Origin of the sequence: Bacillus aerolatus, from assembly GCF_009183655.1 — a bacterium.
Classification (GTDB): Bacteria; Bacillota; Bacilli; order Bacillales; family Domibacillaceae; genus Pseudobacillus; species Pseudobacillus aerolatus.
The window spans coordinates 1-45,013 of record NZ_WEIO01000018.1; the positions used below are offsets into that span (position 1 = coordinate 1).

Genomic DNA, 45,013 nt, shown 5'->3' on the forward strand with positions numbered 1-45,013 from the left:
CTCACCCGTCCGCCGCTAACTTGAACTGGAGCAAGCTCCAGTCAAGTCCGCTCGACTTGCATGTATTAGGCACGCCGCCAGCGTTCGTCCTGAGCCAGGATCAAACTCTCCAAAAAGATGTTTGACTTGCTCATGTTTTAAAAATAAGAATTAACTTACTGGCATGTATTTTGTTCAGTTTTCAAAGATCAATTATTTCTTCCCGCCTTAACAGCGACTTTATTAATTTAACACAACACAACTTGTTTGTCAAATAGTTTTTTAACTTTTTTTCGAAAAGTTGTGCGCCGCTGTTTGTTGTTTTCATCAGCGACGCTTATTAATATACCAAGTCTTTCAAGAAACGTCAACACTTTTTTAAAAAAAGTGTTAATCATTTATAATTTGATAATGCCTATGGTAAATCCCCTGCCCTTTCGTTTCCATCCGCCGCTCTTCCACAAAGGATTTTTCAATTAAATATTCCAGCAGCACACCTAAATCGACTGCATAATAATTAATCTCGGGATGATTTAAAAGTTTCTGGAATGTCCACGAATCTTTTTCCCTCAATATAGAAAGCAAGTGAGCCGCCCCATTTTCTGTTCTTGAATGAATTAAAAAGTCACTCGCAATGAAAAGAAGTTCTAAACGCTTTTCTAAATCTTCATCACTCGTTAATAACTCTTCATATAATTTGTAGATTTCAGGTTCTATTTGTTTCACTTGGAGCCAGACAGTCACTTCAGGATAAAACCCATTTTCAATTACTGCGAGACGAGCGAGGTGGTGCAGAGAATGCATCACGTGATTATAAGCATCTAAATAATGTCCGTTATTAAAGAAAGCACGTCCGTCTGTACATCTTCTGATTAGTTTGGAAAACTCGATTGCCATTTTTATTTTTCGGCCAAAGAAGGGAAACTCCCTCATCTCCTGCTTCATTTCGTGTACGTACTCATTTCGGTCAAACAACACCCGGCCATGGTAAAGCCATTCGATAAACTTTCTATTGCTGCCGAGCAGCAGCCATTCCTTTATCTGTGCTTCTGTGACTATGTAAAGCGCCGCCTTTTCCTCTCCATATACATAATGCTTTACAAAAACGGAGGGTTCCGCTTCTTTTACTATAATGAGCAATATCACATCAAAACTTTCAGTAAAAGATATGTCATTTTCCTTTTTCTCTATTGCAATAACACCGATTGTATTTTGCTGGCTTGTCCGTTCTTGATAAAGTGGACGAAGGATATCTTCCATATTAATTCCTCCAAGCACAAGTTTGTTCTATATTGTTCTATCCCCATTATTTCGACAAAAAAAGAAAAAACCCCTTTAAAACTTTTAAATTTGAAATACTTCTACTGCTTTTTTCATTATAAATTATGATATAGTCTATTGTTGGGAGGTTAAAGAATATGGCTAAAAGTTACTCAAGCAAAATTAACCGAATTCGCACATTTGCGCTTAGTTTAATTTTTATTGGTTTCATTATAATGTATGCAGGGATTTTCTTCAGACAATCTGCCTTTTTAATGACGCTGTTTATGCTGCTTGGCCTGCTGTCGATTATCGCTAGTACAGTCGTTTATTTTTGGATCGGTATGCTTTCCACTAAAGCCGTTCAAGTCGTCTGTCCGAGCTGCGGAAAACCGACTAAAATGCTCGGCCGGGTAGATATGTGCATGTACTGTAAGGAACCTCTTACACTCGATCAAAATCTAGAAGGCAAAGAATTTGATGAAAAATACAATCAAAAGAAAAAATAAAAAAAAGAATTGTTCGTTTAACGAACAATTCTTTTTTAATGAACTTCTTTATTAATCGTACATTCCGGACAAGTTCCGTATACTTCCATCCGGTGATGGCTGACTTTAAATCCAGTCACATGCGATGCTAGTTGTTCTACTTCATCTAAGCCCGGGTAATGAAAATCAACAATTTTTCCGCAGTCTTCACAAATAGCGTGATAGTGCTCTGTCGTCACAAAGTCAAATCGGCTGGACGCATCACCGTACGTCAGCTCTTTTACAAGCCCGACTTCACGGAACACTCGCAAATTGTTGTAAACGGTTGCTACACTCATATTGGGAAATTTCCCTTCGAGTGCTTTGTATATATCGTCTGCTGTTGGATGGGTCATAGATTGAATTAAAAATTCAAGTATCGCATGACGCTGAGGAGTAATCCGGACTCCGGTTTCCTTTAACGTATCCAGCGCTTCCTGTAAATGATTATGCTCATGAGACACCGTCATGCACCTCTTTTCTTTCTAAAAAATATTATTACATTGTAATCTTTATAATTAGTGTACTAACTTTATATACGTTTTGTCAATGAAAAAGAAAACCTTTATAGGTCAATTGTCTATAAAAGTTTTCTTTCTCTGTTAGATATTAATATCCCTTATCCAAATCCACTTTATTCTCGTAATCAGAACCATTCTCTTTATACACTTGCAAGTTATGTGCAAATATTTTCATTGCACGCGGCAAGTATTCGCTCGTCACACTAGAAATGTGGGGAGTTATTGTCAGTCTTTCCTGGCTCCAAAGCGGGTGTTCCGCAGGCAGCGGTTCTTCTAAAAAGACATCAAGATAAGCATGGGCGATTTCATTGCTATTTAACGCGTCTATCAGGATCGATTCTTCCAGCAAATCACCGCGGCCGATATTAATGAAGACGGCTGTTTCTTTCATCACTTGGAAATGCTCTTCCTTCAGTAAAAATCTTGTTTCTTCTGTACTCGGCAAGATGGAAACGATAAAATCTGCATCAGGAAGTACCATAAGCAGCTCATCCATTTTATTTATTTCATCAAAATGATCATTTTTATGCCCGTTCCGGTTCACTCCAACTGTCTCCATTCGGAAAGCTTTAGCGAGTCGGGCGATCTCTGTTCCGATCGCACCTGTCCCAAGCACGAGCAGGCGTTTGTCTGCAAGTTCACCGATTAACAGCCGCTTGTTCCACGTTTCTTCTTTTTGAAAATCCAGCAACTCAGGGAAGCGTTTCACATGGTTTAACATGTAGCCAATTGTAAATTCGGCCATCGGAATTTTATGTATGCCTCTTGCATTCGTTACTAAAATGTCTTTTTCTTTGATTGTCTCGAACGGCATTTTTTCCATGCCGGCGGATGCCACCATGATCCATTTCAATTTCGGGCAGTTTTCAATATGTTTCTCTGTTAAATCTTCACCGAAAGTGACAACGATTTCGGCTTCACTGAGCTTATCCGCTTCTTCCACTGATTTAAAGTAGTTGAACTCGTTTTCAGGAAATGCTTCGCTTAATTGCGCCTGCAATGCCCGCGGCGGTCGAAAAGTAAAAACGATTTTCAATTCTCTTCCCCTCCCCTTTTCTTCTTTAAGATAATTCTTCTTTTATGAATTGCAGCGCTTCTTCCACATGGCCTTTTACTTTCACTTTTCTCCACTCTTTCACAAGCTTGCCTTTTGGATCAATGACAAATGTGGAGCGTTCAATGCCCATGTATTCTTTGCCAAAGTTCTTTTTCAGCTTCCAGACGCCGTAAAGCTCGCACACTTCATGCTCTTCATCTGCCAACAGCAAAAAAGGCAAATCATATTTTTCTATAAATTTCTCGTGGCGGGCAACCGGGTCTATACTTACCCCCAATATGACCGTGTTCGTATCGCTGAATTGAGCGTGCCGATCACGAAAATCGCACGCCTGGGTTGTACATCCCGGCGTCATATCTTTCGGATAAAAATAGAGCACAATATTTTTCCCTTTGTAATCGGATAACCTCACTTCTTCTCCATTGTTCGCCGTCAGTTTAAAGTCAGGTGCAGTTTCTCCTATTGTTATAGTCATTTTTTTCTCTCCTCTACTTTAAATTAAGATAATAACAAGAGTTCATTCGTCTGAATTATCTTACTAATAGCGTAGCGGATTCGAAAAAATATGGCAAACAATAATCAGCCTGCTTCCTTTTCCAGCATCGTGCGAACAACAAAGGCAGTCGGAATCGTATAGCCTGCCCATGCTTCGACAAGCGCCACCCAGCGCCCCGCTCCCTCAGGTACAATGTCTCCATACCCGACAGAAAAGAGCGTGATGCCACTGAAATATAACGAAGTAAAGAACCTGTCCCAAAAAGAGAGGTAGCTATCACCCTCTCCCGCCCAAACAGCATGTCCGTTTATTTGTAAAAGCATATAGATAAGAGCAAAACCGATCATCATCGTTAAATATAAACATCCAAAATACAAAAAGTAATGCAGTGACAAGTAACGGTGCCGTGGCTGACCCGGGACAAACATTCCTTTCATGCTCATCGTTAAACAAAACACTACCGCACTAAAGATCATAGCAGTCATTTCCCCGCCTCCCCACCGCCGTTCGTTTTTATTCATTTATACGCGGACGCTCATCTGTTTATGATTGATAGCCTTCCATTGATTAAACGGCATGGCAAGTCTAAAATGTAAATGTACTTATCACAAGGAGGCATATACATGCAACATACTAACTCTGAGCGTTTACACGAAGAAGCGCTGACCCATATTGTCGGAGGTGTCAACAGTCCTTCACGTTCTTATAAAGCAGTCGGCGGCGGCTCGCCCGTTGCCATGGAAAGAGGAATGGGAGCTTATTTCTGGGATGTAGACGGCAACAAATACATCGATTATCTTGCTGCATACGGGCCAATCATTACAGGTCATGCACACCCGCATATTACAGAAGCTATCAAAAAAGCGGCCGAAAACGGAGTACTGTACGGCACCCCGACGTCTTATGAAGTAACATTTGCTAAAATGCTGAAAGATGCCGTACCAGGAATGGAAAAAGTCCGTTTCGTCAACAGTGGTACAGAAGCTGTGATGACGACGATTCGTGTGGCGCGCGCTTACACGGGACGCGACAAAATCATTAAATTCGCCGGCTGCTATCACGGGCATTCCGATTTAGTGCTCGTAGCTGCAGGGTCCGGGCCATCTACACTCGGCACACCTGATTCTGCCGGCGTGCCAAGAAGCATCGCCCAGGAAGTGATTACGGTGCCTTTTAATGAAACGGAACCACTGAAAGAAGCACTTGAAAAATGGGGAGATGAAATTGCCGCTGTCCTGATTGAGCCAATTGTCGGCAACTTCGGCATCGTTGAACCGAAAGCAAGCTTTTTGGATGAAGTAAAAAAATTAACGAACGAAGCAGGCGCACTGCTCATTTTTGATGAGGTTATCACTGGCTTCCGCTTTATGTACGGGGGCGCCCAGGACTTGTTAGGCATCACTCCCGATTTAACAGCAATGGGGAAAATTATTGGGGGCGGCCTGCCGATCGGTGCTTACGGCGGACGTAAAGAGATTATGGAAGAAGTGGCTCCGCTCGGCCCTGCTTATCAGGCCGGAACGATGGCGGGAAATCCGGCGTCTATGCTTGCGGGAATAGCATGTCTTGAAGTCCTGCAAAAAGAAGGTATATACGAAGAACTTGATCGCCTTGGTGCTATTCTCGAAGAAGGCATTTTACAATCAGCCAAGAAATATAATACACCTATTACGGTCAATCGTTTAAAAGGAGCGTTGACGATTTACTTCACGAAAGAAACCGTCGTTAATTATGAACAAGCGGAAGCAACAGACGGCGAAATGTTCGGCCGCTTCTTTAAACTAATGCTCTCTCAAGGAATACACCTCGCTCCTTCAAAATATGAAGCATGGTTTTTAACAACAGAGCATACAGATGAAGATGTCGAGAAAACTTTGCGGGCAGTGGATTACGCTTTTTCTCAATTGAGTTAAGTGGTATAATTTTCGTTTAATAGACTTTAAATGAGAAGGGAAACATTTTACTTATGAAGCTAGGCGCGCGAATTTTTAAAACTGGCATAGCCATTGTGCTTGCTTTATTCGTTTCTACCTTGCTTGGCCTGCCCACTCCGGTGTTCGCAGGCATTGCCGCGGTATTCGCAATCCAGCCCACTATTTATCGTTCCTATTTAACGTTTATCCAGCATTTGCAGGCAAATGTCATCGGGGCTGTTGTGGCCATTTCATTTGTACTTTTGTTCGGAAACCATATTTTAATTGTCGGTCTGGCAGCTATCGTTGCGATCATCTTAATGCTCTACTTACGTCTGGAACAGTCAATCGGTCTCGCTCTTGTTACCTTAATGGTCATCATGGAAGTCCAAAACGAACACTTTATCCAATTTGCCTCCATCCGTTTTTTAACCGTTATGATCGGTGTGTTGTCGGCATCCATTGTGAACCTTATTTTCCTGCCTCCAAAGTATGAAACGAAGCTTTTCGGACAAATCAATCATGTGACCGAGGATACGTTAAAATGGATTCGCTTAAGCTTGCGAAACGGAACGGATTACCACGTTTTGAAAAAAGACATCAGCAAAATTCGCGAGCGGCTCATTAACATTGATAACCTTTACTTAATGTATAAAGAAGAACGCAGCACGCTGAAAAGAAACATTACGTCTAAAAAACGAAAGATGGTCTTGTACCGCAAAATGATTTTATCCACTCGCCGCAGCTACGATATTTTGCGGAGAATGAATCAGTTTGAAAACGAACTGTCTCACTTAACACCTGAACTTCAAAAGACTCTCGTTGATTATCTTGATTCATTAATGAGCTTCCACGAACATTTACTTCTGCGGTTCATAGGCAAAGTAAAATCAACTACGGAAATGGAGGAGGTATTCGAGCTTTGGGTCGACCGGGAAGAATTCATGTCTTTATTTACCGCTGAAATCAAATCCGGTACGTCAGATGAAGCCACTTCCTCTATTCATTTGCTTCATATTCTTTCCTCCGTATTGGAATACGGCGAAAACTTGGAGCACCTTGATCAATTGATTACAAGCTTTTCGAAATTCCATCCTGAAGATGAGCTTCCTGAATTTCAGGAAGACGAATAAGGGAAGCCCACAAGTCGGTGAATAACTGACTTGTGGGCTTTCCTCTTTTTCTAAATACGCACGAAAAACTGACTTATGCACCGGCCGCTAGACATCGTGCACGAGCTGAATGTACTTCTACAAGCCCGCGCCCAGTTTATGCGTGATTGCCGCCGCAATGTGCACGTCTCCCGATAATACAACAAATTTTGAGATAAGTTTTCTTATTTGTGGCGATCAGCTTTTCATCCGTGGATCAAGCGCATCCCGCAAGCCGTCCCCCATTAAGTTAAAACCGAGCACCGTCAGCATAATCGCAATACCCGGGAAAAAGACTGTCCAGGGCGCCTGCATAATAAAGTCTTTCGAGTCCGCAAGCATTTTGCCCCATTCCGGCGTCGGCGGCTGAGCCCCCATCCCAAGGAATCCGAGTGCCGCCGCTTCAATAATCGCCGTGGCAATAGCTAAAGTGCCTTGAACGATTATAGGTGCAAGACTGTTCGGCAAAATGTGATGAAGCAAGATCCGGCCATCTTTCATGCCGATGGCTTTGGCAGCTGTAATATATTCTTCTTCCTTAATCGTCAGCACTTTGGAACGTACGAGCCGGCCAAATGTTGGCACGTTAATGATGGCAATCGCGATTAACGCATTTTGCAAAGACGGTCCAAGCATGGCTACGACAGCGATTGCTAGTAGAATGCTTGGAAACGCAAGCAAAATATCAAAGAGACGGGAAATGATCGTATCGACCCACCTGCCGTAATAACCGGCAATAATACCGAGACCCGAGCCGACAATAACCGAACCGGCTACCGAAACAAATCCTACCCACAATGAAATGCGGGCACCATAGACGACACGGCTGAAGATGTCGCGGCCGAATTCATCAGTTCCGAACCAGTGCTTAGACGAAGGCGGCAAGTGCTTGTCCGACAACACTGTTTCTTTAAAGCCGTACGGAGCAATAAAATCAGCAAAAATGGCTAATAGGATAAAGAAAGAAACAAGACCGGCGCCAAATAAAGCGGCTTTATTTTTGCGAAATCTTCGCCACACATCCACCCAAGGTGAAATGATTTTTTCTTCCTCGTTCAAATTAAATTCAGGTCCGGCAGGAGGCAACTGAGTTTGCTCTGCAATTTCTGCCATATAAACGTCCTCCTTTAACGATATTTAATCCGTGGATCAATTGCAGCATACAACAGATCCACGATGAGATTGATACAAACAAAAATGGCGGCAACAATGAGAATGCCTGACTGAATCACCGGATAATCACGGAATTGGATGGCGCCATAAATGTAGTTGCCGATTCCCGGCCAGCCAAAGATCGTTTCAGTTAAAATGGCGCCGCCTAACAGCAGGCCCATTTGCAAACCGATGATCGTTAAAATAGGAATGAACGCATTTCTTAAAGAATGCTTGTACACTACTTTCAACATGCCCATGCCTTTTGCTCTCGCTGTTCGAATGTAATCAGAACGCATCACTTCGAGCATGCTGGAGCGGGTAATTCTGGCGATGATCGCCATTGGAATCGTAGCGAGGGCCACCCCTGGCAAAATTAAATGCCTAATCACTTCAATAAACTGATCGAACCTTCCTTGCATGAGAGTATCAAGTAAGTATAAATGAGTGATGGCTGTTACTGGATCCCGGATGTTGTCACGTCCAGTCGTCGGCAGCAAATCAAGTTTAATAGAAAAAATATACTGCTCCATTAAACCGAGCCAAAAAATCGGCATGGATACACCAATTAAAGCTGCGACCATCAATAAATAATCAAACCAGGAGTTTTGAAACCACGCGGAGAGAATGCCTGCATTTACTCCAATAAATACAGCGATCACCATCGCAAACAGGGCGAGTTCAATGGTGGCAGCCAAATAGGGCCAAACTTCTTCAGTAATCGGACTTCTCGTTCTTAATGAATCACCGAGATCACCCGTTACCAGACTTTTTAAGTACTCAACAAATTGAATGTATAATGGCTGATCCAGGCCCATTTCTTTCGTAAGAGCAGCTACCGCTTCCGGTGAAGCCTGCTGTCCAAGTAAAATTTGCGCCGGGTTGCCGGGGATCGCATGTATGAGTGAAAAGACAATCAGTGCCATGCCCAGTAAAACCGGAATGAGCATCGACAGACGCCGGATCGTGTAAGCAAACATATGCTCACCTGCTTTCTGTAATTAGTTTCGTTGAATAAGTTGCTTTTCAGCCGAAATATAAGGGGGAGCTTTGCCCGCTCCCCCTCCATACATTATTTAATCGAAACGTCACCCATTGGCTGTGAACCTGTCGGATGCGGGAAAAAGCCTTCAATTGTACTTTTACCTGCCAGCAATGGCGTGGAGTGGGCCAGTGGAACCCAAGGAGCGTCCACATGGATAATTTCTTGTGCTTTTTTATACAATTCTGCACGCTTCGCTTCATCTGTTTCTGATTGAGCCTCTAATAGAAGCTTATGCACTTCTTCGTTTGCATAGCGGGAGTAGTTGTTGGAACCAATCGCGTCTTTGTCAAGAAGCGTGTACAGGAAGTTATCAGCATCTCCATTGTCACCTGTCCACCCAAGCATGAACAGCGCAGATTCACCTGCCTGTACCTTTTCAAGGTAAGTCGCCCATTCCATTGTCACAATGTTCGCTTCTACACCGATTTTTTCGAAATCAGCCTGCATTGCTTCCGCCACTTTTTGTCCGTTTGGCATGTATGGACGCGGTACTGGCATTGCCCATAGATCTACTTTAAACCCATCTTTGTAGCCGGCTTCTGCTAACAGTTTTTTCGCTTTTTCAAGATCAAATTCATAATCTTTCACTTCATCATTGTAGCCGTTAAGAGTCGGCGGCATTGGATTTTTCGCCGGTTTTGCTGTACCTTCGTAGAAGTTTTCAATTAAAGCTTCTTTATTCACTGCGTGATTTAATGCCTGGCGGACTTTCGGATTGTTGAACGGCTCTTTTTCTACGTTAAAGCCAAGATAGCCAACGTTCATAGAAGGTCGTTCGAACAACTGCAGATTTTTGTCACCTTTTACTTTGGCAGCATCACTCGGATTTAAACCGTCAATTAAATCAACTTCTCCTTTAATTAATGCATTTAAACGGGCGGAGTTATCCGCGATTACTTTAAAAATCAGTTTATCGACTTTCGGTTCGTCTTTTTGTCGATATTCTTCATTTTTTACTAGAGTGATAGTATCGTTGCGTTTCCAGCTTTCAAACTTAAATGGACCTGTTCCAACCGGATTTTCACCGTATTTGTCCCCATGTTTTTCAATCGCTGCCGGGCTGGAAATAGCGAATGGCGACATCGCCAAGTTCTTTAAAAATGGAGCTTGCGGTTTGTTAAGTGTAAAGACAACTTTATTTTCTCCATCAGCTTTTACTTCTTTAATGATCGCGGTTTCACTGCCTTTAAAGCCGCCGAATTGAGAAGCAAAGTAAGCAAATGTTGCTTCATCATTGCTCGTCAGCCATCTTTCTACATTTTTAACAACTGCTTCTGCATTGAAATCCGTGCCGTCATGGAACTTGACACCTTCTTCAAGTTCAAAAGTATAAGTTAAACCATCTTCAGAAATGTCCCATTTCTTCGCAAGGCCCGGGACAATATCCGTCGTTTCTTTATCAAAGTTTACGAGAGTTTCAAACACTTGTTCAGCTATAATTAATGATTCCCCATCTGTAACAACAGCTGGATCAAGCTTGACTGCATCTCCACCGCGGCCATAAATCAATGTTCCGCCGCCCTCTGAGTTACCGCCTCCTCCATTCGTTGAGTTTGATGAACAGCCAATCAGCGCCATAGACAGCACTAACAGAAGTGACAACATGCCCAGAATCCTTTTCTTCATTTCCCTTCCCCCTCATATCTCTAAATTTATAATTACGGCTGTCAGTCATATAAATGACAAGCAGCGTAATGACCTCGTTCCACTTCCTTAAAGGCCGGCCGGACAGAAGCACATACTTCCATTCCTTTCGGGCAGCGCGCATGGAACGGACAGCCTGCCGGCGCGTTCGCCGGACTCGGCACGTCTCCTTTAAGAACGATCCTTTCTTGTTTAGAATCAACATCCGGGATCGGCACAGCTGACAGCAACGCCTCCGTATACGGATGTTTCGGTGATTCATACAGAGATTCACTGTCCGCAAGCTCCATCATTTGCCCTAAATACATGACACCGACGCGGTCGCTAATATGGCGCACAACACCCAGGTCATGGGCAATGAATAAATAAGTGAGCCCGAATTCTTTTTGCAAATCCTGCAGCAGATTTAATACTTGTGCTTGAATCGATACATCAAGAGCAGAGACGGGTTCATCGGCGATGATCAGCTTCGGATGGACCGCAAGCGCCCTCGCAATGCCGATGCGCTGCCGCTGTCCGCCCGAAAACTGATGCGGATAGCGCTTCGCATGCCAGCTGTTCAATCCGACTGTTTCCAGCAGTTCGCGGACGCGCTTTTTACGTACCCCTTTATCCTTCACTCCATGAACAATAAGCGGCTCTTCAAGGATTTTCTCCACTGTATGCCGTGGATTCAGCGAAGCAAATGGATCCTGGAATACCATTTGGATTTCTTTGCGCATCTTTCTCATCGCTTCCTTTGACAGCTTCGTCAAGTCCTGTCCATCGAAATGGATTGTTCCTTCCGTCGGTTCAAGCAGCCGGAGAAGCATGCGGCCGGTCGTTGATTTGCCACAGCCACTTTCACCAACAAGACCGAGTGTTTCACCTTTTTTTATAAAAAAAGAAATATCGTCCACAGCTTTCACTTCGCCTACTTGGCGTCCAAACAAACCGCCGTGGATTGGAAAAGATTTTTTTAAGTTTTCCACCTTTAATAAAGCCTCTGTCATACGATAGACTCCTTTTCATCTTCATACAGCCAGCAGCGGACTTTTTGTTCAATTGACAGCGCTTTCAAATATGGCGTTTCTTTCAGACATTTCTCATGGGCGTAGCTGCAGCGCGGAGCAAATTGGCAGCCGATAGGCAAACTCCCCGGCTTTGGCACATTGCCCGGTATCGAAAACAGCCGCTCTTTTTTCTGGCGCATGTCCGGAACGGATTGAATCAAGCCTTTCGTGTAAGGATGGGACGGTTTTTTAAAAATAGATTCCACCGTGCCTTCTTCTACTACTTTTCCGGCATACATAACGACAACCCGCTGACAAATTTCAGCTACAACACCGAGGTCATGAGTAATCATTAAAATCGCTGTATCTGTTTCTTCATTCAATTTCTTCATTAATTCCAAAATTTGTGCCTGAATCGTTACATCCAAAGCAGTTGTCGGCTCGTCCGCAATCAGTATTTGCGGGTTACAAATCATCGCCATCGCAATCATGACGCGCTGCCTCATCCCTCCCGATAATTGATGCGGATATTCGTTTATGAGCTCATCTGCACGAGGCAGCCCGACTTTTTTCAACATGGTAACAGCTTGCTGTTTTGCCTCTTTTTTGGATAATTTTTTATTATGCAAGCGAATGGCTTCCATTAGTTGGCTGCCTATTGTAAATAATGGATTCAAACTCGTCATCGGCTCCTGGAAGATCATCGCGATTTCATTGCCGCGCACTTGGCGCATCCGCTTTTCGGAAGCTTGAGCCAAGTTCTCCCCTTTGTATAAAATCTCCCCTTCTACCTTGCTTGTTAAAGCAGGCACGAGACCCATAACCGATAAAGAGGTGACGCTTTTTCCGCATCCTGATTCACCGACTATGCCAAGAACCTCCCCCGCATTTATGTGGAAACTTACTTCATTCACTACTGTCAGCAGTCCATCATCAGTAAAAAATGAAGTTTTTAACTTTTTTACATCCAGCACAGGAGTAACCATACCTTATCCCCCTTCCAACCCTATGTTGATTATCACACTTTTTATTTACCTAATTTTAAAAATATTGTAACAATTTATAAATTGAATGTCTATTCAATTTTTCAGAAAATATTATTTAAATATAAAAAAGCCTGAAGAATAGGCCTTCAGGCTTCACTTAATTATCTAGTTGCTGCACTTGGAAAAGACGGTGATATCCACCTTTTTTGTTCATTAATTCATCATGCGTGCCGCTTTCCACTATTTGACCATGCTCAATTAAGACAATGCGATCGGCATGAGTAATCGTAGATAAACGATGCGCTACAATAAAAGTGGTCCGGTCTTTCGCCAGTTTTTCCATTGCTCCTTGAATTAAGTGTTCGCTCTCCAAATCCAAAGCAGACGTAGCTTCATCCAATATGAGAATCGGCGGATTTTTTAAAAACACCCGGGCGATCGCTACCCGCTGCTTCTGGCCGCCGGACAGCTTCACGCCTCTTTCGCCCACCTTCGTATCGTACCCTTGAGGAAGATTCATGATAAAATCATGGGCATTCGCTGCTTTTGCAGCTGCGATCACTTCTTCTTCCGTTGCATTCGGCTTTCCGAGTAAAATATTCATCTTAACCGATTCACTAAATAATATATTGTCCTGAAGCACCATCCCGATTTGATCTCTTAAACTGCGAACCTTAAATTCGCGAATATCCGTACCATCCAGTAAAATCCGGCCGGCTGTTACATCATAAAAACGCGGAATCAAGCCGACAAGCGAAGATTTACCACCGCCGCTCATGCCAACAAGCGCCACTGTCTCTCCTGCTTTCACGTCAAGCTGAATATCACGGAGCACTTCTTCTTCCTTGTTATCATAAGCGAAACTGATGCGATCAAATAATATATGCCCTTTCACTTCCTTAATGCCAATAGCGCCTTTTTTATCTGTCACATCGTATGATTCATCGAGCAGTTCGAACACCCGGTCCATAGAGGCGATCGCCTGCGTCATCGTCGTCGAAGAGTTGACAAGTCTGCGCAACGGACTGTATAACCGGTCAATATAAGCAATAAAAGCCGCCATCGTTCCAACTGTTAATTGGCCGTGGATGACTTGATACCCGGCATACCCAATTACGAGAAGCGGAGCAATGTCTGTAATCGTATTCACAACTGCAAACGCTTTTGCGTTCCACCTCGTGTGGTCGAGCGCTTTCGTTAAAAAGTTTATATTTTGCGCTTCAAATTGAGTCTGTTCATAGTCTTCAATCGCAAAGCTTTTAATGACAGACATCCCCTGTACTCGCTCATGCAAATAGCTCTGCACTTCTGCGAGCGCCTGGGAACGGACTCTCGTCAACTTGCGCAAATTGCCAAAAAAATAGCGGACAGACAATGCATAAAAAGGAAAAACAATGAGCGACACGATCGTTAATTTCACATCCATCGTCGACATGATAATAACCGCAATAACGATGGTCGCACCGTCAAGCCAGACGTTCATCAGCCCGGTGATTACGAAGTTTTTCGTTTGTTCCACATCATTAATAATTCGCGAGATAATTTCCCCGGCCCGTGTATTTGCATAATATTTAAAGCTGAGCTTTTGAATATGAGAAAATAAACGGTCACGTATATCATAAAGAATTTTGCTGCCGGTCCATTGAGCAAAATATTGCCGATAATATTCAATCGGCGGACGCAAAACGGCAAACAAAACGAGCATGCCGCCAATAACGATGAGCAGCTTTTCTTGTTTTTGCGCCGTTGTCATCACGCCGCTTCCGATGATGTCATCAATGACATACTTAATTAAAATAGGAATCAACAGCGGAATGCCAAATTTTATAATGCCGATCATCAGCGTACCAATAATTTGCCACCTGTACGGTTTAACAAATTCCATATAGCGTTTTATTACATTCAATCTGCTTCCCCCTTTTGTTTTAAATAAGAAAAAACCTGTTGAAAACTCAACAGGCGCCGTCTCTTTCTATCGAGATGTCAGCGTCGGTGCGTCAAATACTTTCCATACCATTTATCAATAAAATTTGGCGAAAACGGCCCTTGCCGCTGGCGGATTAAATGAATCAAATGATCAACATTTCGCCTTAAAATTTTATCGATAACTTCCGGGTAGTTCATTCTTCTGCTGTGCTGTTCATACTCATCCTCATCCAGCAAAATATAAGACATATCCGGAAACACTTTCACATCGAGATCATAGTCAATATATTTGAGCGCTTCCTGATCATATACGAATGGAGAACTAATATTACAATAATAATAGATGCCATCTGTTCTCAGCATGCCAATCACATTAAACCACTGCCTAGCGTGGAAATAACAGATAGCCGGCTCCCTTGTAACCCATGTCCGTCCATCCGATTCTGTGACAATCGTGTGGTCGTTGCCGCCGATCACAAGGTTATTCGTTCCTTTCAAGACTATGGTCTCTTCCCAAACACGATGAATATGCCCATCATGCTTGTAACTATGGATTTGGATGGATTCACCTTCTGTGGGAATCGCCATAATTTCCCCCTACTTTCATTCCAAGCTATTTGCCTTTACTTTTTCCTATATGAATACAAATAAAACGTTTATATTCCACTATTATAACGATTTAAACTTGAAATTGAAACAAAAGAGATGGGAGAGAAGAAAAGAGCGAAGATGCTGCCGGCATCCCAGACACATGGCGAACGTTGAGCATATAGGAAATAAGAAAAGAGGCTGTCATCCGCGACAGCCTCTTCCTTTGTGTTGGCAATTGTTGAAACGAGAGCCTTAGCTGTTTCTGGAAGCCTTGTTTTTACGAGCTTCAGCTTGAGCGTTTTGTTGTCTTACTTGCTGGGCATCTGTTTCAGCCCCAAACTCCGTACCAAAAGCAGCATTTTGCTGTGCGCCTTGTCCCGCAGCAGAAGCAGCGTTACGTTGTCTTACTTCATTTACATCAGTACCTGCAGCTGTTTTTTGTTTGTTGTTTGGTTGATTTCTCATCATTATCACCTCCACAAGAACTAATTTGCCCCGGGAGGAAAAAAATTATCCCGCCTTTTGAAAATTTTCAAACTAACAGCGAGCGTCCGCCATCAACGATGATCGTTTGGCCCCGAATCATGTAAGCACCTTCTGAAATTAAAAACATCACTGTATGTACGATGTCTTCTATGTGGACAATCCTTCCTGCAGGTGTATTCACTCTCGCATCTTCCAATATTTCCTCGCGGTTAGGAAAGTGTTTCAGTGCTTCCGTATCAATCGCTCCGCCTGAAACGGCATTGACTACAATGTTTTTTTCAGCAAGTTCTACCGACAAATATCTTGTCAGCGCTTCAACGGCCGCTTTAGACACACCAACTGCCGTGTAATTTTTCAAATAGCGGATCGCACCTAATGAACTGATGCTGACGATGCTGCCGCCGCCTGTTTTTGCCATGAGCCGGGCTGCCTCTTGAGAACAAAACAATAGGGCTTTGCTGTTAATGTCCATCGTCCAGTCCCAATGCTTTTCTTCCAGCTCCATAATCGGCCGTTGCACACCGGAAGCAGCGTTATTAATTAAAACATCGAGCCGTCCAAATGTTTCCTTTATTTCCGCAAACATCGCTCTCACTTTTTCCACGTCACCGACGTTAGCCTTAACTACTAGTGCTTTTCGGCCCAATTGCTTGATTTCTTCTGCTGTTTCAAGCGCAGCTGTTTTACTCCGCGCATAATTGATTACGATGTCATACCCGTTCTTAGCCAGTTCGAGGGCAATTTGCTTGCCAACGCCGCGGCTGCTGCCGGTTACTAATGCCACTTTTTGTTCCATTCATATTTCCCCTTTCGTATTGTTCAATTAAATTGTACTTTCTCTTCAATGAACAAACAATAAACGAATAAAAGGTATTACTTTTTCCCACCTCTCGCTTTTTTCCAGATCTTCTGATGGGAAACGGAAAAGGCGTACTCCTCTACCTCCCCCGCTTGCACGAGCAGGCTTCTTTCTTTTTGGGGCCTGTCAGCGGGTATGCTTCCTTTATACACATCAATGTCCCACGTTAAATGAGAAAACACGTGCTGGATTTTTGCGAATGACTCGGGCTCTAAACTGACATCAAGTCCGTATTCATTCTTTAAAAAAAGCTCCAATTCGACTTTAGGGTTTCCCATGCCGCTTAGCTCTGTATTCGGAAATTCCCAAAGGTTCGCAAGCAATCCGCTTTCCGGCCGCTTTTGAATGATGACTTCATCTTTCTCTGTTGTAAGAACAGCTGCTGCCAAATGAACATGCCGCATATTTTTCTTTTTCGTTTTGACCGGCAGTTCAAGTACGGCTCCTTCATGAAAAGCGCCGCAATGCTCCCGCACCGGGCACAGAAGGCAAGACGGCGAAGTGGGCGTGCAAATTAAAGCGCCTAGTTCCATTAACGCCTGGTTGAATGAGGAAGGATCTTCTTTTGAAATCATTTGCCGGATGGCTTCTTCAAAAACTTTTCTAGAAGAAGCTTTTGCGATATCTTCCCAAATAGAAAGAATGCGGGAGATTACGCGCATTACATTGCCGTCAACAGCTGGCTCGGCAATCCCGTAAGCAATGCTTAAGATGGCACCGCTCGTATAGGGTCCCACTCCTTTTAAAGAAGAAATTTCCTCTTTCGTATTTGGCACTTGCCCGCCATACTGTTCATGTACTTCGCGGACAGCTGCCTGTAAATTGCGCACCCGCGAATAATACCCAAGACCTTCCCACGCTTTCAGCACAGCTTCCTCTTCTGCTTCTGCCAGCGTTTCGATCGTTGGAAACTGATCAATAAAGCGTTCAAAATACGGGATGACTGTATCTACCCTCGTTTGCTGCAGCATGATTTCCGACACCCATATTTTATAGGGATCTTGATCTTTTCTCCACGGTAAATCACGCTTTTCTTCTTCGTACCAGTTAAGTAAATCACGTTGAAATTGCGCTGTGTTTACTTTTTCTATGTTATTAAGCGATGGAAAATTCACATCATACCTCCGTTAATGTTAAAATTAAAGCCAGACAGGGAATAATAAAAAGTAGAACTAAAACGACTGCCATCCACATCCTGTAAAAGGAGGTACGCATTTGGATACTGGAACTCATATTGTAATGGGATTTGCGCTGGGAGGACTGGCGACGCTTGATCCTGCCGTTGCCGCGGAGCCAATGACAAAATATGCAGTTATGTCTGCGGTTGTCATCGGTTCGCAAGCCCCTGACATAGATACAATTTTAAAGCTTCGGAACAATGCTGTCTATATACGCAATCATCGGGGAGCGACACACTCTATACCAGCCGTCCTTTTATGGCCTTTGCTCATTACTGGTGTGATTTACTTGTTATTCCCGGGAAGCAATTTGCTTCATTTATGGCTGTGGACACAGTTTGCCGTGTTCCTCCATGTATTCGTTGATATTTTTAACGCATACGGCACCCAGGCGCTTCGCCCTTTTTCATCCAGGTGGGTTGCTCTTGGAGTGATTAATACATTCGATCCGTTCATTTTCTTTATGCATGCGGTCGGACTTGTGCTATGGATTATGGATTTCCATCCCGGCTACACCTTTATCGTCATATACTTAATTTTAATTGGGTACTATATACTGCGTTTTCAAATGCAAGGTGCAATTAGAAACTCTGTTAGAAGACTGATACCGGATTCAGAAGAAATTATTATTGCGCCTACGATGCGATTCCACTTGTGGAGAATTGCCGTTAAATCGCCAACTCACTTTTACGTTGCCCGCGGCTACAAGCGCTCAGTGACGATTCTTGATAAATACAAACGGGTAAAAGTACCCGATACGGATCTGTTTCAGGCAGCGAAAAAAAATGCCAACCTGGCAGCCTTTCTTCACTTTTCCCCTGTGTACCGGTGGGAATTGGCTGAGTATAACGACTGTTTTGAAGTAAAATTTATTGACCTTCGCTACCGCAACAACGGTTATTACCCTTTTGTTGCCGTTGTCCAGCTCGATCTTGACTACAACATAATCGGCTCATACACCGGCTGGATCTTCAGTGAAGAAAAGCTGCGAAAAAAACTCACATTTGTCCCTGAATCTAATTAAAAACAAAAACCCGCCGATCGGCGGGCTTTATTAATGGGTCAAATCATTTTCATCATTGAGCAGGTGACTGTATTTCGGGTTGCGGCCGGCAAATTCATGGAGCCGGCTTCCGTAGTTTTCGAGCCATTGCCGGACGACTTTTTCAGTCATTGCTTTGCCTTGATAGTCATAGCCGGCTTTTGCGTAAGTCGCTTCGAAATCTTCCCACAAAAGCTCGACCCACGTTCGGGCCCGAGCATGCGATAAACTTTCATTTTTGCTTAGTAAAAGGTTTGTCAGCCGTTCAAAGGTTTCTTCCATCGTATCCGCCCTTTTTCATTTATTTATGATTAAAGTTGCAGCATTGAAATTGGCAATCCTTCTTCTTTGCCATCGCCGTCAATTCGGCAGCCCCAGGCAAAGACACCGTTCATATAATCAATCTTAAAATACGTGCCGGGATCTCCTTTAATCTCATACATTTTTCCGGGAGTAAAATCATCAGGATTCATTAAATACGCTTCTGCCATTAAGGCTTTTCTTTCTAAAACGGCAAATTCATTTACGATGCCGAGCTGTTCTGCTTTACGTGCTTTTTCTTTCAGCCTTCCGATTTCCTGCTGCAATTCAAACTCTGTCATGTCACTGTAGCGCTTCTCTGTTTCCAATAGTTGCACACCCTTTTTTCCTTCAGTATAGTGAAATAGCATCGAATAAGAAAGCAGAAAGGATGGTTCCCTTGAAAAATTGTTTAATTACTGGCGGTGCTTCCGGACTCGGAAAAGAACTCGCTAACATTTATAGCCAAAAAGGTTTCCATATTCACTTAATCGGCCGCAATGCTGACAAGTTGACTGAAGCCAGAAGAGACATTGAAGCAGCTGGCGGTGAAGCAACAATTTACCCGCTTGATCTACAGCAGGCAGATGCTGCGGATAAATTAGCTGATAAGTTTCAGGCAGACGAAAAAAAAATTGACCTTTTAATTAATAACGCCGGAGTAGGAATTTTCGGTCCCTTTCCTGCTGTCAGCCTGGCAGACATCGAAACGACATTTGCCACGAACGTCTATGCTCCCATTTTAATGACGAAAGCTTTTCTGCCGCTGTTGAAAGAATCCGGCATGGTGATCAACATTATCTCTACAGCCGGACTGCGCGGGAAGAAGCACGAAGCCATTTATTGCGCCAGTAAATTTGCATTGCGCGGTTTTACAGAAAGCCTTCAAAAAGAATTTGAAGACAGCAGTCTGCGCTTTGTGGCCGCTTATATGGGCGGTATGAATACTCCTTTTTGGGACGACTCTGATTACGTAAAAGATCCGTCGGGACTGCCGCTTCCTATAAAAATCGCTGAAAAAATCGTTGAGGAAGCAGAAGAAAAATTAGAAATTATTATTGAAACGTAATGACTACTCTTCCTGCAGCTTCTCTATTGCCCGTTCAATATCGCTGATCGAAAAGCCTTTTCGGTAAAGCGTCTGCTTCATCTTTTGTTTATATTCACCGCCGGAAAACTTACTGTACCGGCGGTGCGCTTTTTCTGCCTGATGCATGAGAGCTTCCAATTGTTCTTCTTCATCTTCTTCCGGCTTTGATTCAGCCAGCGCTTCCTGAATCACACTCCAGCCATAACCTTTTCTTGCTAGCGCCTGCTCTATTTTCTGCTTCTGAATAACGGCTGATTCCTTGCTATATTTCTTCCTATATTTCTCCGCAAGCTTTGAGGCCTTTTCAAATTGAAGGCTGAGATCGAACTCTCCCATCGTCTCTTCTATTATCGACTCATTGATCCCTTTGTCTTTCAATTCTCGCTCAATCACTTTCGGACCTTTATCTGATGTGTTGATTTGAGTTTTCGTATACGCTTCGGCAAACTGGGTATCATCTAAATAACTCAGCCGGTAAAGGGAGTGGATAATTTCTTCGATGGCTTCCGTTTCCGTTTCTTTCTTGGCCAGATAATCTCTCACCTCTTTTTCAGCTCTCATCCGAATTGATAAAAATTGAATCGCTGCATTCAACCCTTTACGGACGGCATCCTGTTGAACAATAGCGTCCGCCTCTTTTTCTGTCAGTTCCATTCCTTTTTTCAAACCGGATTGAATGAGTACTGACTCGTCCACACTGAAAGCATACTGCTCATCTATAAAGATGTTATAACGATCCTTCAATTTTTGCTGAAGGGAGATTTTTGTAATGACTCCCACGTGTATCACCTCTCTTGCTTTACTTTATCATATGAAAGTATTTTGTTTCTCCCTGGAGAAGGTACTGTATTAAAAAGCCATTATTCCACGGAGGAGATAAAGGAAAAAGTCCGTTTTTTCAAATTCTGAATATTAAATAAGGTTTAAAAGACATTTATCTATAGTTGTGCACAATAATATCCACAAGTTGTGGATAATGTGGATATTTTAAATAAACTTTTATTTTTTCAATATATTTTTTATCGTAACATGTGGAAAATGTTATCCACAGGTTGTGAATAAACTGTGGAAAGAGTTCTTTTCTTATTTTTCATGCAATCCGGCTTTATTGTACTGTTCCCATTTAACAGATAGCTCCAGGACGATCGACAACAGAACCCCCATGATTAATCCATTAGAAAGAAGCGGCTGTATGTAAATAGGCAGCTGGCTGAAAATAGCGGGATCAACCGTCATTAAGCTGATGCCAGCAAGAACTGGCAAAGCGATTCGGAAAATCGTATCTGAATTAAATAACGTTCCTTGAATGGACTGCAGTGCCGTCCCAAATAGCTGTAGATACGCAACAAATAAAACAGCGTTACCGACTGTGACAGGCATCGTTGCAAAAAAAGAGCCGGCAGCCGGAATGAGTCCAAGCACACTAAACAGGGCGCCTCCAATTAAAAATGGAATTCGGTCGAGAATGCGCGTGCTTTCAAGAAAGCCGATCGTGGAAGTAAAAGGCGCATACGGCACGAGACCTAGAAAAGCAGCGGCAGCTGTATACAAGCCAGTCAGCGAAAGCGAGCGGTTAAACCGGTCCGCTGCCGGCTCTTCCTTAAATAAACGCGCCGCAGCTTGAATAGAAGCAATGGTATTGCTCATGTTCAGTACGCCGGCGATAAAGGTAGTTAAAATAATGCCCCATTGTAAATTCGGTGCTCCTAAAGGAAAAAAGGAGAATGAATGGCTGCTGGCAGTAAGGGCTGTATCCGCTGGAAAAAGAAGACTGTATATTCCCCAGCCGGTTACAATACCGATCAAAATAGAAAAATTGCTGACCGCTCCCTTCCCTTTAATCTTCAGCACGGTGACGAGCAAAACAATACCGACGGATAGCAAGCTGACCGGCACATTTACTGTTCCTGCCGGCGTTAGCTTCAGCATGCCGGTAAAAAAAATAAAAATAAGCTGCACTGAAAGCAAAAATAAGTACACACTCATGACCATTGGCGTAAATATCTTCGTCACCCATTTAGCTAATCCGAATAAACCAACAATCAGCATCAATGCCCCCGAAGCCAAAATGCCGGAAGCAATGCCGCCGCCAATCGTCTGGAAGTCCATACCGAGCGCAGAGGCTGATGCACTTAAATTCAGAAGCAATCCCCACATTAGCCCTGAATGTCCTTCCATTAACGGATATCGATGCCCCCACAGCCCTTGCAATACACAGGCAATGCCTGTGAAAATGAGTGAGCTGCGAAGTGTCATCGCCACTTCCGCTGCGGACAAATCGAAGGCCATACCAATTGAAACCGGCACGACAATCGTATTGGCAAAAATAAAAAAGACCCATTGCACGGCTGCCACTCCAGCCGGAAATGCTTTTACCGCTTTCATTTTATCCCCATCTTTCCTTTGTCTTTTTAATTTTGAAACATAAAAAGGGGACCATCCCCCAAAAAAAACAGGCACTCATGGGACAGCCTCTTGTACTTTATTTTTTGAAGAGCAATTTTCGAGCCGAAAACGAGCTGACATTTATTATAGCAAAAAATAACATAAAAAAATCCTTCCACATTCGTCTTTCGTGGAAGGAGCGATAAGTTTATACTTTATACGTTTTAATAAATGATAGTTATTTGATTTCTTTTTTCAAAAGCCCCACTGTAAAAGCTGTCACGAGCGCGCCGATGATCACGGCGAGCAAGTAAAGAAGCGCACTGCCCTGGACAATCGGGAAGACGAAAAGCCCTCCATGCGGAGCCGGCAAGCCGATGCCAAACATCATCGTGAGTGCGCCGGCTACAGCTGAACCCGCGACAGCGGCTGGAATGACGCGGCCAGGGTCGGCTGCTGCGAATGGAATCGCTCCCTCTGTAATAAAGGACGCTCCCATCACGTAACAAGTTTTTCCCGCTTCCCGTTCTTGCTGGGTGAATTTCTTTTTGAAGATCGTTGTGGCAAGAGCAAGCCCGAGCGGCGGCACCATTCCGCCGGCCATAATAGCTGCATGCGGGGCAAAATTACCAGCATCAATCATCGCGATGCCAAATGTAAAAGCTGCTTTATTGATCGGCCCCCCCATATCAACCGCCATCATGCCGCCGAGCAAGAGCCCAAGAAGAACGAGATTGCCAGTTCCCATACCAGAAAGAAAGCTCGTGATTCCTGTATTCAATGCTTTCACTGGTTCAATAACGATAAACATCATGATCAAACCGGTAATGAGAATACCAAACACCGGGTAAAGCAACACCGGTTTCAAACCTTCAAGTGACTGCGGCAAATGACTGAGCACTTTTTTCACGCCCAATACAATGTAACCAGCAAGAAACCCTGCGATTAATCCGCCGAGAAAGCCAGCATCCCCATTAGCTGCCATCAAACCGCCGACCATACCCGGAGCAAAGCCCGGACGGTCCGCGATACTCATCGCAATAAAACCTGCGAGGACAGGAATCATTAAAGCAAAGGCGCTGCCACCGCCAATATCCATTAACGCTTTTGCAACTGGATTGTAAGTCGCGTGTTCGGGATCAGCCGCATGTATACCAAAGATAAACGAAAGGGCAATCAAAATCCCGCCGCCGACGACAAACGGAAGCATATTGGATACACCGCTCATTAAATGTTTGTAAAAGCCGCCTATGCGTTCTTTCTTTTCTGTACCGCCCGGTTCGCTGCTGCTTGAACTGTCGCCTTTAAAAACAGGCGCGTCCTGATTGACAGCTTTTGTAATCAATTGCTCAGAATTACGAATTCCCTGTGCAACAGGCACTTGAATCACATGTTTGCCTTTGAAGCGGTTCATTTCTACTTGTTTATCGGCAGCGACGATAATGGCAGCTGCTTCTTCAATATCCTGTGCAGTCAGCCCATTTTTCACACCACTTGACCCATTCGTTTCAACTTTAATATCGACGCCCATTTCTTTCGCTTTTGCTTTTAGCGCGTCAGCCGCCATATACGTATGGGCAATGCCTGTCGGACAGGCGGTGACAGCGAGCACTTTGCCTTTTGACGAAGCTGCTTCTGCTCCAGGTGCGCTTTCCTCTTCTTCTCCTCCGCGCTCCATTTCATTGATGGCAGCAAGAACATCTTCCTCTATCTGCGCTGCATCCAGCTTTTGGCGAAAGCCCGGGTCCATCAAGAAAGAGGACAAACGGGATAACGTTTCCAAATGGGTATCATTTGCTCCCTCTGGCGCGGCAATCATAAAGAAAAGATGACTCGGCTGTCCGTCCAGCGCTTCATAGTCAATGCCTGCCTTTGAACGGCCGAAAGCAATCGCCGGCGTTTTCACTGCGCCTGTTTTTGCATGGGGAATCGCAATCCCTTCACCAATTCCCGTTGTGCTTTGAGCTTCGCGCGCTAAAATGGCTTCTTTATATTGTTGTTTATCATTTAATCGGCCTGCTTGAGCTAGTTTTTCAACGAGTTCGTCAATGACAGAAGCCTTATCAGTCGATTGAAGGTCAATGATCATCGTCTCTTTCGTCAGTAAATCTGTAATATTCATCATAATTCCCCTCCTATTCCATTGTTAAAATTTGAACTTGGGAAGATAGCTGTTCTGCTTTATCTTTCGTACACAAATCCTCAGAAAAGGCGGTCGCACTTCCGGCAGCCACACTGTAGCGGAAAGCTTCTTCTAAAGAATCTCCATTTGCATACCGCGCTAAAAACCCTGCCACCATTGAATCCCCTGCGCCAACCGAGTTTTTTACTTCACCTTTTGGCGGTTTGGCCGCTAAAACCATATCCTCACTTACTAACAAAGCGCCTTCACCAGCCATCGACACGATCACATTTTCAATCCCTTCGGCTACTAACTTTTTCGCCAGCTTGACAGCTTGTTCTTTTGAGTCGACAGTCGTTTGAAATAGTTCGCCTAATTCATGGTGATTCGGCTTAATGAAAAACGGCTTGTAGTCAAGCAGCTTCTTCAGCATCGGACCGCTCGTATCAACAGCTGTTTTTACACCGCGGTCTTTCGCTATCTCCATCAGCTGTACGTAATAATCTTCAGATAAAGAAGAAAGGACGCTTCCTGCCAGCAGAAGCACATCCCCTTCATTTAACTGCTCGATTAACGCAGTAAACCGGTCTGCTTCCTCCTGTGTAATGGCCGGTCCTTGTCCGTTTATTTCTGTTTCTGTTCCTGCTTTTAATTTCACATTAATCCGTGTGTCTTCTGCCACTCGAATAAATTGATGCCGAATGCCTTCTTGATCAAGTTCATTCAAAATAAAGTCACCTGTAAAGCCGCCAAGAAAGCCGAGTGCTGTATTTTCTGCCCCGAGACGAGTGAGCACTCTTGAAACATTAATGCCTTTTCCGCCTGCAAATTTGGCCGTGTCCACAGCCCGGTTCAATCCTCCCGGCTCAAAGTGGTCAAGTTTGACAATATAATCAATCGCCGGATTTAACGTACACGTATAAATCATGCTCTCACTTCCTTCACTCTTGTTATTTTGCTATACGAATGAAGAACTTCTTCTTCCACACAGTTCGTTATAATCACGGCTTTATTCAACTCTGCAATTTGTGCAAATGCCGTTTCATTAAATTTGGATTGATCAGCTATTACGAATGATTCTTGTGACTGGTTTATCGCTGTCCTCTTGATCAGTGCTTCTTCCGGATCAGGTGTGGTAAATCCAAAGTCCAGGTGAATACCATTCACACCAATAAAGCTTTTATCGAAGCTGTATTGCCTCAATCCGTGAAGAGCACCCTGGCCGATCAGCGCTCTTGTATTCGCTTTCAAAAAGCCGCCCGTAACAAATGTTTGTATTCCTCTTTCACCTAACGCGTCCACATGAGTCATGCCATTTGTAACAACCGTTATCTCTTTTCCTTCTAAAAAAGGAATCATTTCCAGCGTCGTCGTCCCAGCGTCCAAATAAATGCAATCACCTTTTCGGATCAGGCTCGCTGCATACTCCGCAATATGCTTTTTTTCCTCTGCGTACTGCAGCGATTTTTCAGTCATGCTCGGTTCCAATCGCTTTTGCTTCACGAGCGACGCTCCGCCATGCACCCTGATCAGCTTTTTTCCCTCTTCCAGTTGGCTCAAGTCTCTTCTAATCGTTGATTCAGAAGAACCGGTCGCTTCCACAAACTCCTGAAGCTTCCTTACTTCTTTCTCCTGCAGCAGCTGCAAAATGAGTTGATGCCTCTCTTCCGTTAACAATCTTCGTTCACCTCTTTGAGCAACATCGTTTTATATTTTTATAATAGGATAAAACAAAAGCAAAATCAATTATTTTCAATCATAAACAATCATCTTCATTCAAAATCGATCAATAAACGTTCATAAAAAGAAAACCGCCGGGAGTTGGCGGTTTTTCTTTTTGTGGCTATGAATTCAGAATTGAAATGTAACATGATTTCTCAAATAAATTCCTTTTGTTCCGCCATTCAATTATAATAAAGTTGTTTTTTATATAAAGGAGATTCGCCTATATGTCTAAACTAGGAGAAATAGATGTTTTCTGCACATAATTTTATCAATAAACATTTTAACAGAACTGATGGATTATCATTGGTTCTTACTGCCCTATTGACTGCTATCGCTAGCGAAATTAAAGTGATTCCTTTCAATGGGGAGGCTTTCCGCTTCGGATTAGGAAGTATCACTTTTTTTCTGCTTATTCTCATTCGGCCTCCAGCGTCTTTTTTCCGAACAGGATTCATCACTGGTATGACAGTCGTTTGTTTTCGCTTGTTTGGAGATATGATGATCGATGCCATTCCTTTTTGGACAAGCTTAAAAAATCATCTGCCTGCTTTTCTATTTTATTTTTTGTTTTCACTTGGATTTAGTGTCATAAAAATCGAAAAGTATAAAACCTTTCCATTTATTTTAGGAGCTTTCGCTGCCGGGTTAGAATTTATAGGGAACGGTACGGAGCACCTTTTGCGCTATTGGCTGTTAAATCATGCTAACTTAGGCTTTCAAGAATGGGCATTATTATGCGGAGTGGCTTTATTCCGCAGCTACTTTGTCGTAGGTCTATACAGTTCGATTACCATTTCAGAACAAAAGAAACAGATGCAAGAAATGCTGAGTGTTGGATCCGAATTATATGCGGAAACCCTCTATTTGCAGAAATCAATGGACCATATTGAACAAATCACGGCTTCCAGCCATGATTTATATCGAAAATTAAAAAAGAAAAACCTTCAGGATTTGAGCGTTCAAGCCTTACTCATCTCACAAGAAATACACGAGGTGAAAAAGGATTCACAGCGGATTCTTTCAGGACTCTCTAAAATATCTATACAAAAAAGAAATGATGTTATCTTGCTTTCTAATGTAATTGACTTAGTGATTACAGCGAATGAAAAGTATAGTGAGCTGCTAAGGAAAAAAATCACCTTTGACCTGTCGATGTCTATTGATTTCGAAACGGATCAACAAATCCCTCTACTTGCCCTGTTGAATAATCTCGCGGCTAATGCTGTTGAAGCCATTGCAAATAAAGGCGATATTGAATTAGACGTCTTCGAGGAATCAGCACATACATGCTTCATTGTACGAGATTCTGGCAAAGGAATTCCAAGGGAGGATTTATCAATCATTTTTGAACCGGGCTATACGACAAAATATAGCGATCATGGAGTAGCTGCGACAGGGATCGGCCTATCTCACGTACAAGACATTGTTCTTACTCTCGGAGGCCAAGTCCAAGTAGAATCACTAAGCGAAAGGACTATTTTTCGAATCCAAATTCCAACCAATAACATTAGAAAGTGAGTTGAATAAAGCTGCGTTATTTTATTGTAGATGATGATACAGCAAGCCGTAGAATGCTAGAAAAAATCATAACTGAAGGTGAACTTGGCGTGGTAATAGGCGAAGCAGAAAGCGGAGCAAAGTCCCTCCCGCTCATCCTTTCCACTCGCCCTGATTTTGTCTTGATTGATTTATTAATGCCTGAACTGGACGGGATCGAAACGATAGAACAGCTTAGGTTGCAAGGATTTCACGGGCAGTTCATCATGATTTCTCAAATAGTGAATAAAGAAATGGTAGGAGAAGCTTATGAAAAAGGCGTCGAGTTCTTTATACATAAGCCGATCAATCGTGTTGAAGTACACAGCATTTTGAAAAAAGTGACAGAGCAATATCGTCTAAAGCATTCGTTAATAGCAATCAGGGATTCATTAGCCCACATCGAATCAGCCAAAATTACGCAAAGACAGCAAAGTGTGAAAGAAATCGTGTTGGCGATATTAAATGATATAGGAATTATAGGAGAAGCAGGAAGCGGGGATATGGTTTTGATGATGGAATTTCTAATTAATCGAAGAGACTCTGCCACTTTACTGCCTCCTTTAAAGGATTTATATGAAGCCGTCGCCGCTTCTAATAAAACAGACATCGTAGATATAAAAAAAGAAAGTAAATCGATTGAGCAGCGTATCCGTAGAGCCATTATAGCAGCGCTCAATCATTTGGCTTCATTAGGTGCAATTGATTACACCAACCCTAAGTTTGAATATTATGCACCACGCTTTTTTGAACTTCAAGAAGTAAGGATACGCATGAAAGAGATTGATAAGGACAGCAGTGAAACGATGAAAGTAAAAATTAACATCAAAAAGTTCCTTCAGGTTTTGTATCTTGAAACAATAGAAAAGTTTAACCAATTTTCATGAAATGCTGGTCATTACTATTTCCAATATAGACGATACCAAGAAAACTAAAAACGATCTATTCACAAGAAATAAAGATACCTTTTCCAAGTGTGCCACATATTTATATTCCTTTCTTATTCAGTAAGACCCCGCCTTTTAGCGAAGAGGCGGGGTCTTACTGCTTATCACAGTGGAATAAAAATTCAACAAAAACATGTCGGATTTTGTAGGATTTAATAACTTCCCCATATAATGATTTCAATGTTTGATTTAACTATTAAGCAAGCGTTTTCAATACACAAGGAGAGGTGACTTAATGAAAAAGTTTAAATTTAGTCTAGCTTATCAAATTCTTGTTGGATTAACTTTGGGGATTATTGTCGGAGCTGTTTTTTACGGAAACCCTGCAGTAGCTACTTATTTACAGCCAATTGGTGATATCTTTATTCGACTAATTAAAATGATTGTTGTGCCAATTGTTATTTCCACTTTAATTCTTGGTGTCGCTGGAACCGGTGATATGAAGAAGTTAGGAAGACTTGGCGGAAAAACAATTTTATACTTTGAAATTGTAACAACGATCGCCATTATCGTCGGTTTACTCGCGGCAAATATTATCCAGCCTGGTGCTGGTATAGATATGTCCAAGCTCGCTAAAGGCGATATTCAACAATATGTTGATACAACTGAAGAAGTATCAAGTCACAGTTTAGCAGATACATTTGTCAATATTGTGCCAAGCAATATTATCCAATCTTTGGCAGAGGGAGATATGCTTGCTATCATTTTCTTTGCGGTTATGTTCGGATTAGGAATTGCCGCAATTGGTGAAAAAGGAAAACCAGTACTCGCTTTCTTCCAGGGTACAGCGGATGCCATGTTCTGGGTAACGAACCAAATTATGAAATTTGCTCCATTTGGCGTTTTTGCTTTAATTGGTGTAACTGTATCGAGATTTGGTGTCGAGTCATTAATTCCACTTGGAAAATTACTTATTTGTGTGTATGCTACAATGATCTTTTTTGTTTTTGCCGTACTTGGTGTTATTGCAAAGATGTGTGGTACAAGCGTTCTTCACCTTATCAAGATTTTAAAGGACGAGCTCATCTTAGCTTATTCAACATCAAGTTCAGAAACAGTGCTGCCAAAAGTGATGGAAAAAATGGAAAAATACGGATGCCCGAAAGACGTTGTCTCCTTTGTTATTCCAACCGGTTATTCATTTAACTTAGACGGATCTACTCTCTATCAAGCACTTGCGGCGATCTTCATTGCCCAAATGTATGGGATTGAATTAAGTATTATGCAACAAATTACATTAATGTTAGTATTAATGGTTACATCAAAAGGAATTGCTGGTGTACCGGGAGTATCCTTCGTTGTTCTATTAGCAACTTTAGGATCCGTAGGTATTCCACTCGAAGGGCTCGCCTTCATCGCTGGTATCGACCGAATTCTAGATATGGCGCGCACAGTTGTTAATGTTATCGGTAACTCTTTAGCGGCAGTCGTTATGTCTAAATGGGAAGGCCGATTCGACTCAATTAAAGGCCAAAAATACCTTAACTCCATTCAAAAAGCAGCTTAAGATGATGCCAGGCACTCTAGAAAGACATCACGTCTGATTAATTTCATGCGGAATGGGCGTCGTTCTTTACGATAGACAAAAAAGCAGGCAGTTTTATAACCTTTTACAGGTTATTGAAACTGCCTGCTTTTATATTTGCTTAAAGCCTGTAAACATATCATTATATTCCCCAATAACGGGCAGCAATCGCATCATTTAGGTCGGTAGTTTTTTACTCCCATTTTCCCGATCATGGATCAGACAGACTTCGGGGTCATACTTTTGAAAATTTAGGGGAAAGTAATGGCGTGAGTTTATTTTTTGATGAATGGAGGGTATTTACGATGGCAAAAATCGCAGTGGAACAACCATTTGAAGACGTGAAGAAAGCTTTGGAAGCAAAAGGACATGAAGTGACGATGTTCAATACCGATGAAGATGCTTCTGGATATGATTTAGGGGTGGTAAGGGCAATTAATGAAGGGTATAATGACGAGTTCGATTTTCCGGTTGTGAGCATGAAAGGCATGTCCATCGACAATGTCGTGGAATCCGTTGAAAATCGACTAAACCAGTTTGGAGTATAGTCAACTACATTACCCCTGGAATGAATAATAAATGCCTGTCCTCAGATTATGAGTGACAGGCATTTTGTTTATTCACGCAAATAATATTAAAACGCGATTATGCGAGAGCCAGTCATTGGTCACTATACGTTTTGCAAATCTACACTTTCAACGCCAACAATGTCACTGATTCAACGTGCGCCGTCTGTGGGAACATGTCGACTGGCTGGATGTATTCAATATTGTAAAGGTGGCCCAACTGGTTAATGTCCTTAGCAAGTGTTGATGGGTTGCAGGAAACGTAAATAAAGCGTTTTGGTTTCACTTGTTTGATCGTCTCAAGCAATTTTTGGTCACAGCCTGTCCGCGGCGGGTCAACGATGACGACATCAGGCTTCCATCCTTCTTTCATCCATTTAGGAAGCCATTCTTCAGCTGTTCCAACTTCATAAACAGCATCTATGCCAAACTTCTTTGCATTTTTTCTTGCGTCTTTAATCGATTCAGCAATCACATCCATGCCGCGTATTTCCGCTGCTTCTTTGCCGACCCAAAGGCCGATTGTGCCCGAGCCACAATACGCATCAACGACTTTTTCCTCCCCTGTTAACTGCGCTGCTTTTTTCACTTCATTATAAAGCTTCACTGTTTGCACCGGATTCAATTGAAAAAACGCCCGCGCCGATAATTCATACGTATAGTCTTCAAGCTGCTCTTCAATCGTTTCCGATCCTGCTAAAGGCAACGTTTTATCACCAAAAATCAATGATGTTTTTTTCGGGTTAATATTTTGGATAATTGATTTAACCTGCGGCAGGCGTTTCTGTATTTCCGCTACCACGAGCTGCTTTTTAGGAAGCTCATTTGTGGCGGTAACGATGACGACTTGAATATGGCCGGTAGCAATACCGACACGAGTAACAACCGTTTTAACTGATCCTTTGTTTTTCTTTTCATCATAGAGCGAAATGTTAAAGTCCTGCAGTATTTGCTTAACAGTCGTGAGCACTTGATTGATCGCCGGCTGCTGTACGGCACAGTCAGGAATGTCAATCAATCTGTGGGAATTTAAGCTGTACAATCCCGCAATGACTTTCCCCTCTTTTTTTCCGACTTGAAACTGGCTTTTATTGCGATAATTCCATGGGTCATCCATACCGATTGTCGCGCGAATATCAAGCGAATCGATGGAAAGCTTCGTGTGCCGTTCAAGCGACTGAATTAAAATGTCCCGCTTTTCATTCAGCTGTTGATCATACTTTAAATGCTGAAGCTGACAGCCGCCGCACTGCTCGTAAACAGGACATAGCGGTGTTGTCCGATGCGGTGATGCTTTGCGAATTTTTTTGATTCTTCCTTCCGCAAACTTCGGGTGGACTTTTGTTGCTTCAACGACCACTTCTTCTCCTGGCAGAGCTCCCGGAACAAAGACAACTTGCCGTTTAAAATAACCGACTCCTTCTCCGTTAATCCCGATTCTTTTAATTGTCAGCGGAAACGTCTGCTTTACATTTATTTTCACTTTATTTTCTTGTTTCATGTTTGTCACGTCCTCATTTTCTTGCCTTCAAATTCACTTCTACCCTTTAGTATAACGAAAAAGCGAATAAAAAACAGGACTGCAGGCGCAGTCCTATGAAGAAGCTCGTTTTTGTTTTTTACGGTAATCATCCAGGCTTTCAAAACGGTATCCTTGTTTTTTCAAGTCTTTAATCACTTTTGGCAACGCCTCAGCATTATCTTTTGAAACGGTGTGGAGAAGGAGCACAGCCCCCGGGTGAATTTGCGCCATAATATTGTCATATGAATATTTCCAGCCTTTTTGATTGTTCGTATGCCAATCGACAAAAGCAAGCGACCACATTACATGCGTATAACCTTCTTCTTTTGCCAGCTTCAGCGTTCTTTCGCTGAAAATGCCGCGCGGGGGACGAAGATACTTCATTTCTTTTTGTTTCGTCAGCCGGGCCGTTTCCTTCTTTACAAGCGCCAGTTCTTCTTTAAATTTCTCATCACTCACTTGTGTTAAATCGGGATGATGCCATGAGTGGTTGCCGATAATATGCCCTTCCTTATTCATTCTTTTTACAAGGTCGGGAGCACTTTCCAAATAATGCCCTGTAATAAAAAAAGCACCGGGCACTTTTTCTTTTTTTAGCGTATCTAAAACGCTCGCTGTATAGCCATTTTCATATCCATTATCGAAAGTTAAATACAACACCTTTTCTTTCGAACTGCCTTTATAAAAAGCCCCATTTTCAGCTAGCAATTTGTCGAGTTCCTGCCCAGCTTCCGCTCGTTGGCCTTCTGATCCTTTTTTAAAGCCCCAATGAATGGCTTGATTCGAAGCCGACATCGCAGGATAGGCGAAACTAAAGAAAAGAAGGGAAGCAAACAGTCCATACAAGATCCATTTCATAACCATCTTCCTTTGCTCTTTTCTTTAGTTTCAGTTTTAGCAAAGAAAATATCCGCTATTTATATAAAATAACTAATAAACAATCCAACGGATAACAGAAAACCAAAAAATGTATTCGTCTGGGCGGTTGCCTTCATGGCTAAACCTGTTCGCTTAGGGACCTTGTCTCCCATAAATCCTCTGATCGCTTGAACAGGTTTAGGAATACTTAAGAAAATCAGGAAAAGCCATGGACTAATATTGTCTAATATCACCAACCCAATCACCCATGCGTAAGCAACGGCAAACAAGAACCCTAAAAAGTAAACAGCCTTTTTATGCCCCAGCAAAATGGCCAAAGTTTTTCGGCCGCCCTTTTTATCTTCTTCAATATCACGAATATTGTTGGAAAGGTTTATTGCCCCTACAAGGATTGCAATCGGAATCGAAATCAATATGCTTTGTGTGCTCACCATACCCGTCTGGATAAAGAAAGAAATTAATATGAAAAAAGACCCCATGCATAAACCGGAAAAGAGCTCTCCGAATGGTGTATAGGCAATGGGAAGCGGGCCGCCTGTATACAAGTAGCCAACCATCATCCCGCCAAGCCCAATTAACGCTAACCACCAACTGCTGTTCATGCATATATATACTCCTAATATAAGTGCTAAAGCATATGAACCTAATGCCAGACGCAAAACCGTTTGGGGCTGCATTCCATGTCTGACAATTGCTCCCCCAATGCCTACCGACTCTTCCGTATCTAATCCACGTTTAAAGTCATAATACTCATTAAATAAATTCGTCGCAATTTGAATCCATAGACAGGAAAAGAGCATAGCCATAAACAGCCAAACATCGATATCGACATAAAACATCGCTAATACAGTGCCAATTAATACAGGTACAAAAGAAGCCGTCAATGTATGCGGGCGGGTTAATTGCCACAATATTGCTCCCATACTTTGTTTTTCCACAGCTTTAGGATTTATTGCTTTATTCTCTTGATTCATTCCCCTCTTCCTTTCAATTCCGGTAAAAACTCAATATAAAGAACAAAAGCGTAAGCGCCTTGATCAGCCCCGACAAGCAAATGTTCTTTCCTCAAAGAAGTCCGCTTTTTGACTTCATTGAGGAAAGGTTATTTGACCTCGAGGGGCTAGGCGTTGGAGCTGAACGCCGACCCAAAATTCTCAAAGTTATCCACACCTTGCAAATCTATAATTTCCTATAGGACAAATACCATTATAACCGAAAAAGCTGACTCTAGGGTCAGCTTTTTCGGTGTAACCATATTTTACTGTTCAGTTTTAATTATCCCTAATTTCTAAATGATTAACTAAATACCGGCTCTTTAAATTGGGACAGCTTCTCTAAAGAAGATTTATCTACATGTTCATGCAAACTGTTGCCATGTGAATCCATTGTTACAACCGCTGTAAAGTCTTCCACTTGCAAGTGCCACATCGCTTCTGGAATACCGAATTCCATTAAGTCGACGCCTTCAACTGACTTGATGCAGTCCGCGTAATATTGAGCCGCGCCGCCGATCGCATTCAAATACACGCCGCCATGTTCTTGAAGCGCCGCCAACGTTTTTGGACCCATTCCACCTTTGCCGATGACCGCACGGATACCGAACTTTTTCATAATATCCCCTTGGTAAGGCTCTTCGCGAATAGAAGTTGTCGGGCCTGCTGCTTTCACGTGCCACTGACCTTGTTCATCTTTCAGCATAACTGGTCCGCAATGATAAATAACTTGACCATTTAAATCAACTGGTGCGTCGTGGTCCGTTAAATATTTATGAATGGCGTCGCGGCCTGTATACATTTTGCCGCTGATTTTAACAACATCGCCCACTTTCAGCTCACGAATCTGTTCTTCAGTAATCGGCGCCTTTAACGTAACTGTGCGGCTTTCTGACTGTACTTCCACTGCTTTTTGGCTGGACTGATCAAACGTAATTTTCTCGCCGTCTTGATAAAACCATTCTTGAATTTCGCCCGTATTGATATCAATTTGCACACCTAGGCGGCGGAACGCCCAACAGTTATAAGCAACGGATACGAAAAAGCTTGCCGGCAGACGGTTGATGACGCCCACTTTACATCCAAGCAGTGTCGTTTCACCGCCGAATCCCATCGTGCCGATTCCCAGCTCGTTTGCGTGCTTCATGACATACTCCTCCAACTGGCGAAGATCATCAATCGGATTCACATCATCGACACGGCGGAAAAGCTGTTCTTTTGCGAGCTCATATCCTGTCGTGCGGTCGCCGCCGATTCCGACGCCGATAAATCCGGCGCTGCAGCCTTGCCCTTGCGCCTGGTAGACAGAATGCATGACACATTTACGGATGCCGTCAAGATCGCGTCCTGCTTTTCCAAGACCTTCGAGTTCACATGGAAGACTGTATTGAATGTTTTTGTTTTCACAGCCGCCGCCTTTTAAAATTAAGCGGGCATCGATATAATCTTTTTCCCATTGTTCAAACTTAATGACCGGTGTGCCTGCTCCGAGGTTATTGCCGCTGTTTTCACCTGTGAGTGAATCAACGGAGTTCGGACGCAGTTTCCCGTTTTTTGTTGCTTCGATCATCGCTTCATAAATCGCTTCTTTAATTTGCAGCTGATTGACGCCGACTGGTGTTTTTACTTTAAATGTCGGCATGCCTGTATCCTGGCAAATAGGAGAAATATTTTCATCCGCCATTTGAATGTTATTCGTAATCGTATCAAGGCTCATCGCAGCGCTCGTACCCGCGTTTTCGCGAACAGCTGCCGCTTTCACTGCCCGGCGTACGTCCTTCGGCAAGTTGGTGGATGTCTCCACAATTAATTCATACATGCTTTGCTGAAACTTTTCCAAATTCATTTTCTTTCCCCTTCCCACTCACTCTTTATGTATCTCTTTGCCTTGCAATACTATTTATTATACCGCTGAATTTTATCGTTTGAAAGGAGAACTTAAACGCGAAAAAAAGCCAGCTGTTCAGCCGCCTTTTCGTTTATCTGCTTTTAAACTGTTCACACTTTTCTTCAATGTCGTCGATCATTTTCAACAGACGGTCGACATCTTCCAGCTCTGTCTCTTCCGGATCAATCGCATCCAGCACTTCCATAAATATATTTAACCGTTCCTTTAAATAACTAATTTGTGATTCTTTGTCGTTGATGGGCTTCATGTTCGCCTGACACTCCTGTCTTTTTCACTTTTGACGCCTCCAAAAAGGCTGCTTCCATCGTAAAGGATTTGACCTCTCAATTCAATCATTTTTCCTTGAGAAAAGCGCAAGCGCCTTGTCCATTAAGGAACGCAGACTAAACTCGCCACTTCCTGTGGCAACGTCTGCATGACCCGCTTCCTGCGGGCCTCAAGCACAAGACGGGCCTTATGGAAAGTTGTTCTCTACCTTTTTAATAGATTGGCTTGTGATTGGCAGCAAAAAAGAGACTGCCGCATGCAGCCTCTCCGTTTACAGCTGTCCTACTGATTTATAGCTGAATGAGACACGGTTTTTAATGGGAATCCATGCGCTAATTGGTTTTGAATTTACGTTTTTAACAACGATGGCACGTTTCCACCCTGATACGACGAGGTACACCTCACCGTAAGTGACTGCCCCTATTTCATGGACAGCTGGGGCAAAACCATATAAATATCCGGCTGTTTTAGGCGGCACGTTGTACACTTCACTTTGCTTCGTTCCCGTACCAACGGCAACTGTATAAGCTAACGGCCAGCCGGTTTTGTCCAGTGCTGTCTTTAAAATCATTTGCTGGACTTCTTCTGATCTTGGCAGCTTAGCAGATAGACCGCCTTTTACCACTTTGTGGGCTTCTTGGACGTAATGGATTTGGTAATTTTTCTTACCGGCCCGATTATCAAAAAAGTTCGTATTAATTTTTTGGTATTCCCAATTGGCATTTGTTTCTTTCGAATGATAGGCAAGCGGCCATTCACCAAGAAACACGGACACTCTCGCTCCGAAAGAGAAAGGAGACTTTTTAATCACTGATTCATTTAACATTCTAATCAACACGGGATTCGTAATCTTTGTTGAAGAAGTACTCAGCAGCTCTTTCGTCAATTCACTCGGCTGCAATTCCGATAACTCTTCTTCTTCGTTTAGAAAGGTGTTTTCACGCGCAATGTCTTTTACTGAAGCCGGCATTTTCTGAATCGTCGTTTTTTCTTCCTTGTTTTTCGCCGATGCATATTGCGGCTGACCGGAATATATAAGAGCAATGAGTATGCATAAAAGCAAACGCATTAATTTCATAAAACTCTATCCCCCTCGCTTCTTTTGCTTAGTTTGCTCCTGACTTTTCAACTTATCCATGCAACCATAAAAAAGCTGCGACAAGCGGATCACTTGTGCAGCTTCTCTTTGAATTGATAAGTAAGTATGTTAGAGAACTTGCTGGCGGCTCGATAGGCGCTTGCGCTTTTCTTACTGTCCAGCTCCAGCGCCTACCCCCTCGAGGTCACAAGCCAATCCCCCAGAAAGGCAAAGAACACCTTTCCGTGTGGCTCGTCTTGTGCTTGTCGGGGATGAGCAAGGCGCTTGCGCTTTTCTTATAACAAGTAAAAGCCAATCCCCATGATGACATAGGCAGCGAGCAGCGTTAAGCCTTCAAACCAGTTCGTTTCTCCGTCGTTAGAAATAATCACTGCAAGAAAAACAGCGGTCACCATCGACACGAGTTCCGGTATCGTAAAAACGAGCGGCATCGGCTCAGCGAACGTTAACGACAGCAAAACGAGCACCGGCGCAACAAACATCGCAATTTGCAGTGTTGAACCAACCGCAATTTCCACAGCGACATCCATTTTGTTTTTCATCGCCATTAATATAGCGGATGCGTGTTCTGCGGCATTCCCGACAATGGCCACGATGATCACCCCAATAAACAAATCTGTCCAGCCAAAGCTCTCTCCAACGGCTTCAAATGTATGCACAAGACTTTCAGATACGTACGCAACGGCAAGTGTAGCCAAAAGAAGCACACCAATGGCTTTTCCTTTCGACCACTCCGGTTCTTCATGATGCTCTGTTTCTTCATTCTCATTTTGAGCAGCATATACGCCGCGATGCGTCACGAGCTTAAAGAACAAAGCAGCTAAATATAGAGCGATCATTATAATGGAAATCCCGATGCTTAAAGAAAGGGTTTTCGATTCATTCATGCCCATCGAAAAAATCTCAGGAACCACAAATGCCACAATAACAGCAAACATTAATAACCCTGAATTGTGGCGGGCATCATGCACATTAAACGTTTGACGCTTAAATTTGATGCCTCCCAAGAAAAAGGAAAGTCCGGCGACAAGCAGCAAGTTGCCAAGTACGGAACCAGTTAAAGAAGCAAGAACCACTTCAATCAGCCCTGCCTTTAAAGCAAAAATAGAAATAATTAGTTCCACTGCGTTTCCAAATGTAGCATTCAGCAAACCGCCGATCCTCGGACCAGCAACGATAGCCAGACTTTCCGTGGCTCTGCCCATAAAACTTGATAAAGCGATAATCGTTAAACAATAAATGCCGAACATCATTAACGTCGGCCAGTGCATAAGCGATCCGGCTACAGACAGCGGAACACCGATCAGCACCAAAATTCCAAATATTTTGCCCATAAGCTGACCCCTTTTCCCGTTAAAAAATAAATATGCGGCTTTTTATCAACATACCCCACTTTTTTATTTTTTAACGCGCAAACAGGCTTTTGTTAGGCTGGGATTATTTCGAAGGTTTCGACTACTTCAATGGCAGGAATCACCGATTGTACCATGGAACAGTTTTTCTTCGTCAGCTCCATCGCTTTATGTATTTTTTCTTCTGTGAGGCCTGCCCCTTTGATCGTAAAATGAATTTCAACTTTTTCCACACGGTTCGCTTCTTGTTCATTACGGTGGACGTTCGCATCGATTTGAATATCTTCCACATTCAGCCGCTTCTTTTCAAGTATCTTGCGCAGGACTCCCCCGCTGCAAACAGCGATCGATGCAGTCAGCAACTGATACGGTCGGAACCCATACTCTTCGTCTCCGGAAATATCAAGCCTGCCGTACGGAAAATCGGTTGTAAATCCGCCTTCTTTCATTAAAAATTTCATGTCCTCTTCACCTCTCTCGTTTAGTCCATTTTATTGTAAAACATTTAAAGTGAAACATCCATCTCATCGTCATATCAGTGCTTTAAATGATTCAGTTAAATGATTCAGCCATATTATTCTTTCCTTTTCTTTGAAGCTGTGTTACTATATCTTTAATTAGAATTATTTTAAATTGATAATTAAGCTTTTTAAGTTGATGAAGGCTGATTTTGCTGATAATGAAAATGATTTTCAATAACATTTTTTGTTTTGGTGTTGATTATTATTCTCAATTAAAAGCGTCGAATATCAATTAAGGGGGAATAGTATATGGATGCGCAAGCAAAATTATTACAAGTCGATCATCCAAAAGAAACGAATGGGATCGCTGCAATAAAATCACATGCAGAACTTATAGCTGCCATCTTCAGCGGATTATTGATTTTGGCCGGATGGCTTTTGGATAAAAACGGCGCTCAAACAGCATCAATTGCCAGCTATGTGCTAGCTTTCGCAATCGGAGGTTTCGCCAAAGCGAAAGAAGGAATCGAAGAAACGATAGCTGACAAAGAATTAAACGTTGAAATGCTGATGGTATTCGCCGCCATCGGTTCAGCGATCATTGGCTATTGGACGGAAGGCGCTATTTTAATTTTTATTTTCGCCGTCAGTGGTGCACTGGAAACTTACACTATGAATAAGAGCCACAAAGAAATCTCTTCATTGATGGACATTCAGCCCGAAGAAGCCTGGCTCGTCAAAAGCGGAGCGGAAGAAAGGGTCCACGTATCCACTCTTTCTGTCGGGGATTTCATTCTCGTCAAACCCGGTGAACGCATCCCTGCCGATGGCACAATTTCAAAAGGACAAACGACCATTGATGAAGCTGCGATAACAGGTGAATCACTTCCCGTCTCAAAACAAGTGGACGCAGAAGTTTTTGCGGGCACAGTGAATATTACAGGCTCTGTCTATGTGGAAGTTACGAAACCGTCCAGCGAAACGTTGTTTCAAAAAATTATCGACCTCGTCCAATCCGCTCAAAGTGAAAAATCACCTTCACAGTTATTTATCGAGAAATTTGAAGGTACGTATGTGAAATTCGTGCTCACGGCCGTTGCTGTCATGATGTTTCTGCCTCATTTCGCACTCGGCTGGAGCTGGACGGAAACATTTTACCGGGCAATGGTGCTGCTTGTTGTCGCTTCTCCTTGCGCGCTCGTAGCCTCCATCATGCCTGCAACCCTATCAGCCATTTCTAATGGAGCTCGCCATGGCATTTTATTTAAAGGCGGGATTCACTTAGAAAATTTAAGCAATCTACAAGCGATCGCTTTTGATAAGACGGGAACATTGACACAAGGAAAGCCTGAAGTAACAGATGTGATTGTCCGTGATGGCCTTTCAACTAGTGAATTGCTGAGCACGGCCGCTTCTATTGAAAGCCAGTCCAACCATCCGCTGGCCCAGGCCATCGTCCGTTATACCAAAGGAAAAAACGTCCCTTACTCTGCTCCCGATCAGCTGGAAGACGTTTCCGGCCGGGGAGTGAGAGGCATAGCAAACGGAAAACAGTGGCAAATAGGCAATGCCGATTTTGTCGGCCAGGAAGCTGCCCACGCCTTTGCAGGAGGCAAAGCTAGAGAGCTCGCCACTTCCGGAAAAACAACTGTTTTTGTGAAAGACGAATATGGAATCGCTGCTGTGATCGCCTTAAAAGACTTAATTCGCGAAGATACGAAAAAAGCGCTGGAACTGCTTCATCAAGAGGGCATCTATACAATCATGCTGACCGGCGATAATGAAACAACGGCAAAAGCGATTGCAGAAGAAGTTCATCTTGATACTTTTATCGCCGAATGTCTGCCGGAACATAAAGTAGATCACTTAAAAAAACTAATTGGCGTCCATCAAACAGTAGCGATGGTTGGCGATGGAATTAACGATGCACCGGCGCTTGCCACCGCTAATATCGGGATTGCCATGGGAGAAGGATCAGATGTAGCTTTGGAAACAGCTGATATTATTTTAATGAAAAATGACCTTCCTAAAATTGCCGAAGCCATCCGCCTGTCTAAAAAAATGAAGCGGATCGTCAAACAAAATGTCATCTTTTCCATTACCGTTATTATGCTGCTGATCATTTCTAACTTTTTCCAAGTAATTGACTTGCCGTTCGGCGTTATCGGGCATGAAGGAAGTACGATACTCGTCATTTTAAACGGCCTGCGGCTGTTAAAATCTTAACAAAGAGCCAGACAATAAAAAAAAACGTGCCGGGAACTTTTTCCCGGCACGTTTTTTTATTAACAGCTGTCTTTTAAGTCATTTTTTAACGCATTGATTTCCCCGCCTATAAGAATGATCATCGCAGAAAGATAAAACCAAATCATCAAGACGATAATTCCGCCGATGCTGCCATAGGTGGCTGTGTAATTGCCAAAGTTATTGACATAGAAGGAAAATCCGAGCGAGACGATAATCCAGCCGACAGCAGCAAAAATCGCCCCTGGTATAACAGTCACGCACTTAATACTAAGGTTAGGCGCCAAATAATACAAACCGACAAACACCCCAAAAATCAATAAAGGTGATATGAGCCAGCGCAGCCAGTTCCAAAGGGATAAAAATTGATCAGATACCCCTAAATAATCAGAAGCAAACACGCCGATCTGCTTACCGAAAACTTGCAAAATCAAAGCCGCTGCCATGATGAAAATCAAGCCGAACGTCAACAGGACAGACAACCCTCTTACATGATAAAACGGCCTCGCTTCATCAATATTATATGCATGGTTGAGCCCTTTAATCACAGCGTTCATGCCGTTGGAAGCTGACCAAATTGTAGCGATTACACCAAAAGAAAGCAGGCCGCCATTGCGATTGGATAACACTTCATTTAGCGTGTTTTCAATCGTATTTATCGTATCGCCCGGGGCAAAATCGCGGATAAGATCGAACATGTCCTGCTGATTAATCGGCAAGTAGGCTAACAATGTCACTGCAAAAATTAATAACGGAAACAGCGACAGCAGAAAAAAGTACGACATTTGCGCAGCGGTGTCTGGCACATCAGAGTCCTTTATCCTCCTCAGCAAATGCTTAAAAAACACTCTTATCTCTGTCTTTTTATCAGACAAGCAATCCCCTCCTATTATTTCACTGAAGTTTGGTCTGTTGCACTTGCCGTGTTTTCTTCACCGGGGAGGAATGTGCTTTTCGTTTCATCTACAAGCTCTTTCACATTAGGCGTTAAATCTTTTAGGCTATCTACCTTTTCACGGATATAGCTGACATCTTCGGTAATTTGCTGGGCTGTATCTTTTGCACGGTTTATAATTTCTTTCGATGAAGCAGATAAACCTTCAGGATCTTTCGCCATCTCAAATAAATAAACTGCCCATTCTTTCATTTCTGCTCTCGTTTGACGGTCAGTTAAAGCAATCGCTCCTCCAACCGCTGCGCCAATGGCCATTTTCGTAAAGAACTTACACTTACCCATTTTCATCATCCTTTCTTCCATTTAATTGCATCAGCAACATAGATGCTGATGGTTACTTTGAACTAGTCCTCTGCTTACCTAAAGATTCAGCTGACTTCAAGAGAAAGCTGTCATTTTTAAGTATTTAACTGTTTGCAGAATCCGCATTATTCACATGCTTTTTCATTTCCCCCTTTCCGAAATCATAAAACATTCCATAGCGGAAAGCACAGAAAACCTCCTGCAACAGCGAAGCAGTCAAAACTATTGTTCGCCTTTATATATAAGAATAACATTAACATTATTCTTTAATAGACAAGTCATTTCCTTCTTTTCTATGGTTATGCATGTGTTTTTGATGTTTTATCCTTAACTGGTATTTAATTGAATCGCTTTCATTTGTGAATTTTAACAAAAATGAATATTTTGAATACTTTTCTTTAAATACCATCTACCCTTTTCTGAATATTCTTATATAATGATAAAAAAGGAGGGGAAAGTATGAATCAGGAGAAATTGCTTGAAATGATGAATAACATCAGCGGGTTTATTTGGGGACCGCCTTTGCTTGTTCTTTTAGTAGGGACAGGTATTTATTTAACAATTCGGCTTGGCTTTTTGCAATTAAGATTGCTTCCTTATTCTCTTAAGCTTGCATTCAGTAAAAGTCAGGATAAAAAATCAGAAGGGGACATTTCTCACTTCCAAGCCCTAATGACAGCGCTTGCAGCAACAGTTGGCACCGGGAATATTGTCGGGGTAGCCACTGCCGTATTAATCGGGGGACCCGGGGCTATTTTCTGGATGTGGACTAGTGCATTTTTCGGTATGGCCACCAAATACGCAGAAGCTGTGCTCGCTGTAAAATACCGTGTTCAAGATGAAGACGGGGAAATGTCCGGTGGGCCAATGTATTATCTCGAACGCGGATTAAAGCAAAAATGGCTTGGTGTTATGTTTGCTCTTTTTGGTGCGATTGCCGCTTTTGGCATCGGGAACCTTGTACAAGCAAACGCTGTTGCTGGTGTTGTTAAAAACACGTTTAACGTACCGGCTTATGTCACAGGAATCATCTTATTAATTTTTACTGCCCTTGTTGTATTAGGAGGCATCAAAAGCATCGGTAAAGTTACTGCGTTTTTCGTTCCAGTCATGGCTGCCTTTTATTTACTTGCAGGTCTTATAATTTTATGCATGAACTTTAGCGAAATCCCTGCAGCATTTGCTATCATTTTCTCAGATGCGTTTACAGGTAATGCTGTAGCAGGCGGCGCGATCGGTGTGGTGATCCGTTACGGAGTTGCGCGTGGAGTATTCTCCAATGAAGCCGGGCTTGGTTCGGCGCCAATTGCGGCGGCCGCTGCTAAAACAGATATGCCCGCCCGTCAGGCTCTCGTATCTATGACTCAAGTCTTCATCGATACAATTTTAATTTGTTCTATTACTGGATTGACAATTGTTATGGCTGGCCAATACGATAAAGGACTTGAAGGCAGTGAGTTAACTACTGCATCTTTTGAAGCTTTCCTTGGTCCTGTTGGTTCATACGTTGTTGCTCTTGGGCTGTTGTTCTTTGCTTCTTCTACAATTATCGGCTGGTCTTACTATGGGGAAAAATGCTTCTCGTACTTGTTCAGCAAAAAAGTGGTAAAATATTATCGTCTAGTCTTTGTTGCCGCTGTCTTTATTGGCGCAGTAACAAGCCTGGAAATAGTTTGGACATTTGCTGACATTATGAACGGATTAATGGCCTTCCCTAACTTAATCGGTCTCATCGGCTTGTCCGGTGTCGTCATCCATGAAACGAAAAATGTATTGAAAGCCATTAAAGAAGAAAAAAATAAAAAGATGGCTGCGTAATAAACTGAAAAGTCCAGATTGAATGAATCAGCATTTTTTAACGATTTAGCTTCCATTTTACAATAGTAAAGAGAAGCCCATGGATCTTTAAAGGGACTGACCCCATAGAGTGAGACAAATAAAAACACCTTTAAGTTGAAAAACGGGTATGGAATACCTAAAACCAACTTGGAGGTGTTTTTTCTATGGGGACAAGAGTGAGTTATCCGGC

The 45,013-nt window shown here is 42.8% G+C and carries 43 protein-coding genes and 1 rRNA gene; 11 read left to right on the forward strand and 33 right to left on the reverse strand.

The window, feature by feature from the left end; all coding sequences use genetic code 11:
• Window positions 1-116 (reverse strand): 16S ribosomal RNA (locus F9802_RS18600); the annotation flags it as partial.
• A gap of 253 nt (window positions 117-369) precedes the next feature.
• Window positions 370-1,239, reverse strand: coding sequence for a nucleotidyltransferase-like protein (locus tag F9802_RS18605; protein ID WP_152154606.1), 870 nt, complete (start codon window positions 1,237-1,239; stop codon window positions 370-372).
• A gap of 158 nt (window positions 1,240-1,397) precedes the next feature.
• Here F9802_RS18605 and F9802_RS18610 point away from each other — a divergent pair, with 158 nt between their 5' ends.
• Complete coding sequence (locus tag F9802_RS18610) at window positions 1,398-1,748, forward strand: YgzB family protein (protein ID WP_152154607.1); 351 nt, start codon at window positions 1,398-1,400, stop codon at window positions 1,746-1,748.
• Window positions 1,749-1,783: 35 nt separating this feature from the next.
• On the opposite strand, the gene perR is transcribed toward F9802_RS18610, so the two are convergent.
• From perR to F9802_RS18630, 4 genes are all read right to left on the reverse strand, one after another.
• Window positions 1,784-2,236, reverse strand: a complete 453-nt coding sequence (perR, locus tag F9802_RS18615) for a peroxide-responsive transcriptional repressor PerR (RefSeq protein ID WP_152154608.1) — start codon at window positions 2,234-2,236, stop codon at window positions 1,784-1,786.
• A 139-nt stretch (window positions 2,237-2,375) separates the two neighbouring features.
• Window positions 2,376-3,323 carry a D-2-hydroxyacid dehydrogenase gene (locus F9802_RS18620; RefSeq protein ID WP_152154609.1) on the reverse strand — a complete coding sequence of 316 codons (948 nt, stop codon included), beginning with the start codon at window positions 3,321-3,323 and terminating at the stop codon, window positions 2,376-2,378.
• A gap of 25 nt (window positions 3,324-3,348) precedes the next feature.
• Complete coding sequence (gene bcp, locus F9802_RS18625) at window positions 3,349-3,819, reverse strand: thioredoxin-dependent thiol peroxidase (protein ID WP_152154610.1); 471 nt, start codon at window positions 3,817-3,819, stop codon at window positions 3,349-3,351.
• Window positions 3,820-3,923: 104 nt separating this feature from the next.
• A complete protein-coding gene (locus F9802_RS18630; protein WP_152154611.1) occupies window positions 3,924-4,325 on the reverse strand; it encodes a potassium channel family protein in 402 nt (133 codons plus the stop codon).
• A 138-nt stretch (window positions 4,326-4,463) separates the two neighbouring features.
• On the opposite strand from F9802_RS18630, the gene F9802_RS18635 reads away from it, so the two are divergent.
• Entirely contained in the window at window positions 4,464-5,753 is a 1,290-nt protein-coding gene (locus F9802_RS18635; protein ID WP_152154612.1) for a glutamate-1-semialdehyde 2,1-aminomutase, read from the forward strand.
• Window positions 5,754-5,806: 53 nt separating this feature from the next.
• Window positions 5,807-6,886, forward strand: coding sequence for an FUSC family protein (locus F9802_RS18640; protein ID WP_152154613.1), 1,080 nt, complete (start codon window positions 5,807-5,809; stop codon window positions 6,884-6,886).
• A gap of 216 nt (window positions 6,887-7,102) precedes the next feature.
• On the opposite strand, the gene F9802_RS18645 is transcribed toward F9802_RS18640, so the two are convergent.
• The 10 genes from F9802_RS18645 to mutY all read right to left on the reverse strand — a co-directional run bounded on the left by F9802_RS18645 (window position 7,103) and on the right by mutY (window position 17,700).
• Complete coding sequence (locus F9802_RS18645) at window positions 7,103-8,017, reverse strand: ABC transporter permease (RefSeq protein WP_152154614.1); 915 nt, start codon at window positions 8,015-8,017, stop codon at window positions 7,103-7,105.
• A gap of 14 nt (window positions 8,018-8,031) precedes the next feature.
• Window positions 8,032-9,036 carry an ABC transporter permease gene (locus tag F9802_RS18650; RefSeq protein ID WP_152154615.1) on the reverse strand — a complete coding sequence of 335 codons (1,005 nt, stop codon included), beginning with the start codon at window positions 9,034-9,036 and terminating at the stop codon, window positions 8,032-8,034.
• Window positions 9,037-9,128: 92 nt separating this feature from the next.
• Window positions 9,129-10,727, reverse strand: a complete 1,599-nt coding sequence (locus F9802_RS18655) for an ABC transporter substrate-binding protein (RefSeq protein WP_152154616.1) — start codon at window positions 10,725-10,727, stop codon at window positions 9,129-9,131.
• Between the two features lie 41 nt (window positions 10,728-10,768).
• Window positions 10,769-11,737: an ABC transporter ATP-binding protein gene (locus F9802_RS18660; RefSeq protein ID WP_152154617.1), complete on the reverse strand. Its 969-nt coding sequence runs from the start codon at window positions 11,735-11,737 to the stop codon at window positions 10,769-10,771.
• Window positions 11,734-12,723 carry an ABC transporter ATP-binding protein gene (locus tag F9802_RS18665; protein WP_152154618.1) on the reverse strand — a complete coding sequence of 330 codons (990 nt, stop codon included), beginning with the start codon at window positions 12,721-12,723 and terminating at the stop codon, window positions 11,734-11,736. Before F9802_RS18665 ends, F9802_RS18660 begins: the two co-directional genes overlap by 4 nt.
• A 157-nt stretch (window positions 12,724-12,880) precedes the next feature.
• Window positions 12,881-14,629 (reverse strand): ABC transporter ATP-binding protein, encoded by a 1,749-nt coding sequence (locus tag F9802_RS18670; RefSeq protein WP_152154619.1) that lies wholly within the window; start codon window positions 14,627-14,629, stop codon window positions 12,881-12,883.
• A gap of 77 nt (window positions 14,630-14,706) precedes the next feature.
• Entirely contained in the window at window positions 14,707-15,237 is a 531-nt protein-coding gene (gene ntdP, locus F9802_RS18675) for a nucleoside tri-diphosphate phosphatase (RefSeq protein ID WP_152154620.1), read from the reverse strand.
• A gap of 255 nt (window positions 15,238-15,492) precedes the next feature.
• The gene (locus F9802_RS18680; protein WP_191992046.1) at window positions 15,493-15,705 is read right to left on the reverse strand and encodes a gamma-type small acid-soluble spore protein; all 213 of its coding nucleotides are present in this window, start codon (window positions 15,703-15,705) and stop codon (window positions 15,493-15,495) included.
• A gap of 67 nt (window positions 15,706-15,772) precedes the next feature.
• Window positions 15,773-16,522 (reverse strand): enoyl-[acyl-carrier-protein] reductase FabL, encoded by a 750-nt coding sequence (fabL, locus tag F9802_RS18685; protein ID WP_152154622.1) that lies wholly within the window; start codon window positions 16,520-16,522, stop codon window positions 15,773-15,775.
• Window positions 16,523-16,599: 77 nt separating this feature from the next.
• The gene (gene mutY / locus F9802_RS18690) at window positions 16,600-17,700 is read right to left on the reverse strand and encodes an A/G-specific adenine glycosylase (protein ID WP_152154623.1); all 1,101 of its coding nucleotides are present in this window, start codon (window positions 17,698-17,700) and stop codon (window positions 16,600-16,602) included.
• 100 nt (window positions 17,701-17,800) lie between these two features.
• Between mutY and F9802_RS18695 the strand changes: the two genes are divergently transcribed.
• Window positions 17,801-18,787: a metal-dependent hydrolase gene (locus F9802_RS18695; RefSeq protein WP_152154624.1), complete on the forward strand. Its 987-nt coding sequence runs from the start codon at window positions 17,801-17,803 to the stop codon at window positions 18,785-18,787.
• A 30-nt stretch (window positions 18,788-18,817) separates the two neighbouring features.
• On the opposite strand, the gene F9802_RS18700 is transcribed toward F9802_RS18695, so the two are convergent.
• The gene (locus tag F9802_RS18700) at window positions 18,818-19,087 is read right to left on the reverse strand and encodes a YfhJ family protein (RefSeq protein WP_152154625.1); all 270 of its coding nucleotides are present in this window, start codon (window positions 19,085-19,087) and stop codon (window positions 18,818-18,820) included.
• 29 nt (window positions 19,088-19,116) lie between these two features.
• The gene (locus F9802_RS18705; protein ID WP_152154626.1) at window positions 19,117-19,476 is read right to left on the reverse strand and encodes a YfhH family protein; all 360 of its coding nucleotides are present in this window, start codon (window positions 19,474-19,476) and stop codon (window positions 19,117-19,119) included.
• A 29-nt stretch (window positions 19,477-19,505) separates the two neighbouring features.
• Here F9802_RS18705 and F9802_RS18710 point away from each other — a divergent pair, with 29 nt between their 5' ends.
• Window positions 19,506-20,174 carry an SDR family NAD(P)-dependent oxidoreductase gene (locus F9802_RS18710; RefSeq protein WP_152154627.1) on the forward strand — a complete coding sequence of 223 codons (669 nt, stop codon included), beginning with the start codon at window positions 19,506-19,508 and terminating at the stop codon, window positions 20,172-20,174.
• Between the two features lie 3 nt (window positions 20,175-20,177).
• Here F9802_RS18710 and recX read toward each other — a convergent pair whose 3' ends face one another.
• The 5 genes from recX to F9802_RS18735 form a co-directional block, all read right to left on the reverse strand.
• Window positions 20,178-20,975 (reverse strand): recombination regulator RecX, encoded by a 798-nt coding sequence (gene recX, locus F9802_RS18715; protein ID WP_152154628.1) that lies wholly within the window; start codon window positions 20,973-20,975, stop codon window positions 20,178-20,180.
• Between the two features lie 303 nt (window positions 20,976-21,278).
• Window positions 21,279-22,580 (reverse strand): uracil/xanthine transporter, encoded by a 1,302-nt coding sequence (locus F9802_RS18720; protein WP_152154629.1) that lies wholly within the window; start codon window positions 22,578-22,580, stop codon window positions 21,279-21,281.
• A 238-nt stretch (window positions 22,581-22,818) separates the two neighbouring features.
• The gene (locus F9802_RS18725) at window positions 22,819-24,702 is read right to left on the reverse strand and encodes a PTS fructose transporter subunit IIABC (RefSeq protein WP_152154646.1); all 1,884 of its coding nucleotides are present in this window, start codon (window positions 24,700-24,702) and stop codon (window positions 22,819-22,821) included.
• 13 nt (window positions 24,703-24,715) lie between these two features.
• On the reverse strand, window positions 24,716-25,630 hold the full coding sequence (pfkB, locus tag F9802_RS18730) for a 1-phosphofructokinase (RefSeq protein ID WP_152154630.1): 915 nt from the start codon (window positions 25,628-25,630) through the stop codon (window positions 24,716-24,718).
• The gene (locus F9802_RS18735; RefSeq protein ID WP_152154631.1) at window positions 25,627-26,379 is read right to left on the reverse strand and encodes a DeoR/GlpR family DNA-binding transcription regulator; all 753 of its coding nucleotides are present in this window, start codon (window positions 26,377-26,379) and stop codon (window positions 25,627-25,629) included. The genes pfkB and F9802_RS18735 overlap by 4 nt, the downstream gene beginning before the upstream one ends.
• A 294-nt stretch (window positions 26,380-26,673) precedes the next feature.
• On the opposite strand from F9802_RS18735, the gene F9802_RS18740 reads away from it, so the two are divergent.
• The 4 genes from F9802_RS18740 (at window position 26,674) to F9802_RS18755 (ending at window position 30,983) form a co-directional block, all read left to right on the forward strand.
• Window positions 26,674-27,945: a sensor histidine kinase gene (locus F9802_RS18740; protein ID WP_152154632.1), complete on the forward strand. Its 1,272-nt coding sequence runs from the start codon at window positions 26,674-26,676 to the stop codon at window positions 27,943-27,945.
• 11 nt (window positions 27,946-27,956) lie between these two features.
• On the forward strand, window positions 27,957-28,850 hold the full coding sequence (locus tag F9802_RS18745) for a response regulator (RefSeq protein WP_152154633.1): 894 nt from the start codon (window positions 27,957-27,959) through the stop codon (window positions 28,848-28,850).
• A 295-nt stretch (window positions 28,851-29,145) separates the two neighbouring features.
• A complete protein-coding gene (gene gltP / locus F9802_RS18750) occupies window positions 29,146-30,417 on the forward strand; it encodes a glutamate/aspartate:proton symporter GltP (protein WP_152154634.1) in 1,272 nt (423 codons plus the stop codon).
• A 323-nt stretch (window positions 30,418-30,740) separates the two neighbouring features.
• Complete coding sequence (locus tag F9802_RS18755; protein ID WP_152154635.1) at window positions 30,741-30,983, forward strand: YkuS family protein; 243 nt, start codon at window positions 30,741-30,743, stop codon at window positions 30,981-30,983.
• Window positions 30,984-31,122: 139 nt separating this feature from the next.
• Here the strand turns inward: F9802_RS18755 and rlmD are convergent, their stop codons facing one another.
• From rlmD to F9802_RS18790, 8 genes are all read right to left on the reverse strand, one after another.
• A complete protein-coding gene (gene rlmD, locus F9802_RS18760) occupies window positions 31,123-32,511 on the reverse strand; it encodes a 23S rRNA (uracil(1939)-C(5))-methyltransferase RlmD (RefSeq protein ID WP_152154636.1) in 1,389 nt (462 codons plus the stop codon).
• An 84-nt stretch (window positions 32,512-32,595) separates the two neighbouring features.
• Window positions 32,596-33,381 carry a delta-lactam-biosynthetic de-N-acetylase gene (pdaA, locus tag F9802_RS18765; RefSeq protein ID WP_152154637.1) on the reverse strand — a complete coding sequence of 262 codons (786 nt, stop codon included), beginning with the start codon at window positions 33,379-33,381 and terminating at the stop codon, window positions 32,596-32,598.
• A gap of 59 nt (window positions 33,382-33,440) precedes the next feature.
• Window positions 33,441-34,376, reverse strand: coding sequence for a 1,4-dihydroxy-2-naphthoate polyprenyltransferase (locus F9802_RS18770; RefSeq protein ID WP_152154638.1), 936 nt, complete (start codon window positions 34,374-34,376; stop codon window positions 33,441-33,443).
• 322 nt (window positions 34,377-34,698) lie between these two features.
• Window positions 34,699-36,240: a fumarate hydratase gene (locus F9802_RS18775; protein ID WP_152154639.1), complete on the reverse strand. Its 1,542-nt coding sequence runs from the start codon at window positions 36,238-36,240 to the stop codon at window positions 34,699-34,701.
• Window positions 36,241-36,373: 133 nt separating this feature from the next.
• Window positions 36,374-36,550 (reverse strand): SE1561 family protein, encoded by a 177-nt coding sequence (locus tag F9802_RS19820; protein ID WP_191992043.1) that lies wholly within the window; start codon window positions 36,548-36,550, stop codon window positions 36,374-36,376.
• Between the two features lie 291 nt (window positions 36,551-36,841).
• Complete coding sequence (locus tag F9802_RS18780) at window positions 36,842-37,648, reverse strand: YfkD family protein (RefSeq protein ID WP_152154640.1); 807 nt, start codon at window positions 37,646-37,648, stop codon at window positions 36,842-36,844.
• 296 nt (window positions 37,649-37,944) lie between these two features.
• Window positions 37,945-39,003 (reverse strand): calcium/proton exchanger, encoded by a 1,059-nt coding sequence (gene cax, locus F9802_RS18785; RefSeq protein WP_152154641.1) that lies wholly within the window; start codon window positions 39,001-39,003, stop codon window positions 37,945-37,947.
• 92 nt (window positions 39,004-39,095) lie between these two features.
• Complete coding sequence (locus F9802_RS18790; RefSeq protein ID WP_152154642.1) at window positions 39,096-39,482, reverse strand: OsmC family protein; 387 nt, start codon at window positions 39,480-39,482, stop codon at window positions 39,096-39,098.
• A gap of 309 nt (window positions 39,483-39,791) precedes the next feature.
• Here F9802_RS18790 and F9802_RS18795 point away from each other — a divergent pair, with 309 nt between their 5' ends.
• Window positions 39,792-41,708 (forward strand): heavy metal translocating P-type ATPase, encoded by a 1,917-nt coding sequence (locus tag F9802_RS18795; RefSeq protein ID WP_152154643.1) that lies wholly within the window; start codon window positions 39,792-39,794, stop codon window positions 41,706-41,708.
• Between the two features lie 59 nt (window positions 41,709-41,767).
• Here the strand turns inward: F9802_RS18795 and F9802_RS18800 are convergent, their stop codons facing one another.
• Window positions 41,768-42,601, reverse strand: a complete 834-nt coding sequence (locus F9802_RS18800; protein ID WP_191992044.1) for a YihY/virulence factor BrkB family protein — start codon at window positions 42,599-42,601, stop codon at window positions 41,768-41,770.
• Between the two features lie 14 nt (window positions 42,602-42,615).
• Window positions 42,616-42,963, reverse strand: a complete 348-nt coding sequence (locus tag F9802_RS18805; RefSeq protein ID WP_152154644.1) for a YtxH domain-containing protein — start codon at window positions 42,961-42,963, stop codon at window positions 42,616-42,618.
• 480 nt (window positions 42,964-43,443) lie between these two features.
• Here F9802_RS18805 and F9802_RS18810 point away from each other — a divergent pair, with 480 nt between their 5' ends.
• A complete protein-coding gene (locus tag F9802_RS18810) occupies window positions 43,444-44,802 on the forward strand; it encodes an alanine/glycine:cation symporter family protein (RefSeq protein ID WP_152154645.1) in 1,359 nt (452 codons plus the stop codon).
• Window positions 44,803-45,013 lie beyond the last annotated feature (211 nt).

Bases quoted from the DNA above. Each gene is read 5' to 3' on its own strand.
- F9802_RS18605 (WP_152154606.1), bottom strand. From the start codon at position 1,239: ATGGAAGATATCCTTCGTCCACTTTATCAAGAACGGACAAGCCAGCAA.
- F9802_RS18610 (WP_152154607.1), top strand. From the start codon at position 1,398: ATGGCTAAAAGTTACTCAAGCAAAATTAACCGAATTCGCACATTTGCG.
- perR (WP_152154608.1), bottom strand. From the start codon at position 2,236: ATGACGGTGTCTCATGAGCATAATCATTTACAGGAAGCGCTGGATACG.
- bcp (WP_152154610.1), bottom strand. From the start codon at position 3,819: ATGACTATAACAATAGGAGAAACTGCACCTGACTTTAAACTGACGGCG.
- F9802_RS18630 (WP_152154611.1), bottom strand. From the start codon at position 4,325: ATGACTGCTATGATCTTTAGTGCGGTAGTGTTTTGTTTAACGATGAGC.
- F9802_RS18635 (WP_152154612.1), top strand. From the start codon at position 4,464: ATGCAACATACTAACTCTGAGCGTTTACACGAAGAAGCGCTGACCCAT.
- F9802_RS18640 (WP_152154613.1), top strand. From the start codon at position 5,807: ATGAAGCTAGGCGCGCGAATTTTTAAAACTGGCATAGCCATTGTGCTT.
- F9802_RS18645 (WP_152154614.1), bottom strand. From the start codon at position 8,017: ATGGCAGAAATTGCAGAGCAAACTCAGTTGCCTCCTGCCGGACCTGAA.
- F9802_RS18650 (WP_152154615.1), bottom strand. From the start codon at position 9,036: ATGTTTGCTTACACGATCCGGCGTCTGTCGATGCTCATTCCGGTTTTA.
- F9802_RS18655 (WP_152154616.1), bottom strand. From the start codon at position 10,727: ATGAAGAAAAGGATTCTGGGCATGTTGTCACTTCTGTTAGTGCTGTCT.
- F9802_RS18660 (WP_152154617.1), bottom strand. From the start codon at position 11,737: ATGACAGAGGCTTTATTAAAGGTGGAAAACTTAAAAAAATCTTTTCCA.
- F9802_RS18665 (WP_152154618.1), bottom strand. From the start codon at position 12,723: ATGGTTACTCCTGTGCTGGATGTAAAAAAGTTAAAAACTTCATTTTTT.
- ntdP (WP_152154620.1), bottom strand. From the start codon at position 15,237: ATGGCGATTCCCACAGAAGGTGAATCCATCCAAATCCATAGTTACAAG.
- F9802_RS18680 (WP_191992046.1), bottom strand. From the start codon at position 15,705: ATGAGAAATCAACCAAACAACAAACAAAAAACAGCTGCAGGTACTGAT.
- fabL (WP_152154622.1), bottom strand. From the start codon at position 16,522: ATGGAACAAAAAGTGGCATTAGTAACCGGCAGCAGCCGCGGCGTTGGC.
- F9802_RS18700 (WP_152154625.1), bottom strand. From the start codon at position 19,087: ATGGAAGAAACCTTTGAACGGCTGACAAACCTTTTACTAAGCAAAAAT.
- F9802_RS18705 (WP_152154626.1), bottom strand. From the start codon at position 19,476: ATGCTATTTCACTATACTGAAGGAAAAAAGGGTGTGCAACTATTGGAA.
- F9802_RS18720 (WP_152154629.1), bottom strand. From the start codon at position 22,580: ATGAAAGCGGTAAAAGCATTTCCGGCTGGAGTGGCAGCCGTGCAATGG.
- F9802_RS18725 (WP_152154646.1), bottom strand. From the start codon at position 24,702: ATGAATATTACAGATTTACTGACGAAAGAGACGATGATCATTGACCTT.
- pfkB (WP_152154630.1), bottom strand. From the start codon at position 25,630: ATGATTTATACGTGTACGTTAAATCCGGCGATTGATTATATTGTCAAA.
- F9802_RS18740 (WP_152154632.1), top strand. From the start codon at position 26,674: ATGTTTTCTGCACATAATTTTATCAATAAACATTTTAACAGAACTGAT.
- gltP (WP_152154634.1), top strand. From the start codon at position 29,146: ATGAAAAAGTTTAAATTTAGTCTAGCTTATCAAATTCTTGTTGGATTA.
- F9802_RS18755 (WP_152154635.1), top strand. From the start codon at position 30,741: ATGGCAAAAATCGCAGTGGAACAACCATTTGAAGACGTGAAGAAAGCT.
- pdaA (WP_152154637.1), bottom strand. From the start codon at position 33,381: ATGAAATGGATCTTGTATGGACTGTTTGCTTCCCTTCTTTTCTTTAGT.
- F9802_RS18770 (WP_152154638.1), bottom strand. From the start codon at position 34,376: ATGAATCAAGAGAATAAAGCAATAAATCCTAAAGCTGTGGAAAAACAA.
- F9802_RS18775 (WP_152154639.1), bottom strand. From the start codon at position 36,240: ATGAATTTGGAAAAGTTTCAGCAAAGCATGTATGAATTAATTGTGGAG.
- F9802_RS19820 (WP_191992043.1), bottom strand. From the start codon at position 36,550: ATGAAGCCCATCAACGACAAAGAATCACAAATTAGTTATTTAAAGGAA.
- F9802_RS18780 (WP_152154640.1), bottom strand. From the start codon at position 37,648: ATGAAATTAATGCGTTTGCTTTTATGCATACTCATTGCTCTTATATAT.
- cax (WP_152154641.1), bottom strand. From the start codon at position 39,003: ATGGGCAAAATATTTGGAATTTTGGTGCTGATCGGTGTTCCGCTGTCT.
- F9802_RS18790 (WP_152154642.1), bottom strand. From the start codon at position 39,482: ATGAAATTTTTAATGAAAGAAGGCGGATTTACAACCGATTTTCCGTAC.
- F9802_RS18795 (WP_152154643.1), top strand. From the start codon at position 39,792: ATGGATGCGCAAGCAAAATTATTACAAGTCGATCATCCAAAAGAAACG.
- F9802_RS18805 (WP_152154644.1), bottom strand. From the start codon at position 42,963: ATGGGTAAGTGTAAGTTCTTTACGAAAATGGCCATTGGCGCAGCGGTT.
- F9802_RS18810 (WP_152154645.1), top strand. From the start codon at position 43,444: ATGAATCAGGAGAAATTGCTTGAAATGATGAATAACATCAGCGGGTTT.